Annotated in this window: 29 protein-coding genes (2 of these 29 only partly in view); 12 read left to right on the forward strand and 17 right to left on the reverse strand. The window is 35.3% G+C overall.

All coding sequences use genetic code 11. The features are described 5' to 3' along the window. The 4 genes in view from WN975_RS18145 to WN975_RS18160 are tightly spaced (at most 46 nt apart) and all read right to left on the reverse strand, a layout consistent with a single transcriptional unit that may run on beyond the window. Positions 1–281: the start of a RagB/SusD family nutrient uptake outer membrane protein gene (locus WN975_RS18145; RefSeq protein ID WP_337967721.1), read on the reverse strand. Its footprint begins 1,294 nt before the window's first position; 281 of the gene's 1,575 nt are visible here — the first part of the coding sequence; it begins with the start codon at positions 279–281; the stop codon falls past the left edge of the window. A gap of 11 nt (positions 282–292) precedes the next feature. Then, positions 293–3,424 (reverse strand): TonB-dependent receptor, encoded by a 3,132-nt coding sequence (locus tag WN975_RS18150; protein WP_337967722.1) that lies wholly within the window; start codon positions 3,422–3,424, stop codon positions 293–295. Positions 3,425–3,470: 46 nt separating this feature from the next. Beyond that, positions 3,471–4,790, reverse strand: a complete 1,320-nt coding sequence (xylA, locus tag WN975_RS18155; RefSeq protein WP_337967723.1) for a xylose isomerase — start codon at positions 4,788–4,790, stop codon at positions 3,471–3,473. A 2-nt stretch (positions 4,791–4,792) separates the two neighbouring features. Continuing rightward, positions 4,793–6,286, reverse strand: coding sequence for an FGGY family carbohydrate kinase (locus WN975_RS18160; RefSeq protein WP_337967724.1), 1,494 nt, complete (start codon positions 6,284–6,286; stop codon positions 4,793–4,795). 390 nt (positions 6,287–6,676) lie between these two features. Here WN975_RS18160 and WN975_RS18165 point away from each other — a divergent pair, with 390 nt between their 5' ends. Continuing rightward, the gene (locus tag WN975_RS18165; RefSeq protein WP_337967725.1) at positions 6,677–7,393 is read left to right on the forward strand and encodes an NUDIX domain-containing protein; all 717 of its coding nucleotides are present in this window, start codon (positions 6,677–6,679) and stop codon (positions 7,391–7,393) included. Positions 7,394–7,439: 46 nt separating this feature from the next. On the opposite strand, the gene WN975_RS18170 is transcribed toward WN975_RS18165, so the two are convergent. Then, positions 7,440–7,673, reverse strand: coding sequence for a hypothetical protein (locus WN975_RS18170; RefSeq protein ID WP_337967726.1), 234 nt, complete (start codon positions 7,671–7,673; stop codon positions 7,440–7,442). A 492-nt stretch (positions 7,674–8,165) separates the two neighbouring features. On the opposite strand from WN975_RS18170, the gene lepA reads away from it, so the two are divergent. The 3 genes from lepA to WN975_RS18185 all read left to right on the forward strand — a co-directional run bounded on the left by lepA (position 8,166) and on the right by WN975_RS18185 (position 12,709). Further along, complete coding sequence (gene lepA / locus WN975_RS18175; RefSeq protein ID WP_337967727.1) at positions 8,166–9,962, forward strand: translation elongation factor 4; 1,797 nt, start codon at positions 8,166–8,168, stop codon at positions 9,960–9,962. A 106-nt stretch (positions 9,963–10,068) separates the two neighbouring features. Continuing rightward, positions 10,069–11,487: a hypothetical protein gene (locus WN975_RS18180; protein ID WP_337967728.1), complete on the forward strand. Its 1,419-nt coding sequence runs from the start codon at positions 10,069–10,071 to the stop codon at positions 11,485–11,487. A gap of 265 nt (positions 11,488–11,752) precedes the next feature. Continuing rightward, positions 11,753–12,709 carry a YafY family protein gene (locus tag WN975_RS18185; protein WP_337967729.1) on the forward strand — a complete coding sequence of 319 codons (957 nt, stop codon included), beginning with the start codon at positions 11,753–11,755 and terminating at the stop codon, positions 12,707–12,709. 51 nt (positions 12,710–12,760) lie between these two features. Here the strand turns inward: WN975_RS18185 and WN975_RS18190 are convergent, their stop codons facing one another. After that, on the reverse strand, positions 12,761–13,258 hold the full coding sequence (locus WN975_RS18190; protein WP_337967730.1) for a DinB family protein: 498 nt from the start codon (positions 13,256–13,258) through the stop codon (positions 12,761–12,763). Between the two features lie 65 nt (positions 13,259–13,323). Further along, positions 13,324–13,806, reverse strand: coding sequence for a DinB family protein (locus WN975_RS18195; RefSeq protein ID WP_337967731.1), 483 nt, complete (start codon positions 13,804–13,806; stop codon positions 13,324–13,326). A gap of 329 nt (positions 13,807–14,135) precedes the next feature. On the opposite strand from WN975_RS18195, the gene thiL reads away from it, so the two are divergent. Continuing rightward, on the forward strand, positions 14,136–15,182 hold the full coding sequence (gene thiL / locus WN975_RS18200; protein ID WP_337967732.1) for a thiamine-phosphate kinase: 1,047 nt from the start codon (positions 14,136–14,138) through the stop codon (positions 15,180–15,182). 87 nt (positions 15,183–15,269) lie between these two features. On the opposite strand, the gene WN975_RS18205 is transcribed toward thiL, so the two are convergent. From WN975_RS18205 to WN975_RS18225, 5 genes are all read right to left on the reverse strand, one after another. Next, entirely contained in the window at positions 15,270–15,968 is a 699-nt protein-coding gene (locus WN975_RS18205) for a response regulator (RefSeq protein WP_337967733.1), read from the reverse strand. Beyond that, positions 15,958–18,015: an ATP-binding protein gene (locus tag WN975_RS18210; RefSeq protein ID WP_337967734.1), complete on the reverse strand. Its 2,058-nt coding sequence runs from the start codon at positions 18,013–18,015 to the stop codon at positions 15,958–15,960. The genes WN975_RS18205 and WN975_RS18210 overlap by 11 nt, the downstream gene beginning before the upstream one ends. A gap of 99 nt (positions 18,016–18,114) precedes the next feature. Beyond that, on the reverse strand, positions 18,115–18,372 hold the full coding sequence (locus WN975_RS18215; RefSeq protein ID WP_337967735.1) for a hypothetical protein: 258 nt from the start codon (positions 18,370–18,372) through the stop codon (positions 18,115–18,117). Positions 18,373–18,547: 175 nt separating this feature from the next. Further along, entirely contained in the window at positions 18,548–19,381 is an 834-nt protein-coding gene (locus WN975_RS18220; protein ID WP_337967736.1) for a LytTR family transcriptional regulator DNA-binding domain-containing protein, read from the reverse strand. Between the two features lie 245 nt (positions 19,382–19,626). After that, complete coding sequence (locus WN975_RS18225; protein ID WP_337967737.1) at positions 19,627–21,168, reverse strand: glycine--tRNA ligase; 1,542 nt, start codon at positions 21,166–21,168, stop codon at positions 19,627–19,629. A gap of 98 nt (positions 21,169–21,266) precedes the next feature. Between WN975_RS18225 and WN975_RS18230 the strand changes: the two genes are divergently transcribed. Further along, entirely contained in the window at positions 21,267–21,950 is a 684-nt protein-coding gene (locus tag WN975_RS18230) for a phosphoribosyltransferase family protein (protein WP_337967738.1), read from the forward strand. 205 nt (positions 21,951–22,155) lie between these two features. Here WN975_RS18230 and WN975_RS18235 read toward each other — a convergent pair whose 3' ends face one another. Next, positions 22,156–24,849 carry a M12 family metallo-peptidase gene (locus WN975_RS18235; protein ID WP_337967739.1) on the reverse strand — a complete coding sequence of 898 codons (2,694 nt, stop codon included), beginning with the start codon at positions 24,847–24,849 and terminating at the stop codon, positions 22,156–22,158. A gap of 197 nt (positions 24,850–25,046) precedes the next feature. Between WN975_RS18235 and WN975_RS18240 the strand changes: the two genes are divergently transcribed. The 4 genes from WN975_RS18240 (at position 25,047) to WN975_RS18255 (ending at position 29,213) form a co-directional block, all read left to right on the forward strand. Next, entirely contained in the window at positions 25,047–25,976 is a 930-nt protein-coding gene (locus WN975_RS18240; protein ID WP_337967740.1) for a bifunctional riboflavin kinase/FAD synthetase, read from the forward strand. A gap of 588 nt (positions 25,977–26,564) precedes the next feature. Next, positions 26,565–27,002, forward strand: coding sequence for a hypothetical protein (locus WN975_RS18245; protein ID WP_337967741.1), 438 nt, complete (start codon positions 26,565–26,567; stop codon positions 27,000–27,002). A gap of 173 nt (positions 27,003–27,175) precedes the next feature. Continuing rightward, positions 27,176–28,264, forward strand: coding sequence for a biotin synthase BioB (gene bioB / locus WN975_RS18250; protein WP_337967742.1), 1,089 nt, complete (start codon positions 27,176–27,178; stop codon positions 28,262–28,264). 82 nt (positions 28,265–28,346) lie between these two features. Next, positions 28,347–29,213 (forward strand): cupin-like domain-containing protein, encoded by an 867-nt coding sequence (locus tag WN975_RS18255; protein ID WP_337967743.1) that lies wholly within the window; start codon positions 28,347–28,349, stop codon positions 29,211–29,213. 416 nt (positions 29,214–29,629) lie between these two features. On the opposite strand, the gene WN975_RS18260 is transcribed toward WN975_RS18255, so the two are convergent. The 4 genes from WN975_RS18260 to WN975_RS18275 all read right to left on the reverse strand — a co-directional run bounded on the left by WN975_RS18260 (position 29,630) and on the right by WN975_RS18275 (position 56,112). Next, positions 29,630–37,363 (reverse strand): T9SS sorting signal type C domain-containing protein, encoded by a 7,734-nt coding sequence (locus WN975_RS18260; protein ID WP_337967744.1) that lies wholly within the window; start codon positions 37,361–37,363, stop codon positions 29,630–29,632. A gap of 482 nt (positions 37,364–37,845) precedes the next feature. Beyond that, on the reverse strand, positions 37,846–43,251 hold the full coding sequence (locus tag WN975_RS18265) for a T9SS sorting signal type C domain-containing protein (protein ID WP_337967745.1): 5,406 nt from the start codon (positions 43,249–43,251) through the stop codon (positions 37,846–37,848). A 713-nt stretch (positions 43,252–43,964) separates the two neighbouring features. After that, positions 43,965–47,828, reverse strand: coding sequence for a T9SS sorting signal type C domain-containing protein (locus WN975_RS18270; protein WP_337967746.1), 3,864 nt, complete (start codon positions 47,826–47,828; stop codon positions 43,965–43,967). A gap of 181 nt (positions 47,829–48,009) precedes the next feature. Beyond that, positions 48,010–56,112, reverse strand: a complete 8,103-nt coding sequence (locus WN975_RS18275) for a T9SS sorting signal type C domain-containing protein (protein WP_337967747.1) — start codon at positions 56,110–56,112, stop codon at positions 48,010–48,012. Positions 56,113–56,398: 286 nt separating this feature from the next. Here WN975_RS18275 and WN975_RS18280 point away from each other — a divergent pair, with 286 nt between their 5' ends. Continuing rightward, on the forward strand, positions 56,399–56,872 hold the full coding sequence (locus WN975_RS18280) for a regulatory protein RecX (protein WP_337967748.1): 474 nt from the start codon (positions 56,399–56,401) through the stop codon (positions 56,870–56,872). 453 nt (positions 56,873–57,325) lie between these two features. Beyond that, positions 57,326–57,671: the 5' end (the start) of a T9SS sorting signal type C domain-containing protein gene (locus WN975_RS18285; RefSeq protein ID WP_337967749.1), read on the forward strand. 4,181 nt of this gene lie beyond the right edge of the window; 346 of the gene's 4,527 nt are visible here — the first part of the coding sequence; the start codon lies at positions 57,326–57,328; its stop codon lies beyond the right edge, outside the window.

Below are 57,671 nucleotides of genomic sequence, written 5' to 3' on the forward strand. Positions count from 1 at the left end.
ATATCAAACTCATCGATTGCTGCATAATTGTAACCATCAGAATTTCCGGTTCCGCCGAAACAGTCGTCAGACATTACTTCACTAATTACAGGAACTCCCAAACCACTTGCTCCGGTTGCAACTTGCAAACCATCGTAACAACCTACTAATGCTGAATAAGCATCATCTGTTGTTTTATAAAAATTTGTATCTGTTTGTTGTACTAACGGTTCTGTTTCTAAACTACAAGAACCCAATGACAATAGCGTCAAACAGAAAATATATAGATAGGTATTTTTCATCTTTTTATTTATTAAAGTTTAACATTTAATCCTAACATGAATGTTCTTGGTCGTGGATAGTATCCTACATCAACTCCTGATGAAAATTTCTGGTCATTATTTGATGAACCAAAACCAATTTCAGGATCCATACCGTCATATTTCGTAAAAGTGTAAAGGTTTAATACGGAGAAATAAACTCTGAACTGACTTGCAAAAAATGGTTTTGATTGTTTCATTTTTGCTAAATCAAATCCTAATGTTACGGTACTGATTCTTAAGAAATCCCCATCCTGAACATACAAATCCGAAAATTGTGTAAAATTTCTGTTGTCTTCTGTTACTCTTGGAACTGTGTTTGAAGAACCTTCTCCGTGCCAACGATCTAATATTGCTGAAGTATAATTTCCGTAAGCTCCGGCTTGATTTCTATATGATTGTACGATTTGATTTCCTGCTACACCATTTGCCATTAATGAAAAATCAAAAGCTTTATAATTGGCTGATAAAGAGAATCCGTATGTAAAATCAGGATTCGGTTTTCCGATACTTGTTTTATCAGAAGCATCGATTTTATCATCTCCGTTAGTGTTCACATAAATAAGATCTCCGGGAGCTGCAGTTGGTTGTAATACTACACCACTTGCTGATTTATAATTATCGATTTGTGCCTGATTTTGAAAAACACCACCTGTTTTATATCCCCAGAAATAACCTAAAGGTTGTCCGTTTTGTGCTCTGTAAAACTCACCTGAATTATCATAAAGTTCATTATTTAATCCGTGAATGATACCGTCTGTAGTAGGTATTTGTCCAACTGTATTTTTATTATAAGCTCCGTTTGCACTAATGCTATAATTAAAATCTCCAATTTTATTTTGGTAATTTAAACTTAACTCCACTCCTTTATTCACTACATCTCCACCATTTATATAAGGTGCATCTGCTCCGGCTGTTGCCAAAATTGGTGCTAAAATCAACCAGTCTTTATTTGTTTTTTGGTAAACATCAAAAGTAACATTCAAGGCATTGTTTAAAAATCTTGCATCAAAACCAAAGTCAATTTGTTCTGAAGTTTCCCATTTCAAATCAAGATTTGATAATCTGTCCGGATAAGCTCCCGGCGTTAAAACACCTTCTGTATCACCAAAAATATAATTTGTATTATTTGATTTTATAGTTGACAAATATTGGAATGGTCTTGCATTTTGATTTCCAACTTGTCCCCAGCTTCCTCTTAATTTAAGAAAGTTTATTACGCTTGAATTTCTCAAAAACTCTTCATTTGAAGCCACCCAACCTGCAGATACTGATGGGAAATAACCCCATTGATTTTCTTTAGAAAAAATAGAAGATCCGTCCATTCTAAAAGTTGCATTGATCAAATACGTTTCTTTGAAATTGTAATTTAATCTTCCAAAATAAGACATTCTTTTAGTCTGTTGTTTTAGACCACTCATTGATATTTTTGCACCATCTTTGTTAGTTGTATTGTCTAACCAAGCGTGCTCTAAATCATTAAAAACTGAATCAGCATTTGTAACACTTACTGATGTTCCGTCATAATTAATAGAAGAAGTTCCTAACATTGCTTCAAGATGATGATTCTCGGCAGCATTAAATTTATACGTCAATAAGTTATCCCAAGTAAGGGTTTTACCTTTGTTCATGTTTTGATTTACTTTATCAAATGCGCTGTTTGCATAAATAGATAATCGGTAAACCGGAAGGTAAGAATGTCCTTCGCCAGCATAATAGTCAAGTCCTAAAGTAGTTTTGAAGGTTAAGTTTTTTATTGGTTCGATTTGCAAATAAACGTTCCCTAATAATTTTTGATTATTACCTTCATTTTGATTGTTGTATTCCATCAAAGCATAAGGATTTGCAACTCCTGCAAGCCAAGGCTCTGTATTATTTGTGGTATCATAATAATTACCTTTAGAATCATACATTGGCAATAATGGCGTTGTTTGAAAAGCGCCTCTTAATGCATTATTGTATTGATTTCCAACTCCAATTCCGTTTTTATTGATGTAAGCAAAACTCAAATTTTCACCAAACGTAACTACGTCTTTGTATAATTTATGTTCTGAATTGAATCTGAAATTATAACGCTCGTAGTTTGATAAATCTTTTCCTCCAACAACTCCTTCTTGTCCTAAATAAGATAAAGATGCTGAGTAAACAGAAGTGTCTGAACCACCTGAAGCTCCAAATGCGAAATTTTTGGTAGCCGCATTATCTGTAAACATTTTATCCATCCAATTTGTTCCGTTTCCTAATCCTGCAATTTGAGCATTGGTGAAATATGGATTTTTACCAGAGTTTACTGCTGCTTCATTTAATATTGTTGCATATTCTGTTGCATTCAATAAATCAACTTTTCTCGCTACAGATTGTACACCATAATATTGATCGAATGTCATTTGTCCTACAGCTCCTCTTTTACCTTTTTTGGTTGTTACCAAAACAACTCCGTTTGAGGCCTGAGAACCATAAATTGCAGCAGATGCAGCATCTTTTAAAACCGAAATAGATTCAATATCTGAATTGCTTAAATAAGAAATATCACTTGTCAATATTCCATCAACAACATATAACGGACTGCTTCCGCCTGTTGAACCAACACCTCTAATCACAACATTCAATCCTTCTCCCGGTTGTCCTGAAGTCGATGTAACCTGAAGTCCGGCTGCTTGTCCCTGAAGTGCTTGTAAAGCATTTGTCGTATTGGTTTTTGCAAGATTCTCTCCGCTAACCTGAGTCACGGCACTTGTTACAAGTGTTTTCTTTTGAGAACCGTATCCAATAACGACAACTTCTTTAAGATCTGCCGCTTCTGTTTGTAAAGTAACATTAATCGTTTTTTGTGTTCCAATGGTTACACGTTGGGTTTTAAATCCCATAAAACTGATTACAATTACGCTGCCTTCTTTTGCTTCCAACTTAAAGTTTCCATCAAAATCTGTTGATGTTCCCGTCTTGGTTCCTTCAATAGCTACGGTAGCACCCGGAACTCCCATACCATCTTCTGCTGATTTTACGTTTCCGCTTATAATCTGGGATTGCTGTTGCGCAAAACCGGACTGCATCGTAAATACACTAAGCAACAGCGCCATGCAGAACGAGAGCGATGTTGTTTTAAGACAATGTTTGCTTTTCATAATAGTTAAGAATTGGTTTAAATTATAGTTAGTAATTTTTTGTCTATTAATATGCGTTCGAAATAATCTGTTCGAATAATTCCTGTCTTCCGCTAAGGGGTTGAGGTTCTCCACTTGCACGGGCAATTTTGCTAAGATCTTCAAGAGATAATTCTCCGTTTTCGAACTTCGCTCCGTTTCCACCGTCAAATGAACTGTAACGTTGTGTGCGTAATTTTTTGTAATCTGTATTTTGTAGTATCTGATCAGCGCAGATTAATCCTCTTGCAAAAACATCCATTCCTGAAATATGTGCAATGAATTTATCTTCTAAATCGATTGAATTTCTTCTCACTTTTGCGTCAAAGTTTACACCGCCGCCTTGAATTCCGCCACCTTCAAGAATCACTAACATTGCTTGTGTAACTTCCTGAAGATTTATTGGGAATTGGTCTGTGTCCCAACCATTTTGGTAATCTCCACGATTTGCATCGATACTTCCTAACATTCCGGCATCAACCGCAACTTGCAATTCGTGCTCAAAAGAATGTCCGGCAAGTGTTGCGTGGTTTACTTCAAGATTTAGTTTGAAATCATTTTGAAGTCCGTATTTATTAATGAAACCTAATGAAGTCGCAGCATCATAATCGTATTGATGTTTGGTAGGTTCCATTGGTTTTGGTTCGATCAGGAAGTTTCCTTTAAAACCTTCTTTACGAGCATAATCTTTACAAGTATTCAAGAATCTTCCTAAGTGGTCTAATTCTCTTTTCATGTCTGTGTTCAACAAACTCATATATCCTTCGCGTCCGCCCCAGAAAACATAATTTTCTCCGCCAAGTGCAATAGTTGCATCGATTGCGATTTTTGCCTGAGCTCCTGCATACGCCAAAACATCAAAGTTTGGATTCGTTGCAGCACCGTTCATATAGCGAGGATTACTGAATAAATTTGAAGTTCCCCACAACAATTTAATACCTGATTCTTGTTGTTTTTGTTTTGCGTATTCAACCATTGTCTGAATACGAGTTTCAAATTCTGCCAAAGTTGGCGCATCATCAACAACATCAACATCATGAAAACAATAATATGGCAAACCTAACTTTGTCATAAATTCAAAAGCGGCATCCATTTTGTCTTTTGCTCTTAAAATGACATTCTCATTTTTATCCCAGGAAAATGTTTCAGTCGAAGCTCCAAACGGATCTCCTCCTGTGTTACATAACGTATGCCAGTACGCCATCGAAAAGCGCAAATGCTCTTTTAATGTTTTTCCCGCAACGATACGATTTTCATCATACCATTTAAAAGCTAGTGGATTATCACTTTCTCTTCCTTCGAACTTTATCGTATCGATGTTTTTAAAATATTGATTAGTTGTGCTCATTATTATTGTTCTATTTTAATTTGACTTTTCCATTCTTGATATAAATCCTGATATTGACTCGTCAGGATTTTATTAGGTTCAATTCTGTCTAAACATTGCAATCCCTGAAAAGCTTCGTCCAGCGAATTGTAATATCCTAAACCAAAAGCAGCGCCTCTTGCAGCTCCTTCTGCTCCCGAAGTATTGTATAATTCTAAAGTAGTTTGTGTAGTATTGGTGAAGATTTCTCTAAAAACCGGACTTAAAAACAGGTTTGAATTTCCTGCTCTAACCACAGTTCCAGAAACTCCAACTTCTTTCATAACATCAAAACCGTAATTCATGGCAAACACAATTCCTTCGCAGGCAGCGCGCACTAAATGTGACGGTTGATGAATATTGAAATTTAAATTCTGGATTCCCGAAGTTGCATTTTTGTTATTAAAGATTCTTTCTACACCATTTCCGAAAGGATAAAAACGAAGTCCGTTACTTCCTGCTTCAACTTTTGCAGCTTCGGCATTTAGTTTTTCGTAAGCGATTAAATCAGTTCTGTCAACAGACATGATTTTGCGCAACCATTGGTATAAAATTCCAGATCCGTTAATGCATAACATAACGCCGTTTCGTTTTTCGGCTTCCGTATTATTGACGTGTAAAAAAGTATTGATTCTGTTTTGTTTGTCGTAAACATCTTCATCGCTTACGGCATAAACTACGGCCGAAGTTCCGGCTGTTGTAGCAATTTCTCCAGGTTTCAAAACATTCAATGATAAAGCATTGTTAGGTTGATCTCCTGCTCTGTAGGTTATTTTTGCATCGGGATTTAATCCTAATTCTTGTGCTATTTCTGAGTGAATTGTAGCTTGAATTCCAAAATTTGAAACGATTTCCGGAATAATATCCGATGATAATCCCATTTGAGAAAGGATTTTCGTTGCCAGTTTTCCTTCTGAGAAATTCCATAAAGCGGCTTCTGATAAACCTGAAGTACTTATTTGTGCTACTTTCGATAATTTGGCAGCAATAAAATCCCCCGGAAGCATCATGTATTTTGCTTTCGCGAAAATTTCAGGCTGATTGTCTTTTACCCATTTTAGTTTTGAAGCGGTAAAGTTTCCCGGACTTCCTAAAATTTCCTGCTGACAATTTACAGTTCCCATTTTAGTATAAATTTCGTCTCCGATACTTGCAGCGCGACTGTCACACCAAATAATCGAAGAACGAACCGGATTCAAATTTTCATCGGTTAAAACCAAACCATGCATTTGATAAGCAATTCCAATTCCGGCAACTTTCTTTAGATCAATATTAGATTTCGAACCTAATTGTTTAATTCCGTCTTTTACAAATTGCCACCAGGATTCCGGATCTTGTTCTGCCCAACCAAATTTTGGAGCAACAATTGGCATTTCAAAATCAGGAACACTAATTGCTCCAATAGTTGTTCCTTTCTCAGCATCAAATACTGATAATTTTATTGAAGAACTTCCTAAATCAATTCCTAAAAAAAACATTTGGTGGTATTTTAAGTTAGTTATAGATTTGTCCATTTTTTACTTATAGTCAAACTGAACTTATCTTATGGTTATTTTGACTACAAGTGTAAAACATTTTTTCTATATTAACAAAATATTAGGTTTATTTTTTTTCAATTCTAATTATTCAATCTCGATTTTTATGAATACGTCAAAGAAGTCATTAAAATGGAATAAAAAAATATTGAAAAATTAAGGATTTAGCGATTTGACAATCAGTCATTTAAGGATGATTATTTTAAAATCTTATTTTTAAGGATATCACAAACAATTGATTGTCAGAAAATTATTGCGTTAAGAAAAATATAAATCTGATATGAAGACAACTATTCATTTTATTTATTTAATTTGTCAAAATTTAAATAGCATATGGTTAAAAATGTAGCCGACGATTCTGCTTTAAAAAGCGAGCAAACCGCAATGAATGCGATCACAATTGACTGTGTCATATTTGGATTTGATAAAGGAAGTCTGGAAGTGCTTCTGGTACAACACGGAGAAGGTATTAGTAAAGGAAAATGGGGACTTCCGGGAGGATGGATCTATAAAAAAGAAAGTACTGATAATGCTGCGCACCGTTTATTGAATGAACTTACTGGTCTTGATAATATTTATTTAGAGCAACTGAAAGCGTTTGGAGATCCTGATCGTTTCCCGCTTCGACGCGTTATTACGATTGGTTATTATGCCTTGGTAAAACGTGAAGATTATAATATTAAAGCTGGTTTTACGGCTTCGGATGCACAATGGTACAAGATCGATAGTATTCCGGATTTGATTTATGATCATAACGAAATTCTTGCTTATAGTTTGAAACACCTTCGAAACAGAGTGCGACAAGCTCCAATAGGATTTAATCTTTTGCCTGAAAAATTTACTCTGTTACAATTGATGCATTTATACGAAGAGATTTTAGGAATCGAAATGGATAAATCTAATTTCAGACGAAAAATTCTGCACATGAAATTATTGGTTGAATTAGATGAAAAACAACAAGATGTTTCACACAGAGCTGCCAAATTATACAAATTTGATCCGGCGATTTATAAGAAACTGACCGAAAAAGGATTTAATTTTGAATTTTAGATAAAAAAATGCCCGAAGAAATCTTCGGGCATTTATCATTTTATTTTTAAGGAATACATACGATTATTACATTACAATAACCTCCTACAATTCCCGGAAACTTATTAGGATCTTCTGTTCCTGAATTCGCAGCAACTCCTTTTCCGCTTGGGCAAATCGAAGTTGGGATTCCATTTCTCGGACCGCAAACAGTTCCTAATGTTCCGCCGTTAATATTTTTCATTTCTTCTTTTGAAAGCCTGCCAAATTTTTGAGCCAGCTTCACGGTTTGTTTTTCCATAATTTGTTGGGTTTAACAGTTAGTAAAAAATAAACATTCTCGTTTTTCACAAACAAATCCTGCGCACAGATTTTAGTAAAAAACGATACTGAAAATTCAAAATCATAAATAAAATATACTTATGGTTTAAATGACTACAAGTATAATCATATTTGGTTAAACCGACAATTATTCGCACAAAAATGCATATTTATCAAACAAAAGTAAGTTGAAGTATTTTTTTGACAAACAACAAATCAAACCAACGCATTAATAAAAACATTCTGCAAGCTTTTGCTTTAAACTACCAATTCATTATTTACTAATTATGAACATTTTAAAACTTTAAAATGAACTTTCTGCCTCCAAAATTCAAAATCGAGCAACTACATTCCACAATCCAAAACTTTGCGCTATCTTTGCGCCTTAATAACATGCTCTAAAGCAATTGCTCTAGCGCAAATTCATACCCTGAAATTACTTAAAACTCGTTTAGAGAATTGATATATTAAAATGAAGAAGATACGTAACTTTTGCATTATTGCACACATTGACCACGGTAAAAGTACACTGGCAGACCGATTATTGGGCGCTACACAAACCGTTACAGCTCGTGAAGAAAAAGCACAATTGCTTGACAACATGGACCTGGAGCGCGAGCGTGGAATCACCATTAAGAGTCATGCCATTCAAATGGAATATACTTATAAAGGAGAAGAATATATTTTAAATTTAATTGACACTCCTGGTCACGTTGACTTTTCATACGAAGTTTCACGATCTATTGCTGCCTGCGAAGGTGCGCTTTTGATTGTTGATGCTGCTCAAAGTATTCAGGCACAAACGATTTCTAACTTATATCTTGCTTTAGAAAATGACTTGGAAATTATTCCGGTTTTGAACAAAGTAGATTTACCAAGTGCTAATCCTGAAGAAGTTAGTGATGATATTATTGATTTATTAGGATGTAAATTAGAAGATATTATTCATGCTTCAGGAAAAACAGGTTTTGGTGTCGAAAATATTTTGGCTGCCATTATCGAAAAAATTCCACCTCCTCAAGGAAATCCTGAAGAACCATTACAAGCTTTGATTTTTGACTCGGTTTATAATCCGTTTCGTGGAATCGAAGTAATCTTCAGAGTTGTAAATGGAGAAATCAAAAAAGGGCAAAAAATTAAATTCATGGCTACTGGCAATGAATATTTTGCTGACGAAATTGGAACTTTAAAATTAAATCAGGTTCCTAAAAATGTAATTTCTGCTGGTGATGTTGGTTATTTAATTTCTGGAATTAAAGAAGCCAAAGAAGTAAAAGTTGGAGACACTCTAACTGATGCGAAAACGCCAACTACAAATATGATTACTGGTTTTGAGGATGTAAAACCAATGGTATTCGCCGGAATTTATCCAGTTGATACTGAAGATTATGAAGATTTGCGTTCTTCCATGGAGAAATTGCAATTGAATGATGCTTCGTTAGTTTTTACTCCTGAAAGTTCAGCGGCTTTAGGATTTGGTTTCCGTTGCGGATTCTTAGGAATGCTTCACATGGAAATTATCCAGGAACGTCTAGAGCGTGAGTTCGATATGACTGTAATTACTACAGTTCCTAACGTTTCGTATTTGGCTTACACCAAAAAAGATCCTGAAACTGCATTTGTTGTAAACAATCCTTCTGACTTACCTGAACCATCTCGTTTAGACAGAGTTGAAGAGCCTTTTATTAAAGCAACAATCATTACAAAAGCTGATTTCGTTGGAAACGTAATGAGTTTATGTATCGAAAAACGTGGTCAAATTACCAATCAAACGTATTTAACAACAGAACGTGTTGAATTGAATTTTGATATGCCTTTGGCGGAAATTGTATTCGATTTTTACGATCGTTTAAAAACGGTTTCTAAAGGTTATGCTTCTTTTGATTACTCTCCGATAGGAATGAGAACTTCAAAATTGGTTAAACTTGACGTTCTTTTGAATGCTCAAACGGTTGATGCGCTTTCTGCATTGATTCACGAAGACAACGCTTATAACATCGGTAAAAAAATGACCGAGAAATTACGCGAATTGATTCCAAGACAACAATTTGACATTCCGATTCAAGCTGCAATTGGAGCTAAAATTATCGCTCGTGAAACTATTAAAGCACTTCGTAAAGACGTTACCGCAAAATGTTACGGTGGAGATATTTCGCGTAAGCGTAAACTTCTTGAAAAACAGAAAAAAGGTAAAAAACGTATGAGACAAGTTGGAAACGTTGAGATTCCACAAGAAGCTTTTATGGCTGTTTTGAAGCTTAACGATTAGATTTTTTTTTTAGAAGAAAGAATAAAGATAATAGAATATAGATTAAACCCGATGACGATTGTTATCGGGTTTTTTGTTTATGTTTGATAAAAAATAATATGCTATAATGGTAGAAATAAGTAGTGAAGAATTTGAACGAAAAATTAAATCTAATGAAGAACATTTTAGAGATATAATAATCAATTTCGACAATGAAATAGATCTTAAAACACCGCTTCTTAGTAAAAAATTGACATTCAAAAATGTCACTTTTAAAGGAATGAACGTTATTTTCAGCAACAATCAAGTTGAAGAAATTTCTAAAAATAGCTCCTTCATTTTTGAAGACTGTAATTTTTTATGTGATTTTCTTTTCTCATCATGTAGTCTTGAAAATCTCACATTTATTTCCTGTACAATAAATAACAAATCCATTGAAATAAGGAATTGCTATCTAAATAATCTTTCTTTTGAAGAAAACACTAAAGATATTCATAATGTGAAGTCTAATATTATTAAATCAAGTACAATTAAAATAAATCATGGAAAAATAAATCATATTGAGTTTGATAATATTCAATTCAATGGTGGTGCTTTAAGAATCATTGGACAAAAATCAGCAAAAAGTCTTGATATTATTAATTCTATATTAAATAAAGTAATTATTTCACACTGTCATTTTAGTGATTATTTTGACTATTTGGGAAATAATGTAAACTTGATAGCAGATAATAATCATTTTAATCGTTGCACGTTTAATAATTCAAGCTTTTTTGAAACTAAATTCAATAGTAAAACTCATTTTAACAATTGCATTTTTAACAACACTGCTAATTTTCAATCTATTAAAAATGAAATTGACTGCGATTTTAAATTTACTGATTGCGATTTTAATAAATTTGTAGATTTTGATAAATCAAAAATAGATAAACTAAGATTTGAAAAAATTAAATTCCATGATTTCGCGTCATTTCAAGAAACTTATTTTAATATTATTGAAATAGATAAAACAAGCTTTGAGAAAGGAGCTTTCTTCGATGATATTCAAATAAAAAAAATCAATGATTGCGACAGAAGAACAATCCGAACAATAAAACAACAACTTCAAAAAACCGAAAACCGCATTGACTTTAATCGTTTTAGATCTCATGAACTTGCTGCCCACTACAAAGAATTAAACTGGAAATGGAATTCAGGATTTATTGACAAATCCATTTTATTTGCTTCAAAAATCTCAACTGATTTTGGAAATAGTTGGAGAAAAGCATTGCGTTTTATATTAATCGGCGGCTTTATTATATACTTATTACTATATATTTTTGAGAATCGTGATTCTATAATTAATTTATCAAACATAGATAATTGGACTCGATTATTTTCTGGTTTCTTTAGATTTCTACTAGTTACAGACTTTTACAATCCTTTAGAAACTGATAGAATTTATTTAACTAATCCATTTAGTTGGTTAATTTTCATATTTGGAAAAATCTTCATTGCCTTTGGAATTTACGAAATGATACAATCCTTTAGAAAATTTAAAGCTTAGAATATAGATTGACCCCGATGACTTGCGTTATCGGGTTTTTTGTTTTTTTTTTGGATTGTGGTTCGAAAGATTGATGTAGATTGTGTAGACGCACCGCTGTGCGCCTCTACGTTGATGCGAATTGCAGATAATTTTTACCAGAAAATCTGTCCTAATTTGGAACAACTTTTTTGTTTCTCTAAACTTTGAACCTTTGTATCTTTGAACCTTTGCATCTAAAAAAAAACTTAGAACCTCAGCACCTTAGAATCTTAAAAGAAAAAAAATGGACGATTCTCCAAAACGTTTTGACCGTATTGTCGCAATTCTCATTCAGTTACAATCCAAGAAAATTGTAAAAGCTCAAGAATTGGCGGATCGTTTTGACTGTAGTCTGCGAACTATTTATAGAGATATTCGAACTCTTGAAGCGTCGGGAGTTCCTATTTATAGTGAAGCGGGAGTTGGTTATGCTTTGATGGATGGTTACCGATTGCCGCCTGTTATGTTTACGCGCGAGGAAGTAAGCAGTTTTATTGCGGCCGAAAAACTAATGCAAAAATTTACTGATCCTTCTCTTGGATCTCATTATGCATCGGCGATGTATAAACTGAAATCGGTTTTGAGAGGTACTGACAAAGATTGGCTTTCGAATATTGAATCTAAAGTTTTAATGCAAACGCAAGAACCTTTATTTCATGATAGTTCTCCTAATACTTTGGCTGTTTTATTCGAAAGTATTGCTGAGAAAAAACAGATTCTTCTTTCTTATAAAACTATTGAAGCTGAACAAGCAAGCAATAGAAACATTGAACCTGTTGGCGTTTTTCACGATCACAACAATTGGTATTTTTTGGGTTATTGTCATTTGCGACAAGATTACAGGCAATTTAGAACAGACAGAATCCAGGGAATTCAGAAAACCGATTTAGAATTTACGATTGAACACGATTCTTTAGAAACCTATTTGGTTAAATCGGAAACTATTCCAACAACTAAAGTTCGAATTTTAGTTTCGAAAAAAATTCTAACTCACCTTCGTTATGAGCAAAAATATCATGGTTATATTTCTGAAAGAGAAGTTGATGGTCAGATCGAAATGACTTTTATGTCACGTAATGTTCATGATGGTTTTTCGCGCTGGCTTTTGATGTTTGGAGATTACGCCACAATTATAGAACCCGAAAACCTTAAAACCAGAGTATTGGAATTAATAGAATCTTATAAAAAAAGATTAGTATAAAAAAACTCCCAAAGACGAATTATAAGTTCATCTTTGGGAGTTTTTACTTTATTATTGATTTTTTACGACATTATAGAAATTATAATCTGTGTTTGAAGCGTCGGTTATACCAATATTTCTTCCAATGGTTACAATTTGTCCTCTATGATAAGTGCCATGATTTACTACTTGTAATAAATAATCAGAAATAGGCAACTCACATTGAAACCACGGATTCTCGATTTTAACCGCTTTGTATAATTGTTCGTCTGATAATGATGATATAAACTCCGATAATTTTGCAGATGTTTTTAATAAACCTTCAAATATTACATTCTTATCTAAATCAACGTTTTCATTCCTTTCCGGCAAAGTAGTTTCGGTTATTATAGAAAGCCAATATTGCTCTGTTTCCCAGATATGGTTAAGTGTTTTAATAATGCTCGAGTAACTCGAAGGAACATCTTTGTGCAACAACTCATCAGATTTTGGTGTTAGCCAATTCACAAATTGTTGATTTACCCATAAATTGTAGGCAGCGTAATTTGCCATTATTTTTCTTAAACTCATGATGTTTGATTTATAATTTAGTCTTGAATAAATTGATTTAGTTCATTAAAAACGTCTTGATTATATTACTGTCTTTCCCAGAAGAAAGGCGGAGTAATTCCTAAAGCTCTTAGATATACATATCCTTGTCCGCGGTGATGAACTTCATTATCAACAAAATACAAAATATTCTGGATTACAGGAAATTCATATTGACCAAAAAGATTAAAGTTTTCATTAAAATCTTCGATAGATAATTTCTCCCAGTATTTATTAATTTCGGCTGTCGCTTCATCCCATTTTTCAAGGTATTGTGCTTTAAAAATTAACTTTTCAGTTCCTTCTGAAAATGGTGTAGTTTCTTTGGTTACAATTGCTTTAAGTCCAGGAACTGCAATCGCCAAAAGTTCGTCTGTTAGTTTTGCGAAAGTTCTCATTCCTCCTATCGAAAATTCAAAAAAATCTTTTTCAGGAAATAATTCAATTACGCGACGAGTTAAAGCGCGGTGTCCTTGCCAGTGTATTAACAAATCTTCAGGAGTAATTACTTGTGCAGCTAATGTTTTCATAGTTTTAAAGTTTTAATTATTTTAATACTTCAAAATTATCGAGGGTCGGTGACAACAGTTTGTCAGCAGGATTTATTTTTTTTAATATTTTTTTTACCCTGAATTAGAAACGAAAACCTTTGTCAAAGTTTAAAACTTTGACAAAGGTGGATCGCAATTTAAACCCGACAGGTTTTAAAAACCTGTCGGGTTTAATACGGAATAAATTGTGGTTACCAGATGTGAGACGCAAAGCAGTGTGCCTCTACATATACATATCTACTATATAACATTAAGTTCAATAAAACCTTTGTACCTTTGCAGCTTAAAAACTTTGGAACTTAAAAGAAATGATCGAAGATAAAAATCCGCAACGTACAAGTATAGCGCAATTAGGCGAGTTTGGCTTAATTGAACATTTAACCAAAAATTTTGATGTTACTCAGGAATCTACTTTGAAAAGTATTGGTGATGACGCCGCAGTTCTTGATTTTAAAGATAAAAAAGTAGTTGTCTCTACAGATTTACTGATTGAAGGTGTACATTTTGATTTGGCTTATATGCCTTTAAAACATTTAGGATATAAGGCTGTTGTTGTAAATCTGTCTGATATTTGCGCAATGAATGCAAGACCAACGCAAATAACGGTTTCTGTCGCTGTTTCTAATCGTTTTCCACTAGAAGCCTTAGAAGAATTATTTGAGGGAATTACGCACGCTTCAAAAGAGTATAAAGTTGATGTAATTGGTGGCGATACAACTTCATCTCAAAAAGGATTAATTATTAGCATTACTGCAATTGGTGAAGCTAGTGAAGACGAAATCGTTTACCGAAATGGCGCAAAACAAACCGATCTTCTTGTTGTAACCGGTGATATTGGTGCTGCATATATGGGATTACAGGTTTTGGAACGCGAAAAGCAAGTTTTTCAGGTGAACCCAAATAGTCAGCCTGATCTTGATATGTACAGTTATTTGATCGAACGTCAATTAAAACCTGAAGCGAGAAGAGATGTACGTACTTTATTGCACGCTCTTGAAATTAAACCAACTTCGATGATTGATATTTCAGACGGATTATCTTCTGAAATTATTCATTTGTGTAAACAGTCAAAAGTGGGTTGTAATTTATACGAAGATAAACTTCCGTTAGATCCGCAATTTATTTCGACTTGCGAAGAGTTTAATATCGATAGTACAACTGTAGCAATTAATGGCGGAGAAGATTATGAATTGCTTTTTACTATTGACATTAATGATTTTGATAAAATAAAAGGAAATCCAAATTTCTCAATCATCGGTCATATGGCAGACGAAAGCGAAGGAATAAATCTGGTAACTCGTGCAAATACACAAATTCCGTTGAAAGCTCGCGGTTGGGATGCTTTGAGTGAATAAATTTTCTTGAAATTTCAATATAAAAAATTCCAAATTCCAATAACATAATAAGTATTGGGATTTGGAATTTTCTTTTTTGGAATTTACTTAAAAAAGTCCTTTGCTTTTAGCTTCTTTAACCAATTCATCATCTGAACCGGTTTTTATTTTAAGCAATTCTTTGAGATTGATTTTCCGCTTTTCGATTGCGTTTAAGGAAATCGGAATATATTGCGGCATTGTATGATGTTCTGTTCCTTTTGACAAATGAAATAAAATTTGCTTATCAAACTGATCAATTTCTATTGAATTATGAGGAGATTGGTTGACCATTTTTACTACAGACTGACTGTAATATTTGTCATTCTTCATTACTTTATCAAATGCAAAAAGCAATTCATCAAACGTTAAATCATTTTTTATGATTAACCCATTTGGATTGATTGTTCTTATGATTGTTTTGATTTTTAGTAATTCTGTATACATTGTCAGCAAAATGATCTTGCAATTGGGCATCTTTTTTATGATCAATTTTGCCAGATCTTCACCAGAAAAAATATCTTTTTCTTCATACGAAGGCATGCTAATGTCTAAAAATGCGATGTCGAAATTTGGGGTTTCAGCATCTTGTAATAAATCATAAGCCGATTTGCAATCGTGTGCTTGAGAAATAAGAAATTCATATTCCTTAGGATTATATCTCGTGATAGCATTCTTATATCCTTCGATAATAAAAGGATGATCGTCAACTATTAAAATGTTTCGCTTAGTAAGTTGCGAAAACGGGGCTGTTATGTCAACTGTCATTATTTTGTAGGTTTATTTTTTGATCAATTGGGACTTTAATTATGAGAATTGTTCCTTCTCCTTTGGCAGATTTTATCGTAACTGTACCCTTACATTCTGCTGCTCTGTATTGAATATTGTGCAATCCTATTCCGTTCTTGGTTCTTTTGGTATTAAAACCAACTCCATCATCAGAAATCGAAAGAACCAAATGATTGATTTCGCTCTTAAACTCCACTTCAATTGTACTTGCTTTTGCGTATTTATTACAATTTTGGAGTGCTTCCTGAATAATTCGATATAAATTGATTTTGACTGTATTACCTACCAATTCCCATTTAATATGAGAATCAAACGAAGTAACCAATCTTGACATAAAAGTATTTTGTTGATTTTCAAACAATTTGTTCAAAATCGCAACAAAATTATTAATTAATTCCGATTTTTCGCGATTTAAATCATGCGAAATTTCTCGTATATCTTCCTCAATATGTTTAAGTTCTGCCAAATACTTCTTTCTTTTGGGCGCTGCATGGGCTTCATCTATTTTATCTAAACTGTCTAAACTGATTCTGACTCCAAACATTCTGCCCAAAACACCATCGTGTAATTCCTGAGCAACTTTTTTCTTTTCTTTGATACGAGTCATCTCAATATCATTTTGCTGCGAAATCATCAAATTATAAATATCTTCATTTGCAATTTGCTGCTGCTGCTTAAAAAGTAATTCTCTGTTTTTGGCTTGTTGTGTTTTGTAAACATAAAAAAATAAACCCAATAATGTACAAATGCTAAAAACGTAAACTAATGTCTTATTTTTCTCTTGTAGGTTTGAGTTTTGATCTTTTATTTCGTTGGTTTCGTATTCGATTCGGGAGAATTTTTCACCCATTCTACGTTCTGCTTTTTGCAGTTTTTCATTGTATTCGATATAATTTTTAGAATAAACTGAAGCATTGCCATGATCTACAATAGCAATTTGCTTTAATGACACTAATATATTTCTTATTGTATTTGATTTTTTGGATAAAACCAGTGCTTGCTTTGAATACTGTATTGCCCTAAACGTATCTTTCTTAAATGCATAATATTCAGATAAATGAATTTTATTTAAAATAATTCCCGGCTCAATTTTCAGACTGTCCCTAATTTTTAATGCTCTGTAAAATTGCGCTGGCAAATCTGTAAAATCTTCTGATTTAAATTTAGAATAAGCTAAATTATCTAAAAGTATTGCATAAAGAGCTGTATTACCATTAAACAAATCTTTTTGCTCCAAACCTTTTTTGAAATAATTTTTTGCCTGATTAAAATTATGCATGTTTAAATAAACGTACCCAATATTATTTAATGAAATGGCTTTAAGCTGAAACTCTAATGAAATTGATTTATCATTAAGCATAGACAATGCCTTATTATGATACTCTAATGCTTTGTCATATTCTTCACGCTCATTATAAATAATTCCGAGTAAATTGTAACCTTCATAAAGCTCTTTATTTACATTTTTCTTGGTTTTTAAAATCTTAAGCGCTTTAAAAACAGTGATCTCACTTTCAAAAAAATCTCCTTCATGCAACTGCAAATCTGCTTTGGCAATAAAAGTTTTGACAAGATTAACATCATCATTAATTCTTAAATATATTTTTTCTGCTCTGAAATAATTCAAAAAGGCGCTATCAGAAACCATTTGTGATTGATAATAATCCCCTAAATAAGTATAAGCTTTAGCAATACTGGATGAATCTTTACCACTTTTTGATCTTTCCAAAACCAGTTTAGATATTCTTTTATAAGATTTCCAATCACTCATATTATAATAGCGATTAGCAATTTTAAATAAATTAGCTCTATTAAGAGAATCATTTTGCTGATCTATAATTATATCAAATGCTTTCTGATTATATTTTTGTTTATAATGAAAGGGTAAATTAATATCATTTGCTAATGATAAATAGATAGAGAGACTGTCTTTTGAAGATTTTACATTTTTCTCTTTCTTAGGTTTATTGGTACAACCAAACAGGACAACAACTAAAAACAATAATATCTGAGAATATTTTTTCAAGGTATGTCTACGATTTTTCTCAAAAATACTAAATCTATAGACACAAAAAAAAAGGCTGCCAAAAACTGACAGCCTTTTATTTATATTTTTATATTTTTCTTAATCTAATTTTACGCTTGATTTTGTCAATTGGCTGTCAAGAGCAAAGCCTTTTACTTGGTTCTCGTTTAAATTTGATTCTTTGGATACATTAGAAACATTGTCTCCTTTTCTAGTTGGTCTTCCGTTTCCACCATCTACACCAATCATTATATCAATATTTCCTGCAATTGATTTGTTAGTTTTTTCTGGTGTTGCGAATGAAGTTGCTACCATTATTAAAGAAAATAGTCCGAATGTTAAAGCTGCCTTTTTCATGATTTGAGGTTTTAAGTGTTTGATTTAAAATTTTTGGAGAATCATCGCCGGGGAGCGAATCATGGTGTAAAACTAACACTACAAACGAAAAAAACTTATATGAAAAAACAGGTTTATGGTAGATCATGCCCAATTGATAGTCAATGAACGTGAATTAGATGTAATCGTCTAATTTTTAGACTTCTAAATAATTTCCTGCTGCAAAATCGGCAATAATTAAATCAACATTTGATTTATAAGTTTTCGAAAAAGGAATCTTTTTCGAAGAATTTTTTATGTAACAAATTGAGTTTCCGTTATGAATTCTGGCAATATAATTTCGATTAATAATATAGCTATTATGAATTCGGATAAATGGATACTCTAAAACACTTTCAAAATGTTTCAACGTTTTAAAAGCTGTTATCATTTCGCCTGAATTTAGATAAATATCGGTCGAATTATTGTCAGCTTGAAAATATGAAATATCTGATGCACTAATGTAGCGATAATCACCGTAAGATTTTACACATATTAACAATGAGTTTTCAACAATTTTAGAAGTTTTTTCAGATGGAATTATTTGGGTGATTATTTCATCTGAAGTACTAACTGTATTGACCTCAACAAGTTCCTTATTTAATTTCAGAATACTTTTTAATATATCAATTGTTATTATCGGCTTTAAAATGTAATCAAAAACGCCATATTGAATAGCGTCAAAAGCGCCTTCTTTTGTAAAAGTTGTCACAATTATTTTAGGCAAAATGGATAAAAACCGATGTAATTCATTGATAAAAGCCAATGATAATTTACTGGATAAATCTTTGGGATCTATTTCCAAAAAAATAATTGATGGTTTGTGTTCTAAAACTAAATTTAAACCTTCTTGATAATTCGTTGCCGAAGCCACAAAAGCCAATTCTGAAAAACCTTCTGCAATTGTTCGGGTTTTCAAAATACTTTCTGCATCATCGTCAATTATAATATACGAATACTGTTTCAATATTGGTTTATGTTGTTCTTTCATTAATCCACGACAACTATTGCTTTAGTTTCATCAATACGCCTGAAAAAATTTAATTTTAATATATTTTCTCTAATTAAAATTACGCATTTCATGTATCTAAACTTTTCAATGTTAATACATTATGAACAAATGTTAAAACATAAAGCTGAAATGCAAATTTCATCGACAAAATACACATTTTTGGATTAAAAAAATCCCAAATTCCATAAAGGAATTTGGGATTTTGTATTATTATGTATAAAAGTTTACATTTTCATCAACCAGTTTTTCATAGAAACCTCGTTTTCAATAATGTCTTTCAATTCAGAAATTTTTACACGATCTTGTTTCATTGTATCTCTATGACGAATTGTAACTGTTTCGTCTTCGATAGTTTGATGATCTACTGTAATACAAAACGGTGTTCCAAGAGCATCTTGTCTTCTGTAACGACGTCCTACAGCATCTTTTTCATCATAAGCAACAGAGAAATCCCATTTCAAATCCTCGATGATTTTTCTGGCAATTTCCGGCAATCCATCTTTTTTAACCAATGGTAAAATAGCTGCTTTTGTAGGCGCTAAAACTGACGGTAATTTTAAAACTGTTCTTGTAGAACCGTCTTCAAGAGTTTCTTCTTGTAATGATGTTGCGAAAACTGCCAAAAACATACGATCTAAACCAACTGAAGTTTCTACTACATATGGCACATAGTTTTCATTCAATTCAGGATCAAAATACTGTAATTTTCTTCCTGAAAATTTCTCATGTGCTTTTAAGTCGAAATCTGTTCTTGAGTGAATACCTTCTAATTCTTTGAAACCAAATGGGAAATTAAACTCAATATCAGCAGCAGCATTTGCATAGTGCGCCAATTTTTCGTGATCGTGAAAACGGTAATTTTCTTTTCCTAATCCTAGAGATAAGTGCCATTTTAAACGGGTTTCTTTCCAATATTCATAAGATTGCATTTCTTCTCCCGGACGTACAAAAAATTGCATTTCCATTTGTTCGAATTCACGCATACGGAAAATAAATTGTCTTGCAACAATCTCATTTCTAAATGCTTTACCTGTTTGAGCAATTCCAAAAGGAACTTTCATACGACCCGATTTTTGAACATTTAAAAAGTTCACAAAAATACCTTGCGCCGTTTCCGGACGTAAATATAAATCCATTGCAGTATCTGCAGAAGCTCCTAATTTTGTTCCGAACATTAAGTTAAACTGACGTACTTCTGTCCAGTTTCTTGAACCGGTTTCAGGATCAGCTATTTCTAATTCTTCGATTAAAGCTTTTACATCTTCCAGGTCTCCATTTCCTAAAGAACGTCCTAAACGCTCTCTAATTTCTGTTTCTCTGGCTAAATATTCAACTACTCTGGCATTTGTAGTTACAAATTCCTGTTCGTTAAAAGCATCTCCAAAACGAGTTTTCGCTTTTTCGATTTCTTTTTTCGCTTTTTTATTTAGCGCTTCAGCATAATCTTCTACTAAAACGTCAGCTCTATATCTTTTCTTTGAATCTTTATTATCAATCAACGGATCATTAAAAGCATCAACGTGGCCTGAAGCTTTCCAAGTCGTTGGATGCATTAATATTGCAGCATCAAGGCCGACAATATTCTCGTTCATCTGAACCATTGATTTCCACCAATATTCACGGATATTCTTTTTTAACTCGACACCATTTTGTGCATAATCATAGACTGCACTTAATCCATCGTATACTTCGCTTGACGGAAAAATATATCCGTACTCTTTTGCGTGCGAAACCACATTCTTTAATAAATCTTCTTGTTTTGCCATAGTGATGCAAAAATATAAAAAGTACGTTTAAAAAAAAGAAAAATTACAAAGATTGCAGGATTGATTTTGTTATTTTTGTAACTAAATTCTTTCTATTTGTGTTTAATTATCTTATCAACCTGTTTTTTCCTAAAGTTTGCGCCGGATGTCATACCGTTTTGGTTACTAACGAAACCGTTTTATGTACAAGTTGTCGCCATGAAATGCCTCTTACTCAATATCATTTGGATCCCAAAAATGAAGCTGTCAAAAAGTTTTATGGTAAAATTGAGATTGAACATGCATCGGCACTTTTGTATTTTAATAAAAAAGGAATCGTTCAGGAACTCATTCACAATTTAAAATACAAAGGTCACGAAGAAATTGGCTTTGTTTTAGGAAATTGGTATGTCGAAGATTTAAAAGAATTGAATCTGGAAATTCCTTTTGATTTTGTAGTTCCAGTTCCGCTTCATCCAAAAAAATTAAAAGAAAGAGGTTATAATCAGGTTACTACTTTTGGAAAAACTTTAAGTAAAGGATTGAATATTCCGTATAACGATTCGACTTTATATCGAAAAATATATTCTAAAACACAATCAAAAAAGAATCTTTCCGGAAGATCAGATAATATCGAAAATATCTTTGATGTAATTTCTACAGAAGACCTTCAAAACAAACATTTTTTAATTGTCGATGATGTTTTAACAACGGGCGCAACGCTTGAAGCTTGTTCACGTGCTCTATTAAAAATTCCGGGAACAAAAATTAGTATTGTTTGTATGGCAATTGCGAATTCATAGACTTATTAGCCACGGATTTTACGGATTAAACCGATTGTCGCAGATTAGATATTTTTTAATCTAAATATTTACACCAAGACGCACTGCTGTGCGCCTCTACTAAAAAATAAAATTTAGATCTATTATGAAATCAACACAGAATCTCTAAGATTTTAAAACAAAAATCTGTGCAAACCCGTTTAATCCGTAAAATCCGCGGGCAAAATTAATTCACAACAATTTTCTTAACTGTTCTACGATCTCCATCAATTACTGTTACAAGATAAATTCCTGCAGATACTTGTGGCAATTGAATATTCTGATCAAAATTAGAAGTAGGATCAAAAGAATTAGAATAAACTCTTTTGCCTAAAATATCGTGTACATAAACCTGAACTCTATTTGTGCCTTCGCTTTCAAATTGAATAGTGAAATTTCCTTTACTTGGATTTGGATAAAGAACAAAATCTATAATATTAAAATCCTCTGTTCCTAAGGTAAATGTTTGACTGCAAATGTTTATCGAAGCTGAATTTAGTGTTCCAAATTGTCCTGCAACGGCATCACGAATTCTAAAAATCCAGTTTCCTTGCGGATTTTGACCGTTAAAAGCGCTCAAAGCATCAACCGGAATTACAATTTGTGAGGTTGTTTTACTACAATCCAAATTTACTCCGTCGTCGTCAAACTGTAATACTAATGTAGATGCGACATCTGTACAAGCTTGATTAAATAAACGAACAACTGTTCCTTGCGGATTTACAACTTCAATCTCCAGATCAGAAAGTCTGTTGTGTGTTACATTTAATGAAACATTTACATCTTCAATAATTCCTGTTGATGCCGGTACAGTTATCGTTTTAGAAGTATAAGTACTTGAATATGGAATACTGAAAGAGTTTCCAAAACTATACGTTTCGCACGTCGTTTTTGAAGTATATCCTATTGCAAATGGCGTACTATTTAATGCATAATAAATATTTGAAACTGGTTCAATCAAGATTCTGCAATTTTTTGATGAAGGTACACTTGCAGGAAGCGTGATAACTTCTGAACCATCATTTGGTGTATTTGCCGCGAGAGTTATCGGAAAAGTCAATCCTTCGTCTGTAGACAATTTTATATTTACTGCCGAAGATCCAAACAAAGTATTTGTATTATTGACACTCCAAGTTACTGTTTGACTTTGCCCCTGACTCCAACTTACATTTTTATCTTTGTGCGAAGTAACTGAAAATGGTCCGGCAAATGAAGCAACATTTACAACCATCGCATCTGTATAAGTTTGGGCTTTTCCCTGAGCTGCATTATCACGTCCGGTTAAAGTAAAATTCAGCGTTCTTGCAATATCCGAAACAGATTCCCAAGTTGTAGTCAGTTTATTTTGAAGTACTGAATCATAACTTGGCATGTATCGAATTGGTGAACTTACTGGTCGTATTGATCTAAACAATGGACCATCTGGTTTTGTGGGATATGCAATACTATTACTTTTATCTGTTGTAATGGCACTATCATTTTCTTCCCAAGTATAAGTAACTGTATCTCCATCAGGATCAGAACCTGTACCTTTCAAAACAAATGCTGTACTAATAGGAATCGTATAATCTAAACCTGCACTAATTGTTGGAGGATTATTAGTTATTGGAGTACTTACAGGGCAGCTTACTGTAGCAAGATTATCCTGAATTTGCGAAATGCTGGTGTATGCAAAATAATCATCTGAATTGTTTTGAACATCGTAATCCGTAATTCCTGCATAACCCATAAGTGTAGAACCGCTTCCTGGTTCAACACTTGTTCCTGTACCTTCGATAACGTGAGAAAAAGTATGTGTTGCTCCTAATTGATGTCCCATTTCGTGTGCTACAAAATCAATATCAAATGTATCTCCCTGAGGCACTCCATTTGACGGAGACGTATAAGCGCTTCCTTTACCAATTTTATTTATTTCAGGAGGACTGCTACAAATACAACCAATACAACCTGCATTTCCTCCGCCTCCGGAACCTCCAAATAAATGCCCAATGTCATAATTTCCTTCACCAATTACGGCTGTTAAATTATTTTGAACTTCAATATTCCATACTTGATAATCTGTTGTACCGGGATAATCTGCTGTTCCGTCAGCGGCTTTAGAATAAGGATCGCTCGCTGCATTCGTATAAATTACCGCATCATTATTGGCAATTATAATTAATTGTACCGCCAAATCTTTATTAAAAATTCCGTTGACTCTTGTCATTGACGCATTCATACCTGCTAATGCTCCGGCTTTTGTACCTCCAAAAAAAGCAGCATATTCTCCTGTACAAGACAACGCTAATCTCAAAGTTTTGAAAACTTTATTGCTTGCAGTTGTTTTTGCTGTCTTTTTTGTTGACTTATTTTTTGAAACAACATCTTTCAGTCCGCAAACTAATTTAGAAGTAGAATTAAGACTATGATTTGAAGTAAACAATACATATCCGGTTTTGTCCTCCGGATTTTGCTCTATAAATTCTGTTGGTTTATCTGCACGAATTACCATAGTTTGCATACCAATTGGCGCTACACTAAAATGAATTTTGGCTGTTTTATCATCTAAACCATTTCCTTCGTAAGCTCGGATTTCTGGATATTTGGCTTGTAATTCCGGTTCAAAATTTGAAGATTCCCAAACCTGAAAGCGCTCTAAAACGCCTTTTGCATTCGGAATCGTAATTGTTGTGGTAGTACTTTTTGAACTTTTATTTGTTGTTGAAGATAATTTTGCCTGGAGAGATTCAGCATTTAATTTATAGTATAATTTATCTGAATCAATCGTATTTGTTCTTTTACTGAGTGTTTTTGAACTAACTTTTTGCCATAAATCATCACTTTGCGCTTGAATTTGGGCACAGCAAAATATAATCAATAATAAAAGTAATTGTTTTTTCATACTAATAGGTTGGTATTTAGAATTCAAAATTAAACGAATTAAATTAAATTCTTACATAAATACGACAATTAATGCTTTTTGCTCGACGAGTTGGCTCTTTTTCACAAAAAGAAATAGAATCTCATCAAAAATCAATTAGGCGTAGTACCAAATTTAAAATAGATAGTATAAATTTGCACCATCTTAAATTATTTGTTTTGAAGCTCTTTCATTCTATAAACGATTTTCAGTCAACCAAGAAAACGATTTTAACTCTTGGAACCTTTGACGGCGTACATATTGGTCATAAAAAAATTCTGGAACGAATTACTCAAAATACGGAAAACGGAAAATACGAAAGTTTAGTTCTGACTTTTTTCCCGCATCCGCGAATGGTTTTACAAGAAAAATCAGAAATCAAACTCTTAAATACGATTTCTGAAAAAACGAAACTTCTGGAAGCAACCGGAATAGAAAATCTTGTTATTCATCCGTTTAACGAAAGTTTTTCAAGATTAACTGCCGAAGAATTTGTTCATTCGATTTTAGTGGATCAGTTTCATATTCAGAAAATAATTATTGGTCACGATCATCGTTTTGGAAGAAACAGAACGGCAAATATTGACGATTTAATCGCTTTTGGCGCTGAATACGGTTTTGAAGTGGAGCAGATTTCGGCACAAGAAATTCAGGATGTTTCTGTAAGTTCTACCAAAATCAGAAAAGCGTTAAATGAAGGAAATATGGCTCTTGCCAATGATTATCTGGGTTATGATTATTTTTTATCCGGTGAAGTTGTAAAAGGAAAACAATTAGGAAGAACGATTGGTTTTCCAACGGCAAATATCCAAATTGAAGAAGATTACAAGCTTATTCCTAAAACTGGCGTTTATGTTGTTAAAGCCGTTGTGGATCAAAAAGAAGTTTTCGGAATGATGAATATCGGTTTTAATCCAACTGTAAATGGGCAAAAACAAACGATCGAAGTACATCTTTTTGACTTTGATGCTGATATTTATGGTCAAAAAATCGAAGTTTCACTATTGAAATATCTTCGTGAAGAGCAAAAATTTGGTTCGGTAGATTTATTGAAAGAACAATTAAATCAGGATAAAATAAATGCTTTGGCTTTTGTAAATCAGCTTTAATATTTTTTAAATATTTCATTCGTTATTCTTTCGCGGAAGCGTAATTTTTATTGTTTTGCAGAATGTGTAATCCCTACGGGACATTTGTTTGGTGTGGATAATTTTTTCTACCGATATGTAATCTCTACGAGATATTTTCTTTTTCGAAATTAATATTAGAATCAACTACAAAATACTTTTGCTGAAGCTCAATCTTATATTCTGCCGAAATGTGTAGTTGATACCGGACATTTATGTAGATTGGCTATAATTTTTTATACCAACATGTAATCTTTACGAGATATTTTCTTTTCTAAATTAATAATTAGAATCACTCGCAAAATACTCCGCTAGGAGTTAAATGTTGGTAACGGCACATAATCTCCATCAAAATATATTCCGTTAGGAATTAAATATTGGTAGCAAAACAATACCCAATCTACATAAATGTCCTGTAAGGACTACACTTTACAACAACAAAATATTTTTTGCGCCAACCTCAGCATACTTTTTGCCATTTTTAAATCATCATAGTTATTTTTTTAGTAAATTTGATATAGAACTCTGTTTATCAAATATTTACTATTAACTTCTTTAAAAATAACCACTATGAAATTACCTAAAGAAATTACCAACGGGTTTTTGATATTCCTTGGAATAGGAATTTATTTTTTATTGATGAACGTTTTAGGTTTAGCTCATTTATTCTACCTGCGTACTCTGAATGTATTCTTTATATTTTATGGCGTAAACAAAACCATGAAAATGAATTTGCATGAAGGAGAAACCAATTTTGTGTCAAATGCTGTTTCTGCAATGGCAACTTCAGTAGTTGGCGTGGCTATGAGCGTTTTTGGATTATTGGTTTATAGTTATGCAAGAGGTGGTGATGCTTATGTAAAAACATTATCTGAAACTTTTATGTTTGGCGGAAATCCTTCTGTACCAACTTATTGCATTTGTTTATTATTTGAAGGAATCGCTTCGTCGGTCATTGTCACCCTGATGATGATGTTATATTGGAATAACAAATATGTAGCCGATTAATATTTCAAAACAAAATAGATATTTTAGCACTCTAAAATCATAAAAAAATATAATTATGTGATTTTAGAGTGTTTCTTTTTTGAAAATAACTGTCAAATATTCATTTACAGGATTCAGCATTGGTTGATTAGAACAATTTCGTTACTTTTGAACCTTCAAAAACAATGTACCTAATGAGCATTACAAAACACAACTGGACAAAAGACGAGATAATCGCCATATATAATAAACCTATGATGGACTTGCTTTATGAAGCAGCAACTATTCATAGACAAAAACATGATCCGAACGTAGTTCAGGTATCAACTTTACTATCTATCAAAACTGGAGGTTGTCCGGAAGATTGCGGTTATTGTCCGCAAGCTGCCAGATATAATACTGGTGTTGAAGGTAATGATCTAATGAGTGTAAGTCAGGTAAAAGCTCAGGCTTTGCGTGCAAAATCAAGCGGATCTTCTCGCGTTTGTATGGGTGCTGCCTGGAGAAACGTAAAAGATGGCGAAGAGTTTGATCAGGTTTTGGAAATGGTTCGTACCATTAACAAACTAGACATGGAGGTTTGTTGTACTTTAGGTATGATTACCGAAAATCAAGCACAACGTTTAGCAGAAGCTGGTTTGTATGCTTACAACCACAACTTAGATACTTCTGAAGAATATTATAAAGATGTAATTTCTACACGTGGTTTCGAAGACCGTTTGCAAACTATCGAAAATGTTCGTAAAACGAATGTTACCGTTTGTAGCGGAGGAATTATTGGAATGGGAGAAAGCATCGAAGACAGAGCAGGAATGCTTGTTGCGCTTTCTACTTTAAATCCTCAACCGGAATCTGTGCCAATTAATGCATTAGTTGCCGTTGAAGGAACTCCGATGGAGGAAGAAAAACCAGTTGAAATCTGGGAAATGATCCGAATGGTAGCAACTACAAGAATTGTTATGCCGGACACACAAGTTCGTTTATCTGCAGGAAGAACAAATATGAGCCGTGAAGGACAAGCAATGTGCTTTTTTGCCGGTGCAAACTCAATTTTTGCAGGTGATAAATTATTGACTACTCCAAATCCTGATGTTCACGAAGACATGAAAATGTTTGACTTGTTAGGATTAATTCCACAAAAACCATTTGTTAAAGTTTCACAGCCACAAACTGTTGAAGCTGCTGATTCTCAATTTGCTCCATTAGGCGAAAAACCTAAGTGGACGAGACCAGGACACACAATTGAAAGAAACCTTGAGGCTTCGATCAAATCAAAAATTTAATTAAAAGAGTTCATAAATCTCACAAAATATTTTTAAATTGCTTCTTGACTTAGTGCCAGAAGCAATTTTTTTATTTAGAGAGATGAAGTTAAAACAAATCGAAAGGGTAAAAAAAATCTCAAAATCTGATTTTATTTCCCAATATGTAAAAAAGCAAATTCCCGTTGTTATTGAAGAACTGACCGAAGATTGGCCAGCCTATCATAAATGGAAATTATCATATATCAAAGAAATCGCAGGTGAAACCATCGTTCCTTTATACGATGACAGGCCTGTAAATCATGAAGATGGCTTTAATGAAGCTCATACTAAAATGAAGATGAGCGATTACATTAATCTTTTAGAACAAAAACCTACCAATTACCGCATCTTTCTTTATAATCTAATGAAAGAGGTGCCTACGTTAAAAAACGACTTTCTGTGGCCGGATATTGGCCTGAAATTAGTCAAGCAAATGCCAATGTTGTTTTTTGGCGGAGAAAATTCAAGAGTCTTTATGCATTATGATATCGATTATTCGAATATTTTGCATTTTCATTTTCATGGAGAAAAACAATGTATGCTTTTTGCTCCAAGTCAAACGAAGTTCCTGTACAAAGTTCCGCATGCTTTGATCTCGAGAGAAGACATTGATTTTGACAATCCTGATTACGAAAAATTTCCGGCTCTTAAAAATGCCGAAGGTTATATCACTAATCTGAAACACGGTGAAATGTTATACATGCCGGAAGGTTATTGGCATTATATGAAATACCTGACTCCGGGATTTTCTATGAGTTTAAGGGCTTTTCCTAAAAATGTTACGAACTTATCAAAAGCGGTTTATAATGTTTTCATCATGCGCCATTTTGATATTTTAATGCGAAAATTTAAAGGCCAAAAATGGATTGATTATAAAAACGAAAAGGCAATTACTAAAACTAATGGAAGTTTGCAAAAGACTTTTTAAGAGGAAAGTGTTTTCTTTATAAAACAAAAAAACCACTCGCTCGTGAGTGGTTTTTTACTTTTATATATATAAGGAAAAACTATGATTAAATCCGCTTTGTGAACTACAACAATGTATTGTTGTCTTTTTCTTTTAGTACCTTTTTTATCTTTTGCTTATTGCTCTACTAATGTCTCTAAGTTCTTAAGATTAATTATCATTGTTTTTGATGGGACAAAATTACGGTGAATCACCAAACCAATAAACCCGTAAAAGACTTGTTTACAACACAATAAGACAAAATTAATTTTCATTAAAAATAATTAAGCTGTTTAATTATTTTCTGATTTAAAATAATAAACCCCTCAAATCAAAGACTTGAAGGGTTATTATACTAAAGTGTATTTCTACATTCTCTTTTTTATTTTTTTTAAATCCTAAAACACAACTTTTTTAGTTGATATATAACCATTTTCTAAAATCACTTTTACAAATAAAACCTGATTTCCTGATTGTAGATTTGTTATTTGTAATTCGGTATTTCCTATTTTCTTTTTTTCATAGAGCATTTTTCCGGAAACGTCATAAATAAAAACTTCATTAATGGCGTCTTTGAGCGATGATACTTTAATGCTTTTATTTTTTACAAAAGCAATAACGTTATCTTCATTTTTATCAAAGTCTTCAACTCCTAATGTTTTCTTATATCGCAACACAAAGCGATCTGCAAAAACGCCTGTTGTAGTTGTAAATGTATAGTTGCTTTCTCTTAAATCACGTATGATGCCCAAAGTTTTATCTTCAATAAAAATTGGTTGTGCGCTCAAATGACCATCGGCATGATCTATTGCAATCGTAAACTCGCCCGCAATTGCCGATCTATATCCTAACGGAACAATATCAGAATCATTAAACGGTAATGCACGTCCTTGAATCACAAGTTTTAGATCTCCATTGATGCTGTAAAAATCTAAAAATTTGTTTGCATCTGCTGTGATTCCATCATAATTAGTATCCCAACCATCTGTTGCTCCTTCGATATAACCAACCAGTAATTGCTTGAAAGCTCCCTGGGTATTTGTTAAATTAAGCCAGACCCTGTGTTTTTCAAGCTTTGTATTTGCGTTTTTAAAGAATTGTGTATTATTTCCCGCAACTCGCATTGAGTTTGTAAAAACAGCGTTCTGTCCAGTTTTTGATTTCACAAAGAATGATTGTCCTGCAGCAATATATCCTAATGGAGGGTTTTGATTTCCGGGGGTTCCTGCTCCTGTTCCGGTCATACCGCCTATAACTATACTGCCTGATAAATTATAAATTGCATAATCCTCGGCTGCATAAGCATATGTTGTACTATTAGGTGATGAATTATGAGTCCAGAAATATAAAGTCCCATAAATATTTGCGGCATTATCAAAGATAAATTGATCTGCATAAATTGCAGAAGGATATGGATTTCCTAATAGACTCCATTTCTCAGCTGCTCCTAAACTTATATTATAAGGGCCATTGTTTGGAACTCCTTCAAACGTTGCATGGTAAATATTAGGAGTAACAAGGTCATGATTTTGAGGAGCCCTCACGGTATAACCAGCTCCTGCTGCCATTGGCTCAGTTCCATTATTATAAATTATCCATCCTGTTAAGGGATTATATCCTTCATATTTATCTATCAAAGTATTAGGCGACAGATCATGTAATGTAAAAGCCGGACTACGCGTAACCGGAGATGACCAATAGGTAAAATCATAACGGCGAACCGGAGGAGTGTCGCGTTTATAAAAAATATTTCCTGTATTAGCTGAATTGTTTACCTGAAGCAGACTTGCATTATTTTCAAAGGTTAAAATCCCTCCATTATTATCTAAAAAGTTCTGAATAGTTAACGTGTGATTGGATTTTACAGTAACACTAACTCCCGGATGAACGATACAAGAACAAGCACTCAGATTTCCTGTTGTTTGATAATTTCCCGCAAATTCGACAATATCAGTAATTATAGGCGGAAGTCCTTTTGACCAAACTGAACCATTCCAAATATTTGTAACAGGCGGTATAATCACAATACCTTCTGTTGGTAATGAAGGACAATTTGCTCCATCCTGAATCGTAAAATAATAAGTACCCGGAGATAAATTACTAACCGTATAACTTGCTCCGAAATCAGTATAGGTTTGCAAAGATGTACCGGTTTGATTAATGACCACATTAGGACCAGTAATTAAGCCATTTAAAACTACACTTCCCGTAGGATTAACACACGTTGGCTGTACTATAGTTCCAGGCACTGGCGTTGAAGGTCTTGTATCAATATCAATTCTTGTTTCTATTGAAAAATCTTCTGCACAGGTTCCGTTTTTTATTACAGCTCTATAGCTAGTACTGGTAGATAATATTCCTGGTTGATAAGTAACTCCTGTATGACTTATAGATTGCCATACATATGGCAAAGATTCGGCATATTCCCATCTGACAATAGTGCCGTTATAGCCACTTAAAGTTAACAAAGGACTTGGATTTCCGCTGCAAACATGTGTTCCTCCGTTTACAATTCCGGGTTGAGTTTTTATTACGTTTGTCGAGTTGCTTGCATTTACAACTGCCGCACATCCATTTGAAGAATAACTTACAGTAACTGTTTTATTTCCTGTTGTTTTCCATTGTAATGAAACTGTATTATTGGTTGTTGAGATTCCTCCTGCAGTAATATTATAATCTGTACCTGCAACGCCCGGAACTGTCCAAAGATAATTTGTTTGTCCAGCCAAAGTGGTATAAGTAACACTATCGTCAACACAAACAGTTGCTCCAGGCTGAACAGAAAAAACCGGAACTGGTAATGGATTAACCGTTATTGTTGCTGAACTTCCCGTGAAAGCTGAACTTCTTATACAAGTATTAGCATCGGTAACCGAAACTAAAGTATATGTCGTTGTGTTTGAAACTGGTGTTTGGAAGGTTGCAAAAGCAGTTCCGCTTACTACACTATTTGCAGTACGGTTTGCAACTCCGTCATTGTAAACAACTGTAAAAGGCCCTGTTCCGGATGTTGCGGTAAAGGTTAATTGTCCTGCACCACTCACACAAAATGGACCATTGGCTGACAAGCTTCCTTGCGGTAATGGGTTTACAGTTATTGTTGCTGAACTTCCCGTGAAACCTGAATTTCTTATGCAAGTATTTGCATCGGTAACGGAAACTAAAGTATAAGTTGTTGTACTTATTACTGGTGTAACAGCGGTTGCAAAAGCAGTTCCGCTTATTACACTATTTGCAGTGCGATTTGAAACTCCGTCATTATAAATAACAGTAAAAGGTCCTGTTCCGGATGTTGCTGTAAATGTTAATTGTCCCGCGCCAGTTGCACAAAATGGACCATTGGCTGACAAGCTTCCTTGTGGTAATGGATTTACGGTTATCGTGGCAGAACTTGTGGTGAAACCTGAACTTCTTATACAAGTATTAGCATCGGTAACGGAAACTAAAGTATAAGTTGTTGTATTTAAAACTGGTGTGACTGCTGTTGCAAAAGCGGTTCCGCTTACTACACTATTTGCAGTGCGATTTGAAACTCCGTCATTATAAACTACGGTATAAGGTCCTGTTCCCGATGTTGCTGTAAAGGTTAATTGTCCCGCGCCAGTTGCACAAAACGGACCATTGGCTGACAAGCTTCCTTGTGGTAATGGGTTTACGGTTATCGTGGCAGAACTTGTGGTGAAACCTGAACTTCTTATGCAAGTATTTGCATCGGTAACGGAAACTAAAGTATAAGTTGTTGTATTTAAAACTGGTGTGACTGCTGTTGCAAAAGCGGTTCCGCTTACTACACTATTTGCAGTGCGATTTGAAACTCCGTCATTATAAACTACGGTATAAGGTCCTGTTCCCGATGTTGCAGTAAAGGTTAATTGTCCCGCGCCAGTTGCACAAAATGGACCATTGGCTGACAAGCTTCCTTGTGGTAATGGACGAACCGTGATTGTGGCGGAATCTGTGGTGAAACCAGAACTTCTTACACAAGTATTTGCATCGGTAACAGAAACTAAAGTATAAGTTGTTGTACTTAAAACTGGTGTGGTGAAAGTTGCAAAAGCTGTTCCGCTTACTACACTATTTGCAGTGCGATTTGAAACTCCGTCATTATAAACAACTGTAAAAGGTCCTGTTCCGGATGTTGCAGTAAATGTTAATTGCCCAGCGCCAGTTGCACAAAACGGACCATTGGCTGACAAGCTTCCTTGTGGTAATGGGTTTACGGTTATCGTGGCAGAACTTGTGGTGAAACCTGAACTTCTTACACAAGTATTTGCATCGGTAACGGAAACTAAAGTATAGGTTGTTGTACTTATTACTGGTGTCGTGAAAGTTGCAAAAGCAGTTCCGCTTACTACACTATTTGCAGTACGGTTTGAAACTCCGTCATTATAAACTACAGTATAAGGTCCTGTTCCGGAAGTTGCAGTAAAAGTTAATTGTCCGGCGCCAGTTGCACAAAACGGACCATTGGCTGACAAGCTTCCTTGTGGTAATGGGTTTACTGTTATTGTGGCGGAACCTGTAGTGAAAGCTGAACTTCTTATGCAAGTATTAGCATCGGTAACGGAAACTAAAGAATAAGTTGTTGTTGCTATAACTGGGGTAACAGCGGTTGCAAAAGATGTTCCGCTTACTACACTATTTGCAGTGCGGTTTGCAACTCCATCATTATAAACTATGGTATAAGGTCCAGTTCCAGATGTTGCGGTAAATGTTAATTGTCCTGCGCCAGTTGCACAAAACGGACCATTGGCTGACAAGCTTCCTTGTGGTAATGGATTTACAGTTATTGTTGCTGAACTTGTGGTGAAACCCGAACTTCTTACACAAGTATTTGCATCGGTAACGGAAACTAAAGTATAAGTTGTTGTACTTAAAACTGATGTTGTGAAAGTTGCAAAAGCGGTTCCGCTTACTACACTATTTGCAGTGCGATTTGCAACTCCGTCATTATAAACTACTGTATATGGCCCTGTTCCTGAAGTTGCGGTAAATGTTAATTGTCCGGCGCCAGTTGCACAAAACGGACCATTGGCTGACAAGCTTCCTTGTGGTAATGGATTTACGGTTATTGTTGCTGGACTTCCCGTGAAACCTGAATTTCTTATGCAAGTATTTGCATCGGTTACGGAAACTAAAGTATAAGTTGTTGTACTTATTACTGGTGTAACAGCGGTTGCAAAAGCAGTTCCGCTTATTACACTATTTGCAGTGCGATTTGAAACTCCATCATTATAAACTACAGTATAAGGTCCTGTTCCCGATGTTGCAGTAAAGGTTAATTGTCCGGCGCCAGTTGCACAAAACGGACCATTGGCTGACAAGCTTCCTTGTGGTAATGGATTAACAGTAATTGTTGCTGAACTTGTGGTGAAACCAGAACTTCTTACGCAAGTATTTGCATCGGTAACCGAGACTAAAGTATAAGTTGTTGTGCTTATTACTGGTGTAGTGAAAGTTGCAAAAGCGGTTCCGCTTACTACACTGTTTGCAGTGCGATTTGCAACTCCGTCATTATAAACGACGGTAAAAGGTCCTGTTCCCGATGTTGCGGTAAAAGTTAATTGTCCTGCACCAGTTGCACAAAACGGACCATTGGCTGATAAACTTCCTTGGGGTAATGGTCGAACAGTAATCGTTGCAGAACCTCCTCCGGTGAAACCAGAACTTCTTATACAAGTATTTGCATCAGTGACTGAAACTAAAGTATAAGTTGTTGTACTTATTACTGGAGTAACGGCGGTTGCAAAAGCGGTTCCGCTTACTACACTATTTGCAGTACGATTTGCCACTCCATCATTATAAACTACGGTATAAGGTCCAGTTCCAGATGTTGCAGTAAATGTTAATTGTCCAGCGCCAGTTGCACAAAATGGACCATTGGCTGACAAGCTTCCTTGTGGTAATGGATTAACAGTAATTGTTGCTGAACCTGTGGTGAAACCTGAACTTCTTACGCAAGTATTTGCATCGGTGACCGAGACTAAAGTATACGTTGTTGTACTTATTACTGGTGTCGTGAAAGTTGCAAAAGCGGTTCCGCTTACGACACTATTTACAGTACGATTTGAAACTCCGTCATTGTAAACTACTGTATAAGGTCCTGTTCCGGATGTCGCTGTAAAGGTTAATTGTCCAGCGCCAGTTGCACAAAACGGACCATTAGCCGTTAAGCTTCCTTGTGGTAATGGATTTACGGTGATCGTTGCTGAACCTGTAGTGAAAGCTGAACTTCTTATACAAGTATTTGCATCAGTAACGGAAACTAAAGTATAAGTTGTTGTTGCTATAACTGGGGTAACAGCTGTTGCAAAAGCGGTTCCGCTTACGACACTATTTACTGTTCGATTTGAAACGCCATCATTATAAACCACAGTATAAGGTCCTGTTCCGGATGTTGCTGTAAAGGTTAACTGTCCAGCGCCAGTCGCACAAAATGGGCCATTGGCTGACAAACTTCCTTGTGGTAATGGATTAACAGTAATTGTTGCTGAACTTGTGGTGAAACCAGAACTTCTTACGCAAGTATTAGCATCGGTAACAGAAACTAAAGTATAAGTTGTTGTACTTAAAACTGGTGTCGTGAAAGTTGCAAAAGCGGTTCCGCTTACTACACTATTTGCAGTACGATTTGCAACTCCATCATTATAAACTACGGTATAAGGTCCAGTTCCAGATGTTGCAGTAAATGTTAATTGTCCGGCGCCAGTTGCACAAAATGGACCATTGGCTGACAAGCTTCCTTGTGGTAATGGATTTACAGTTACGGTTGTTGGTGTCGAATTTAAGGTATTACAAGCAACACTTTGCACTACAGCTCTAAATTGTGTAGTTTCTGTGAGTGCTCCTGAAGTATATGTTGTTGTTGTATTTGCAACAGATGTAGGTGTCCAGGTTGAAAACGGAGTTGTTGAATATTCCCATCTTAGAACTGAACCTACATTTCCTGTTAATAATAAACCTGCACTTGTTGCACCGTTGCAAATTGTAGTACCTCCACCAACTGATCCTGCTACTGTCAGTGGTGAAATTGTCACATTGGTTGTAATTCCTGAAATAGGAGAAATACAAACTCCTGATGTTAATGCTGTAACGGCAATAGAACTTGTACCTGTAGTTGTTAAACCTACTGCCGTAAAAGTTCCTGTACCTGCTGTAGTTACTGTCATTGCTGCAGTTAATCCTGTAGCAGCGGGTGTGCCTCGATTATAAGTAACCGTATAAATACCAATAGGTAAAGATGCAGCACTCGATGTAACTGTTACTGAAGATGTTCCTGGACTAATACAAACATTGGTTGCTGATATTCCTGTAATATTATAAGTTGGACATGTATAAGTAACTATAACTTGTCCATGAGCACCTGAACCTCCTACTTGAGAAGGATTTCCTACGGTCTGCAATCCACCACTACCGCCACCACCAGGTGGGCTACCTGCATTTCCTGGTCCATTACCTAATAATAAAGTTGAAAGAGCTGCACCTCCAAGACCTCCTCCTGTACCACCCGCATTACCACCAGCCCCAGATGAAAGACCCAAACTTAATAAGGCAGCATTTCCGTTTCCTCCAGTTATCCCAGAAGCTGTTGAAATGGAACCAATCGAAGCACTGGCTAATCCACCTGCTCCGCCACTGGGTGTACCGCCTGCTGTATTGGCTGTACCTCCTCCTCCTCCAACTGCTAAAATAACTGTTTCAAAACTTTGTATTGTTGAGCTTCCTCCTGCTGTTCCTGTGGCAGTAGTTCCTGTAACTGCTCCGGCGACTTTAATATTTAAAGGCACTCCTGATAATGGATTGACTGTTATAAGACCATTTGCATATGCGCCTCCGCCTCCTCCTGCACCACTTCTTCCGCTAAGTAAAGGAGAGTTACCTGCGCCTCCACCAGCACCTCCAGCACCCCATGCCTTAATATCCATAGAGGTAATCCCCGCCGGAATGACTACTGTGCCATCGGCTGTGAAAATATGTGGTGGCTGAGCCCATAATGATGTGCATATAAAAGATAGAACTAAAGCTAGTTTGAACTTTCCATTAAAAAATGTTGGTGTATTTTGTTTATTTCGAAAAAAATATTCCTTTATAAATGGAAGAAAAATCAAATAATTAATTAAGGCTTTTTTCATAAGAGGCATTTTAAATAATTAAAAAAACAGACCCATAATCAAATTATGAATCCTTTTAAAAAACTTTAAATACCATATAAGCGGAACAGGAACGCAAAAAAAACGTTCTGAAACTTAGAAAGAAATGTAGAAATAAACGTTAAGTACTTATTTGCTTATTTAATGGTATTTAAATTTAACAATCAGTATTTAGGCGAATAAAAAACTAAAAATGATCTTAGTTTTTAAGAGTAGTGTTTAAAATTGTATTACAACAGGCTTTTATGTAAGTTCGTCGACTATAACTTACAACAAGGTACGATTTTATTTACAATATAAAAATATTTTAACTTAAAGAGTTGTTATTTAACATATTGAAATCAATAATGTTCTGTTTTAGAAAAAGAATGTTAATACTCAAAAAGCTCTGAAGAAAAATTATTCCACAAAAAAAATCCACTCCGCAAAACGAAATGGATTTCTTATTTCTTTAAATATTATCGCTAAAACAGAACCTTTCTGGAGGTTGAATGCCCATTTTCTAAAACAATCCTAACCAACAAAACCTGATTTCCGGATTGCAAATTTGGTATCGTCAGTTCCGTATTTGTTATTTTATTTTTATGATAAAGCATTTTTCCCGAAACATCAAACAGAATAACTTCTCTAAGTACTTCTTTAGTTGATGTTACTTTTATAATTTTATCTTTTACTGATACCAAAACATCATTTTCAGCATTTTCAAAATCTCCAGTTCCAAGGGTTTTATCTACATAACTAATGGTAAAACGATCAGTAAATGTTCCTATTTCGGTTGTAAAGGTATAATTACCTGCTTTTAAGTTTGTAATTTTTCCCATTGTTTTATCTTCTAAATAAACTGCCTGATTGTTAAAAAATCCGTCAACATGATCTATTGCAATAGTGAAATCGCCTACAATGGTAGTTTTATATCCTAAAGGAACCTGATCAGTATCTAGAAACGGTAAAGCTCGGCCCTGAACAGTTAACTTTTTACTTTCGTTGATACTATAAAAGTCTATAAAACTATTACTATTCATAGTAGTTGCATCATAATTAATATCCCAAGTATTCGATGCGCCTTCGATATAACCAATTAAAAGTTGTTTGAAAGCTCCCTGAGTGTTAGTAAGATTTAACCATATACGATTTTTTTCTATGGCTCGTGTTTTTGTTGTTTTGAAAAACTCACTATTGTTTCCACTTATTCGCATATCATTTGAAAACTTAACAACACCAGGTCCTGAAGCTTTCATAAAGAAAGACTGACAGGCGGCTATTTTTCCTGATGGTGCAGGTTCATAAGTTCCGTCAGGTAATCTTGCTCCTGTTGAAATTCCTCCAGACAAACTAAAAACAGCATAATCATCACTGGTGTAGTCATAAGAACCACCAGCAGAAGGCGTGCTACTTGGCGGAGTATTGTGTGTCCAAAAGTATAACGCTCCAACATCTACAGATGGCGTATCGAAATGATTTATATTAATAAAATCTTCTGCATCTATTGCTGATGGATATGGATTTCCTATCAAACTCCATTTTGTTGCAAAAAGCGGAACTGAATAATCTCCGTTGTTAGGAACACCTACAAAAATCGCCTGATAAATTGCCGGTACAGTAATCGAAAAAGATTGCGGTGCTCTAACTGTGTAGCCTACTGCGGGAACCATTATTCTTGTTCCGTTTAAACTAATATCCCATGCTCCTGCTGCAGAATCATAGCTCTGATATTTGTCTAATAATGTATTTGGAGACAAATCATGAAGTGTATAAGGTTGTGCAGGATTTGTTATTGGTGTTGCCCAATAAGTGTAATCATAACGGCGAACAGGTTCTGTATCTCTATGATATATAATATTTCCTGTATTAACTGCATTTGTTGTTTGCACCAAACTGGCATTATTCAGAAATATCAAATTGGTTCCAGCTCCTGAATCAACATTTAGTTCTTTTTCTACTGTTAAAGTGTGTCCTGAATTTATGGTTATAGTTTTTCCGGAATCGATTTTACAGGAACAGACATTTAAATCTCCGGTTGATTGATAGTCTGCGGAAAATTCAACACTGTCTGTATTTAATGGAACTCCTCCTTTTGACCAAACTGTTCCATTCCAAATATTTGTAATTGGTGCTTTAATCTCTAAACTTATTGTTGGTAAAGAAGGACAATTAACTCCGTCTTCGATCGTAAAATTATAATTTCCGGGTAATAAATTAGAAATTGTATAAGTGGTTCCCGATGCCGAATAAGTTCTCAAAACAGTTCCGGTTTGAGTAATAATCCATGTTGGTGTAGAAAGTAAACCGTTTAATACAATACTTCCGGTTGGATTACTGCAAGTAGGTTGTATAATTGTTCCGGATATTGGAGTAGATGGTAAAGGATTGACAACTATAGTTCCCGTCGCACTAACAGGTCCGCAACCTCCAGTTAATGGAATACTGTAATTAAAAGTTCCGGATTGTGTTGGAGTACCACTTATCGTAATTGTATTGGATGACCAACTTGCAGAAACTCCTGTTGGTAAATTTACCGAAGCGCCAATTCCCGTTGCTCCTGTAGTTGTATGCGTAATATTTGGCATTATAGTATGAGAACAAATTGTTGGAGATGTTGACGCTGCACCAACTGTATCTAAATTTACAACAATTGTTCCCGTGGCATTCACTACACTACAACCTCCCGTTAAAGGAATACTATAACTAAAAGTTCCCGACTGTGTTGGAGTACCACTAATGGTAATTGTATTTGATGCCCAAATTGCAGAAACTCCTGTGGGTAAATTTAACGGTGCACCAATTCCTGTTGCGCCTGTAGTCGTATGTGTGATATTTGGCATCAAAGTATTGTTGCATAATATTGGAGAGGAAGAAGCTCCTGTAACGGTGTTTTCTGCGTTGACAATAACCGGATAAATATCTGATACTGTATATGGAACTGAGCAAGATGGTGAAGCAGTTACAGTCATTGTTAATGTGATCTGCTTTCCTGCATCGGCGGCGGCGGCAGTATATGTCGGTGTTAATGTTGTGGCTCCTGCCGAAATTGTTCCAGCGCCATTATGTGTCCATAAAATGGTTCCGTTTGAAGCGTTTGCTTCTCCGCTTGCAAGCGTAACTGATCCGTTTGAACACGTGCTTTGCGTGCCTGAAATTGACACTGTGGGAGCAGCCTGAATATTTATAGTATAAGCTGCTGTTGCAATTTGTGGCATACAAGCATTCACACTTGTAACTGTCATTGTTAAAACAACTGTTCTCGCAGCTCCGCCCATAACTGGAGTATAAGTTGGTGTCAATGTGGTATCACCAGTTAAGGTTCCCGCACCACCGCTAAATGTCCATTTTATAGTTCCGTTTGTTGCCGATGCTCCCGATACAGTTACAGACTGATTAGAACATATTGTTGCACTTCCGCCAGCAATTGCAGTAGGTAAACCTTGTACTATCACGGTTGCAGCTGGAGAATCTGCACTTGAACATCCTCCGGAATTAACTGCTTTTACAGTATAACTGCCGGCTGCTGTAGCAAATATTGACGTACCCGTTTCTCCAGTAGACCAAACATAAGTATATGAAGTATTAGGACTAACTACATTCAAGCTTACACCATCTGTTTGACAAATTGTGTTAGATGTTGGTGAAATAGCTGGAACTGCAGGCACAGGTGTAGTTGAAGTATTCGCTATTGTAGAATTTGCACTTGTACCACAGTTATTTGTTGCCCGAACTCTATAATAATAGATCGTATTAGCCGATAATCCTGTAATATTTTTTGTAAGCACGTTACCCACATTTAAACCATTGTAAGCGGGTAATATATTATTCGTAAAAGCAGTTCCAGATGCTTGGGTGGAGACATCTATAATATAACTTGTTGCCCGAGTAGCTAAAGCCCAATTTATTGTAATTTGCGTGCATGTTTGTCCTGTAGCTGTATTTATTGTAGGCACAGTTGGAGTTCCTGCTCCTCCTGTTATAGTGCCAGACGTTATAATATTAGAATTAGCACTAGTACCACAAGTATTAGTCGCTCTGACTCTGTAATAATATGTAGTACTCGCATTTAATCCAGTTACATCGAAACTAACCACATTTCCAACATTTAAACCATTATAAGCGGGTAATATATTATTATTGAAAGGAGTTCCAGATGGTTGAGTGGAAACATCTATAATATAACTCGATGCTCTTAAAGCCGCAGACCAATTAGCCGTAAACTGAGAACATGTTTGACCTGTTCCTGTATTCGCAGTAGGTGTTGCAGGAATTCCAGCAGCCGCAGTCGTTGAAGTACTGTATGCAATAATAGTAGAACTTGCACTTGTAGCACAACTATTAGTCGCTCTGACTCTATAATAATAGTTTGTATTTACAGCTAATCCTGTAATGTCTTTCGTTAAAACATTTCCAACATTTAAATTATTATAACCAACTAACATGTTTGCATTAAAATTGGCGCCATTTTGCGTAGATACATCTAAAAAGTAACTGGTTGCTCCTGATACTGCTGCCCAATTTGCAGTTATTTGTGAACACGTTCTTCCAGAACCTGCACTTGCATTTGGCGTTGCAGGAGCTACAGTTGTCGCATATGTTATAACATTAGAATTAGCACTAACGCAAGTACCATTATAAGCTCTTACTCTATAATAGTAAGTATCATTTACCAAACCAGTAATATTAATAGTAAGTACATTACCAACATTACGCGCGCTATAACCTGTCACAAAAGTGGCAAAAGTATTATCTGTAGAAACATCTAATTCATAATAAGCTGCTCCTGAAACAGCTTGCCAATTAGCAGTTATTTGCGTACATGTTGCACCACTTCCTGCCAAAGCCACCGGAGCAGTTCCAGATGAATTTACTACAACTGTTGCTAAGTTATTTATCGTAATTGGTGTAGTACAATTTTCAGAAGCTACGGTGCTTGATCCAGAAGTTAAGGCAGTAATTTTTATAAACTTAGAACCAACAGCAGTAAAACCGCTAGCAATAAAAGATCCCGTTCCGGCTGTGGTTACATTCATTGCTGAAGGAGTTTGTGCGACTCCCTGTATTTCATAAGAAACTTTATAAAGACCAATAGGCAAAATACCTGTTAAAGTAATTTCTGAAGAGCTTCCGGAACAAACATTTACTGCAGAAGCTACTGTACTTGTCACACTATAAGTTGGACAATTATAAGAAATAATTACTTTTCCGTCTCCTCCATCTCCACCTGCTCTAGCGGCTTGTAAAAAAGAAGATCTACCACCGCTACCACCTCCTCCGGGTGGATTACCAGGATTACCTGCATTGGTTACAAAAGCGCCAGTAATTGCAGTTCCTCCAGTTCCTCCGCCATTTGCTGCGTTTCCTCCTGCACCTGAACTAGTAACGGATCCGGTATCATCAACAAAACCAGATTCTCCGGCAAGACCCGGAAATCCTGAAATTGGTGCTGTTCCAACAGATGCCGCACTAGAACCTCCTAAACCTCCTACAGGTTGGTTTCCTGTATTTACAAGCCCGCCTTTTCCTCCATCCGCTTTAAGCGAAAATCCGGTAATAGCAGAAAAACCACCAAAATTTCCATTCGCTCCAGCAACTCCTTTTCCTCCGGCTCCAACAATTACGGTTAATAAAGCTCCGGATGTTATCGTCAAAGAGTTACTTGCAAACGCTCCACCACCACCTCCGGAACCACCTCTAGCACCACTAAACCCGGGATTAGTAGAACCTCCTCCGGCACCACCAGCTCCCCAAGCTTGTACATTAATGGAAGTTATTCCCGCAGGACTAGCAAATGTTTGTGAACCTGCGACCGAAAATGTGGTTGTAGTTTGTGCATAGAAAAAAACAGGGAAACAAATCAATAATGGAATAAGTAAAGATCTTTTCATATCAAGGCGTTTTAAATCATTAAAAAATCAGATTCAGGTGAAAATCATTTTTAGACTATTTAAATACCGCAATTTCGAATCAGAACAATAAAAAGGAAATGATTAAGACGAAACGTATGAACACGAATATTATAGAAAAATTGGAACTCAAATTTTACAAATTGACATTAATATTAATGTTTAAGTTAGTTTGTGAAATTCGTATTTACTTTTTATTTCTATGTTCAGACCGTAGTCATTAAGATGTACTTTTTTGTTTATTTAGTGTGGTACTTAAATTAAACAATCAGTAGTTGCAAATAGGTAGAAGGGCCCCGAAAAAAAAATATTTTTGTTTACATTTTTAATACTTCTGAGAGCAGTTTTAACAAAATGTAATAGTAAAATTCCGTTAAATAAAGTGTAGTAACAATTTACAAAATATTATTTAACTTATTAAAAAACAGATACTTATAATTTAAAAACTACATATTTTTAAGTAATTTCGCATAAAGTTTTTTTTTTAATGTAGTTCGTCATTTAAATAATGTAGCTCATCCAAATAAATAAAATCCTAATTTTTAACTTTTTAGTATTTTCTTACCTGATTTAGAAAAATCCGATACAATTTCATCTCAAAAAACGTCTGAGAAATACATAAGACCAAAATTTTTTGCATAAAAAATCCATTCCGTTTTGCAGAATGGATCATAAATATTTTGAAAAACTTTTTCTTAAAACGATACTTTTTTTGTTACTGAATTTCCATTTTCTAAAGTCACTTTTACAAGTAAAATTTGATGTCCAAAAAATAAATTCTGAATGGTTAATTTATTGGTATCTATTTTTTCTTTTGTATAAATTCTATTTCCTGAAATATCAAAAGCAGCAACTTCCTTTAGGTTCTGATTTTTGGAAGTAATAAAAATCATTTTATCTTTTTTCCAAACTATAACGTCATTGGTCTGAGCCTCAAATTTATCAACTCCAAGTGTTTTATCCGTAAATTTTAGTATAAACCGATCGTTAAAAGTTCCAATTGATGAATTAAAAGAATAAGGAGATTCGGATAAATTATGGATGATTTTTAAATCTTTATCTTCAATAAAAACATTTGTTTCTTCAAAAATTCCGTCTTTATGATCAATGCTAAAATTAAAATTACCTGCAATTCCCACTTTAAAGCCTAATACAATTGAATCTTTTTCTGAAAAAGGCAAAGCACGTCCTTGAATCACTAATTTTTTGTTTTCGATAATACTATAAAAATCAACATACTGATTTGCGTTCATACTTAAAGCATCATACTTATCATCGAATCCGTTAGTTGCATCATTTATGTAACCGAGCAAAATTTGTTTAAATGCACCTTCATTATTTCTCAGATTCAACCAAAATCTATGTTTTTCAGTCGTATTTTGATCCGATATTTTATTGCGACTTGCCGGCTTATAGAAACTCACATTTCTTCCTTTTAACCTCATTTCATTAGTAAATGTGGCAATTCCTAAATCTTTACTTTGTAGAAAAAAAGATTGTCCTGCTGCTATTGTACCATTTGGTTCAGTGGTAGTAACTCCCAAAGATGTTGCAACTGTGCTAACACCTCCAAGCAAATTATAAGTTGCATAATCGTCACCTGTATATTTTAGATTTGTCATTGGTGTATTATGAGTCCAGAAATAAAGCGCGCCTTTTATTTTTAAGTCATTTTTAGTCAAGAAAACATTCGCATCAACTGCTGATGGATATGGATTTCCAATTAAGTTATAACTATCTTTCATTCCTAAATCGACTTCAATTTTTCCGTTATTTGGAATTCCTTTAAAAGTTGCTTCAAAGACAGATCGCTCTGTAATTGAAAAATCCTGCGGTGCTCTAATTACATATCCTTTACCAACAATCATAATATTTGAAGGTTGTTCGTACTTCCATATTTTTTCTAAACCATCATAAGATTGATACTTATCAGACAACGTATTTGGAGAAACATCGACAAGTTTTTGATTTTCGACCGGAGAAGACCAATACGTAAAATCATACCTTAATACTGGGCTTGTCTTTCTTTTAAAATGAATAATTCCTGTATTTATCATTTCATCATCTGACTGATATAAACTTGCTGAATCTTCCAAAACTAAAGTTCCTAAACCTGTATATGAAAATTCAATTCCTAAAGTATTTCCACTTAATAATGTTACCATTTTTCCTTCGTCAATAGAACAATTACAAACATTTTCTGTTGTCAAAGAGGGAAAATTTTCTTTAAAAAACACTTCTTTTCCAACTGAAGGAAGTCCATTATTCCATGAAATGCCATTCCATATTGTTGAGTCAACACAGAGTTTCAAACGTGCAATTCTATGTTTGGAAATCCCTGAAACTGAATTGAAATTCCCTCCAATTAATAAGCGATAATCTGAGGTAAAACTCATTGCAAAAAGAGTATTATTTAAAGGTGCATTAAAGGAATCATCATTATCGCCATTTTTCGATAACCGTATTAAACGCTGAGAAAGTAAAGCTTTGTAGGTTCCTGAGAAAGTTCCTCCAACCAAAATCTTATCATCGGGCTGAACTAAAATACTGCGAACTTCTCCTTTATTAAAACCTGCTCCAGAATCAAATGTAGTATCTAAATCACCATTGGAATTTAGCCGAAGTATTCGTTTTTGTGCAACTTTATTATAGCTTAAAAAAGAACCTCCAATGATTATTTTCTGATCAGATTGTAGTGCAATTGCATATACATTTTTATCGAAACTATCTCCAATTTTAAAACCGGAATCTATACTTCCGTCAGTATTTAAGCGGACTAAACGAGCGAAAGTATTCCCGTTGAATTTATCAAATCTTCCGCCTACCAAAATTTTTCCGTCAGGCTGAATCAAAATTGTTTCAATAATAGCGTCTGCACCAAGACCAACGTTAAAGCTATTATCTCGAGAACCATTTGGTAATAATCTAATTATTCGTCCAACGCCAGTTATTCCGTTATAGGAAACAAAATTGCCTGCAACAATTACTTTTCCATCTTCCTGAATTGCCATTGCATATATTTGGCTGTTGAATCCAGAACCTATATTAAATGTATTATCAATTGTTCCATCAGGAAAAATTCGGGTAATTCGATTGTATACTATATCATTATACTTTGTAAAATTTCCTCCAATAACTATTTTCCCGTCTGATTGTTGTACCGCAGATTTTATGAGATTATTTGCTCCTGATTTATCGGAATTAAAAGAAGGATCGATCATTCCGTTTTCTAAAAGTCGGGCGATTCTAAAAATAGTAGCGCCATTAAATTTGGTGAAATTTCCAAAAATCATTGCTTTATTATTTTCTAATGGTAAAACTTTTTGGACTGAATTATCAAAACCAACTCCAGCCGACAAATAACTACTATCGTGTTCTCCGTCTGAATTAACTTTTACTAATCTTCCTTGATTTTGACCGTCAAAAGTTAAAAAGGAGCCTCCAATATACCAAGAACCATTTGAGTCATTCATTAATGCTAAAACTGAGCCTGAACCTGAACCTGGTCCTGAATCTATATCAAAATCTGAATTTAAAGTTCCATTAGAATTTAAAAGAAAAACTCTATTAATTGCCTTTCCATTATATAAACCACTAAAAGATCCTCCGACCATTATTTGCCCTAAAGAATCTATTTTAATTGTTTGAACAGCTCCTCCGTTTATGCCAGAACCAGATAAAAAAGTATTGTCTATGGCGCCATCTTCGTTTATACGTATGATTCTATTTGCTGTAACACCATTATAAGTTGTGAAGCTTCCGCCCAGAATAATTTTACCATCCTGCTGAACTGCTATAGCATCGATATCATCGTTAAAACCAGTTCCTATATTAAAGGTTTCGTCTATGTTTCCGTCATAATTTAAACGGGCAACTTTATTTTTTGAAACGCCATTGAATTCTGAAAAATTTCCACAAATCAGAATTTTTCCGTTGGTTAAAACTCTGGCATTTGAAATAATTACTGACGAACCGGCACCAATAATAAATGTAGGATCTAAGGCTCCATTTGGAAGTAAACGCGCAATTCGGTTTACTGTAATATTATTGTATTTTGTAAAACTGCCCACAATAATAATTTTGCCATCAGGTTGTAGACAGATATTATATATAATACCTGTTGTTGCTGCAATCAAGGTATTAAAAGAAGTATCGTGTGTTCCGTCTTTATTTAGCCGAATTAACCTTCCTGAACTTACTCCGTTGTAAGATGTAAAACTTCCGCCAACTAATATTTTTCCGTCAGGCTGAATTTCCGTTGTATAAACTTTACCATTAAAACTAGTTCCTGTATTAAAACTTGGGTCAATAATTCCGTCTGGTTTTAATCGGGTTAAATAAGTACTTGGTATTCCGTTAAGGCTTAAATAATCTCCTCCAACTATTAGATTTTTATCTGATTGTAGCGATAAAGTCCGAACTGTATTGTCGAAACCATCTCCACTTAGACCATTATCGAATGTGTTAAAAGTACTGTCGACTTTGCCTTGTTGGGCAGAGATTTGCGAGTTAAATGTTGAACTAATTAAAATCAAAGAACAAAATAATTTTCTAATCAAAATCTAAAATTTCAGGCGGTTACTATTTGTAAGAATAAACCGAAATTTAAAATTCTTTTTTGATAGCGACAATACCCACTTTTGGTTAAATTTTATATTGGATCAAAAAAAAATCCATTCCGAAAAACGGAATGGATTTAGATAATTTAAAATCATAAAGACGTATTAATCTCTACATCATTTATTGAAATATAATTTTTTTAGTTGTAGTAAAATCGTTGTCTAAAGTAACTTTTACTAATAACACCTGATTGCTTGATTGTAAACTTGATATTTGCAATTCAGCCGTATCAACTTTCTTTTTATTATAAAGAAGTTGTCCGTTGATATCATAAATCGTAACTTCTTTAATAGTTTCTTTAGTAGAAGTTACTTTTATTGCTTTATCTTTTACAGAAACGAAAACACTGTTTTCAAGATTTTCAAAATCTCCTGTTCCAAGAGTTTTCTTGATATAAGAAATTGTAAAACGATCAGCAAAAGTTCCTATCGCGGTTGTAAACGTATAATCACCAGCTTTTAAGTCTGTAATTTTCCCGGTTGTTCTATCTTCCAGATATACTAACTGATTATTAAAAAATCCGTCTGCATGATCAATTGAAATAACGAAATCGCCAGCAACTGTCGTTTTATATCCTAACGGAATTCGGTCAGTATCTGTAAATGGTAAAGCACGACCTTGAATGCTCAATTTTGTTGCTTCATTAATACTGTAGAAATCTACAAAAGTATTACCATTATTTGCAGTGGCATCATAATTAACATCCCATTCATTTGTTGCTCCTTCGATATAACCAACCAAAATTTGTTTAAAAGCTCCTTGATTACTAGTAAGATTTAACCATAAACGATTTTTCTCGATCGCTTTTGATTTAGTTGTTTTGTAAAATTGATCATTTCCTCCATCAATTCGCATATCGTTTGTGAACTTGACAATTCCAGGCGCTGAGGCTTTCATAAAGAAAGACTGGCAAGCTGCAATTTGACCTGTTGGTGCAGGATCGTAAGTTCCGTCAGGTCGTTTTGCACCTGTTCTTGTTGATCCAGATAAAGTAAAGACTGCATAATCATTACTTGTGTAATCATAAGAACCACCCGCTGAAGGCGTACTGCTTGGAGGAGAATTGTGTGTCCAAAAGTATAGTGCTCCAACATCTACAGATGGTGATGCAAAATGATTAATATTAATAAACTCCTCTGCATCAATTGCTGATGGATAAGGATTTCCTATTAAACTCCATTTCGCAGCATAAAGCGGAGCTGAATAATCTCCGTTATTAGGAATACCTGTAAAAACAGCAGGATAAATTGCAGGAATAGTAAGTGAGAAACTTTGCGGTGCTCTCACTGTATATCCTATAGCAGGAACCATTACTCTTGTTCCATTTAGACTAATATCCCATGATGATGTTGGTGAATCATAACTGTTATATTTATCCAATAAAGTATTTGGAGATAAATCACTAAGTTTATAAGGTTGTGCCGGATTTGTTATTGGTGTTGCCCAATAAGTGAAATCATAACGACGAACTAAATCTGTATTTCTATTATAAATAATATTTCCTGTATTAGTAGCATTTGTTGTTTGCACTAAACTAGATTGATCCAGAAAAACTAAAGATCCTAAAGGCGCTACAGTTACACTAGCTACTACTCTTAGAGTGTTTTTACTGTTTACTATTAATGAAGCATTGTCATTTACAGTAATTGTATAGGCGTTTGCTACAACTCCAGTTCCCTGCACACTTGGCGCATTTGGCAATGACGCCACATCCGGAATTACGATACAATCAGAAGCTGATGGTAATACCGCAGGATTCCAGTTTGCAGGATTACTCCAGTTTCCATCTGCATTTCCTGTCCATACTTTAGAAACAGCTGCATTTATTGCAACATTTGTAGAAGCCAAAGAGCTACAACTATTTGCTGCACCTACAACAGTAAAAGTATAATTACCCGCAGCAAGATTTTGTACATTGTATGTTGATCCTGTTCCATTATATGTATTTGGAGCTGAACCACTTTGTGTAATTGTCCATGTTCCAGAAGACGGTAAGTTACTTAACAAAACACTACCACCTGTTGGTGAAGCACATGTTGGCTGTGTTGGAGTTCCTGGACTTGGAGTTCCTGGTAATGTGTTTACGGACATTGTTATTGTATTCGACGTAGCTGGACTTCCTGTTAAACAAGGACTTGCATTAGAAGTCATTATAACTTTAATATCATCAGCATTAGCTAAAGTACTGCTACTATAAGTCGACAAACCTGTTCCAACTGGAGTTAATCCATTGTACCATTGATATGTTGGAGCTGTCCCTTCATTTACAGGAGTAGCTGTAAAAGTTACTAAAGTTCCACTGCAAATCGTTCCTGAAGGTGAAGCTGATATGGTAACACTTGCTACAATATCTGGTGAAACTTTCACTGACACTTCATTTGAAACAATTGCACTTCCGCATGATGGTGTTGAAGTACAAACTATAAGCCAGTCTCCAACTCCTAAATTTGCTCCTGTTGGAGTAAAAGTTTGTGCGTTTTGACCAGATATATTCGTAATTGTTCCTCCAGAAACTGAGCGTTTACCCCATTGACGAGACGTTATTGTAGTTCCGCCAGTTTCTGATACTGTTAAAGTAGTTCCTGTACCTACTAGGCATAATGCCTGACCACCATTTGGTGTGATTGCAACTGCTGATAAATTTGGGTTTACCGTTATTGTTTTAGTGACTGTGATTGATCCACATGATCCTCCACTTGTTGTTAGTGTTAATGTGATGCTACCAGATTCTGACGCACCTGCTGTATAAGTAGCAGTTGATGGATTGTTTGCATTTGTCCAGCTTCCTGCTCCGCCTGTCCATACTCCGCTAGTGGCACCACCACCTATTGATCCGCCCATTGCTGATGAAATAGCTCCTTGACAAATAGCTGTCAAAGCACCTCCTGCATTTGCTTTTGGATTTGGATTTACCGTTATTGTTTTAGTGGCTGTTTTTGGTCCGCATGAACCTCCACTTGTTGTTAGTGTTAATGTGATACTGCCGGATTCCGATGCACTTGCTGTGTAAGTCGCAGTTGATGGATTGTTTGCATTTGTCCATGTTCCTGCTCCACCTGTCCATGTTCCGCTAGTGGCACCTCCACCTATTGATCCACCCATTGCTGCTGAAGTAGCTCCTTGACAAATAGCTGTCAAAGCACCCCCCGCACTTGCTGTCGGATTTGGATTTACCGTTATTGTTTTAGTGGCTGTTGTTGATCCACATGATCCTCCACTTGTTGTTAATGTTAATGTGATACTACCAGATTCTGAAGCGCCAGCTGTATAGGTAGCAGTTGATGGATTGTTTGCATTTGTCCAGCTTCCTGCTCCACCTGTCCATACTCCACTAGTGGCACCACCACCTACTGATCCGCCCATTGCTGCTGAAGTAGCTCCTTGACAAATAGCCGTCAATGCACCTCCCGCATTTGCTGTCGGATTTGGATTTACTGTTATTGTTTTAGTGGCCGTTGTTGATCCACATGATCCTCCACTTGTTGTTAATGTTAATGTGATACTACCGGATTCTGAAGCGCCAGCTGTATAGGTAGCTGTTGATGGATTGTTTGCATTTGTCCAGCTTCCTGCTCCACCTGTCCATACTCCACTAGTGGCACCACCACCTACTGATCCGCCCATTGTTGCTGAAGTAGCTCCTTGACAAATAGCTGTCAATGCACTTCCCGCATTTGCTGTCGGATTTGGGTTTACAGTTATTGTTTTAGTAGCTGTTTTTGGTCCACATGAACCTCCACTTGTTGTTAATGTTAATGTGATACTGCCGGATTCCGATGCACTTGCTGTATAAGTAGCAGTTGATGGATTGTTTGCATTTGTCCAGCTTCCTGCTCCACCTGTCCATATTCCGCTAGTGGCACTACCTCCTATTGATCCCCCCATTGCCGCTGAAGTAGCTCCTTGGCAAATAGCTGTCAAAGCACCTCCCGCATTTGCTGTAGGATTTGTATTTACCGTTATTGTTTTAGTGGCTGTTGTTGATCCGCATGATCCTCCACTTGTTGTTAATGTTAATGTGATACTACCGGATTCCGATGCCCCAGCTGTATAGGTAGCAGTTGATGGATTGTTTGCATTTGTCCAGCTTCCTGCTCCGCCTGTCCATATTCCACTAGTGGCACCTCCACCTATTGATCCACCCATTGCCGCTGAAGTAGCTCCTTGACAGATAGCCGTCAATGCACTTCCTGCATTTGCTGTCGGATTTGGATTTACCGTTATTGTTTTAGTGGCTGTTGTTGATCCGCATGATCCTCCACTTGTTGTTAATGTTAATGTGATACTACCGGATTCCGATGCACCTGCTTTATATGTTGCCGTAGATGCATTTGTTGCGTTTGTCCATGTTCCTGCTCCGCCTGACCATGTCCCGCTAGTTGCACCACCACCTACTGATCCGCCCATTGCCGCTGAAGTAGCCCCTTGACAAATAGCTGTCAAAGCACCTCCCGCATTTGCTGTAGGATTTGGATTTACCGTTATTGTTTTAGTGGCTGTGGTTGATCCACATGATCCTCCACTTGTTGTTAATGTTAATGTGATACTACCAGATTCTGAAGCGCCAGCTGTATAGGTAGCAGTTGATGGATTGTTTGCATTTGTCCAGCTTCCTGCTCCGCCTGACCATGTCCCGCTAGTTGCACCACCACCTACTGATCCGCCCATTGCCGCTGAAGTAGCTCCTTGACAAATAGCCGTCAATGCACCTCCTGCATTTGCTGTCGGATTTGGATTTACCGTTATTGTTTTAGTGGCTGTTGTTGATGCACATGATCCTCCACTTGTTGTTAATGTTAATGTGATACTTCCAGATTCCGATGCACTTGCGGTATACGTAGCAGTTGATGGATTGTTTGCATTTGTCCAGCTTCCTGCTCCACCTGTCCATATTCCACTAGTGGCACCACCACCTACTGATCCTCCCATTGCTGATGAAGTAGCTCCTTGACAAATAGCTGTCAATGCACTTCCCGCATTTGCTGTCGGATTTGGGTTTACTGTTATTGTTTTAGTAGCTGTTTTTGGTCCACATGAACCTCCACTTGTTGTTAATGTTAATGTGATACTGCCGGATTCCGAGGCACCTGCTGTATAAGTAGCAGTTGATGGATTGTTTGCATTTGTCCAGCTTCCTGCTCCACCTGTCCATATTCCGCTAGTGGCACTACCTCCTATTGATCCCCCCATTGCCGCTGAAGTAGCTCCTTGGCAAATAGCTGTCAAAGCACCTCCCGCATTTGCTGTCGGATTTGTATTTACCGTTATTGTTTTAGTGGCTGTTGTTGATCCGCATGATCCTCCACTTGTTGTTAATGTTAATGTGATGCTACCAGATTCTGACGCACCTGCTGTATAGGCAGCAGTTGATGGATTGTTTGCATTTGTCCAGCTTCCTGCTCCGCCTGTCCATATTCCACTAGTGGCACCTCCTCCTATTGATCCACCCATTGCTGCTGAAGTAGCTCCTTGACAAATAGCTGTCAATGCGCTTCCTGCATTTGCTGTCGGATTTGGATTTACCGTTATTGTTTTAGTGGCTGTTTTTGGTCCACATGAACCTCCACTTGTTGTTAATGTTAATGTGATACTACCTGATTCCGATGTACTTGCTGTATAGGTAGCAGTTGATGGATTGTTTGCATTTGTCCAGCTTCCTGCCCCACCTGTCCATATTCCGGTAGTGGCACTACCACCTATTGATCCGCCCATTGCTGCTGAAGTAGCTCCTTGACAAATAGCTGTCAATGCACCTCCTGCATTTGCTGTCGGATTTGGATTTACCGTTATTGTTTTAGTGGCCGTTGTTGATCCACATGAACCTCCACTTGTTGTTAATGTTAATGTGATACTGCCGGATTCCGATGCACCTGCTGTATAAGTAGCAGTTGATGGATTGTTTGCATTTGCCCAGCTTCCTGCTCCACCTGTCCATACTCCGCTTGTAGCACCTCCTCCTATTGATCCACCCATTGCCGCTGAAGTAGCTCCTTGACAAATAGCCGTCAACGCGCTTCCTGCATTTGCTGTCGGATTTGGATTTACAGTTATTGTTTTAGTGGCTGTTGCTACACATGTTGCTCCAACTGTTGTTAATGTTAATGTGATACTACCAGATTCTGAGGCACCTGCTTTATATGTTGCGGTAGATGCATTTGTTGCGTTTGTCCATGTTCCTGCTCCGCCTGACCATGTTCCACTAGTAGCACCACCACCTACTGATCCGCCCATTGCTGCTGAAGTAGCTCCTTGACAGATAGCGGCTAATGCACCTCCAGGATTAACTGTTGGAAGAGCAGTTACATTTACAAATGTACTAGAAGGAGTACCTGAACATCCCCCTGCTGTAGTTGCAACTACTGTTACTTGTTCAATAACTCCTGAACTCGAAAATGTTACCGTAGGATTTTTAATAGTCGTTGAAGAAAAGGTAGCTGCAGCGGATCCTGACCAAACATAAGTTACACCTGAAGCAGAAATGTTATCTACATCTAATTGAACAGGTGCACCTGAACAAGCAGTTAATGTTTTATAGCTCCCTTTAGGATTTGTTACCGCGATGGGAACCACCTGTGTCGCTGGAATTAAAACTATATTATCTACAATAGACCCCAGAGTACTTGTTCCTCCTAATGAGTTATAAAATTCAAGCACTATTGAAGAACTTGTTGGCGTAAACGTTAAAGTACCTACTTGAGGTGTATTATTAGTGTCCGTCGTAGTTATATTTCGTGTTGCTGTAATTGATCCACCTTCATATACTCTAACATCGACCGCTACAGTGGCGGGAGACCCAGGTCTACGAGCATAAAGAAAACTTAGTGTGTACTGAACATTCGGAATGACTGTTACAGTTTGCCCTAGAGAAGCCTCCTTATCTAATTCTGCTGTATTATCATTATTGCTATTAGAGAAATAGACACTTTCGCTCAAAACTTCAACATAAGAAGTAGAACTAGCAGAACCTTTTGAATTAATAGCTGGTGTCCAGCCAGTAGCTCCATTACTAAAATCACCATTAGTAATTAAATTTCCTGAACAATTAGAAATAAGAACCTGATCTGTCGATGTCCCACAACCATTACTTATAGTCCAGTTCAACGCCCATGTTCCTGCTCCAGAAGGCGTAAATGTAGCCGTTGGATTAGAAACATCACTAAACTGACCTGTTGAAAGATTTGGACCACTAGCTATTGACCACACTCCTGTTCCAACTGTTGGTGTATTGGCCGCTAATGTAAATGGAGTATTCTTATATTGATCGGGCCCTGCATTTGATGTTGTTGGTAATTGATTTACTGTAACTGGAAAATTTGAAGAAACCGTACCACTCCCGCTTCCACATGAATTTGTTCCTTTTACGGTTACATTTCCTGAAGTTGCTGTAGAAGAATAATTAACTGTTATAGAATTTGTATTATTTCCCGTGGCAATTGTAGCGCCAGTAGGTAAAGTCCAAGTATATCCAGTAGCATTTGTAATTGCAGGAACTGAATATGCTACAGAATTTTGTCCCTGACAAACAGTCCCAGAACCAGATATTGTTCCTGCTGCACCAGCTTTTCCACAAGTTGTACCACTAATAACAAAGTTTCTTATTCTCAAGTTACGAGCTGTTGAAGAATTACTCCAAGCATAAATACGAACTGTCAAAGTAGTTCCGTCTAAAGGTATAGTAACCGCATTATTATTAGCTGCTGGGGTTGAACTACTAGAAGTAAAAGCACCACTGACAGCCGTAGAAGTAGTAACAAAATCATCTGTCGAATAATAGACCTGTACATTTAAATTCGTTGAAGATCTACTATGCTCAAAATTTATAGCGCTAACATTAAAAATATTACCGGCAGTTGGAGTAACTTTAAATTCATAATACTCATCTAATACTCTGGTCGAACTCTGTATCCAGCCGGAAGTTGAAATCCCTGCCCCTGCTGAATAAGCGGGAGTATTAATCCCTGTTCCCCATGTTATTGCAGTCGCCGATATATTACCAGCCACCGTTGGATTTGCCGCAGGAATTGATGTCAGAGCCCAAGTACTTGATGCTGCTTGTGCACCCACAAAATTCACAGATAAAAAAGTAAATAGCCCCACAAAAAGCAAATGAGAAAATTGCATTCCGGAAGAAGAAACTTTCTTACGGTCAAAAAAAACAATATCGCAATTGTTTTGGGTAAAATAAAATAAAGAACGAACGAAATAAAGTAGTTTTCGAATCATATAGGCGTGGTATTAATATTAGTTTTTGGCGTTAAAAGAAATAAAACAGCAATGCATTTTTAAAACAATACTTTAAATTTGGCTTTTAAACTGAAAAATTAAAGCTAAAATCCTGTTTTTTAGACATATTAAAACTTATAAAAATCTCGTACAAAAATATTATAATTCCACACATACACAACATTTTAGCAAACATTATTTTTAAGAAAAAGCAAAAAAAGACGTACAATTTTAACAACAAAATGACTATTTTTAGAACAATTAGTTAAAAAGAAAGAAAAAACTCATGAAACCATTCTGCACTCCCAAAGAAGCCTTACTTAAACTCGAGCACTTTTGTGCCTATCAGGAGCGCTGTCACGCAGAGGTTGTTACGAAATTATACAGCTTAAAAATGACCAATGATGAATCAGAACAAATCATAGTTCAGTTAATCGAAAGTAACTTTTTGAACGAGACTCGTTTTGCTTGCAGTTTTGCCAGAGGTAAACACAGAATTAAACAATGGGGAACTATCAGAATAACAAATGAACTAAAAGCAAGGCAAATTTCAGCGACAAATATTAAAATAGCTTTAAAAGAAATATCTCCTGAAGAATACGACACTACTTTTCAGCAATTATCAGAAAGATGTTGGGAAAACTTAAGAGAAAAAGATGTATTGAAAAAGAGAAAAAAATTCTGCGATTATATGTTAAGACGTGGTTTCGAAAGTTTTTTAGTTTATGACCGAGTAAAAGAATTGGAGCAAAATTCATAGTTTCATTTTTTCTTATGGCTGTTGCTACAAAAATCTATTCTAAAATGTAAAATTCCACAAGATAATTTATTTGAAATTCTGAAATCCGACGTTCAAAATATTCCCTATCTGACAAACGACTAAAACAGCAATTTTATCAGAAAAATCATCTATCACAAATTTTCCGTTTTTTGCACAATCTGCACAATAAATCCCTTTTTTCTAACTAAATACCCAAAAAAAACTAAATTTTAAAGTCAATTTTACGATTTTTCTTATATTTAAAAAAGTCAATTTATAAGAAATAACATAATTTGATGAATTTCATAGTGCATTTCAACGATTATTTTAACATTTCATCGACTATATCGTTCTTCTAAAAACCATTCCGATATCCAACACGTAGATGTATCTATCTTTGCGTGGGCAAAAAATTCCTATGCTCACATAACATTCTGATAGAAAACATTTAACATGAAGAAAACTCTACTTTTATTTTTATTGTTACCTTTTTTTGGAATTGCCCAAACCGACTTTGTACGATGGACAGGTTCGTTGGATCTGAAACCAACAATCTTAAACAATTATATAAGCGCCAGTTACTTTACCGGTTCGGGACTAACAACTGGTCCAACACCATCTTATGATGGAATTATTGGTACTGGATGGCCAACCGGAGCGAGTCTTGATCCTCTTAAATATTTTCAAGTAACGATAAATCCTATTCTTGACGGAAAAATTACACTTGACAGGCTTTATTTCAGCTATAAAGGAGATATGAAAGCTTATCAAATCAGATATTCTAAACAAACTGATTTTT

This window comes from uncultured Flavobacterium sp., from assembly GCF_951805225.1.
In the GTDB taxonomy this organism is placed as follows: Bacteria; Bacteroidota; Bacteroidia; order Flavobacteriales; family Flavobacteriaceae; genus Flavobacterium.

Bases quoted from the DNA above. Each gene is read 5' to 3' on its own strand.
- WN975_RS18150 (WP_337967722.1), bottom strand. From the start codon at position 3,424: ATGAAAAGCAAACATTGTCTTAAAACAACATCGCTCTCGTTCTGCATG.
- xylA (WP_337967723.1), bottom strand. From the start codon at position 4,790: ATGAGCACAACTAATCAATATTTTAAAAACATCGATACGATAAAGTTC.
- WN975_RS18160 (WP_337967724.1), bottom strand. From the start codon at position 6,286: ATGTTTTTTTTAGGAATTGATTTAGGAAGTTCTTCAATAAAATTATCA.
- WN975_RS18165 (WP_337967725.1), top strand. From the start codon at position 6,677: ATGGTTAAAAATGTAGCCGACGATTCTGCTTTAAAAAGCGAGCAAACC.
- WN975_RS18170 (WP_337967726.1), bottom strand. From the start codon at position 7,673: ATGGAAAAACAAACCGTGAAGCTGGCTCAAAAATTTGGCAGGCTTTCA.
- lepA (WP_337967727.1), top strand. From the start codon at position 8,166: ATGAAGAAGATACGTAACTTTTGCATTATTGCACACATTGACCACGGT.
- WN975_RS18180 (WP_337967728.1), top strand. From the start codon at position 10,069: ATGGTAGAAATAAGTAGTGAAGAATTTGAACGAAAAATTAAATCTAAT.
- WN975_RS18185 (WP_337967729.1), top strand. From the start codon at position 11,753: ATGGACGATTCTCCAAAACGTTTTGACCGTATTGTCGCAATTCTCATT.
- WN975_RS18190 (WP_337967730.1), bottom strand. From the start codon at position 13,258: ATGAGTTTAAGAAAAATAATGGCAAATTACGCTGCCTACAATTTATGG.
- WN975_RS18195 (WP_337967731.1), bottom strand. From the start codon at position 13,806: ATGAAAACATTAGCTGCACAAGTAATTACTCCTGAAGATTTGTTAATA.
- thiL (WP_337967732.1), top strand. From the start codon at position 14,136: ATGATCGAAGATAAAAATCCGCAACGTACAAGTATAGCGCAATTAGGC.
- WN975_RS18205 (WP_337967733.1), bottom strand. From the start codon at position 15,968: ATGACAGTTGACATAACAGCCCCGTTTTCGCAACTTACTAAGCGAAAC.
- WN975_RS18215 (WP_337967735.1), bottom strand. From the start codon at position 18,372: ATGAAAAAGGCAGCTTTAACATTCGGACTATTTTCTTTAATAATGGTA.
- WN975_RS18220 (WP_337967736.1), bottom strand. From the start codon at position 19,381: ATGAAAGAACAACATAAACCAATATTGAAACAGTATTCGTATATTATA.
- WN975_RS18225 (WP_337967737.1), bottom strand. From the start codon at position 21,168: ATGGCAAAACAAGAAGATTTATTAAAGAATGTGGTTTCGCACGCAAAA.
- WN975_RS18235 (WP_337967739.1), bottom strand. From the start codon at position 24,849: ATGAAAAAACAATTACTTTTATTATTGATTATATTTTGCTGTGCCCAA.
- WN975_RS18245 (WP_337967741.1), top strand. From the start codon at position 26,565: ATGAAATTACCTAAAGAAATTACCAACGGGTTTTTGATATTCCTTGGA.
- bioB (WP_337967742.1), top strand. From the start codon at position 27,176: ATGAGCATTACAAAACACAACTGGACAAAAGACGAGATAATCGCCATA.
- WN975_RS18255 (WP_337967743.1), top strand. From the start codon at position 28,347: ATGAAGTTAAAACAAATCGAAAGGGTAAAAAAAATCTCAAAATCTGAT.
- WN975_RS18260 (WP_337967744.1), bottom strand. From the start codon at position 37,363: ATGAAAAAAGCCTTAATTAATTATTTGATTTTTCTTCCATTTATAAAG.
- WN975_RS18265 (WP_337967745.1), bottom strand. From the start codon at position 43,251: ATGAAAAGATCTTTACTTATTCCATTATTGATTTGTTTCCCTGTTTTT.
- WN975_RS18275 (WP_337967747.1), bottom strand. From the start codon at position 56,112: ATGATTCGAAAACTACTTTATTTCGTTCGTTCTTTATTTTATTTTACC.
- WN975_RS18280 (WP_337967748.1), top strand. From the start codon at position 56,399: ATGAAACCATTCTGCACTCCCAAAGAAGCCTTACTTAAACTCGAGCAC.